51 protein-coding genes are annotated in these 51,690 nt (G+C 46.1%); 26 read left to right on the top strand and 25 right to left on the bottom strand.

What is annotated here, in order from left to right; all coding sequences use genetic code 11:
- Positions 1-217: 217 nt before the first annotated feature.
- Entirely contained in the window at positions 218-1,354 is a 1,137-nt protein-coding gene (gene argE / locus TW84_RS22110) for an acetylornithine deacetylase (RefSeq protein WP_045977768.1), read from the bottom strand.
- 153 nt (positions 1,355-1,507) lie between these two features.
- Here argE and argC point away from each other — a divergent pair, with 153 nt between their 5' ends.
- From argC to argH, 4 genes are all read left to right on the top strand, one after another.
- On the top strand, positions 1,508-2,512 hold the full coding sequence (argC, locus tag TW84_RS22105; RefSeq protein ID WP_045977774.1) for an N-acetyl-gamma-glutamyl-phosphate reductase: 1,005 nt from the start codon (positions 1,508-1,510) through the stop codon (positions 2,510-2,512).
- 23 nt (positions 2,513-2,535) lie between these two features.
- On the top strand, positions 2,536-3,330 hold the full coding sequence (argB, locus tag TW84_RS22100; RefSeq protein ID WP_045977767.1) for an acetylglutamate kinase: 795 nt from the start codon (positions 2,536-2,538) through the stop codon (positions 3,328-3,330).
- 95 nt (positions 3,331-3,425) lie between these two features.
- Positions 3,426-4,640: an argininosuccinate synthase gene (locus TW84_RS22095; RefSeq protein WP_045977766.1), complete on the top strand. Its 1,215-nt coding sequence runs from the start codon at positions 3,426-3,428 to the stop codon at positions 4,638-4,640.
- 248 nt (positions 4,641-4,888) lie between these two features.
- Positions 4,889-6,763 (top strand): argininosuccinate lyase, encoded by a 1,875-nt coding sequence (gene argH, locus TW84_RS22090; protein ID WP_045977765.1) that lies wholly within the window; start codon positions 4,889-4,891, stop codon positions 6,761-6,763.
- Positions 6,764-6,958: 195 nt separating this feature from the next.
- Here argH and TW84_RS24235 read toward each other — a convergent pair whose 3' ends face one another.
- Entirely contained in the window at positions 6,959-7,213 is a 255-nt protein-coding gene (locus tag TW84_RS24235) for a DUF3624 domain-containing protein (RefSeq protein ID WP_084720282.1), read from the bottom strand.
- A gap of 64 nt (positions 7,214-7,277) precedes the next feature.
- Here TW84_RS24235 and TW84_RS22080 point away from each other — a divergent pair, with 64 nt between their 5' ends.
- On the top strand, positions 7,278-7,625 hold the full coding sequence (locus TW84_RS22080; protein ID WP_006957166.1) for a RidA family protein: 348 nt from the start codon (positions 7,278-7,280) through the stop codon (positions 7,623-7,625).
- A 56-nt stretch (positions 7,626-7,681) separates the two neighbouring features.
- On the opposite strand, the gene TW84_RS22075 is transcribed toward TW84_RS22080, so the two are convergent.
- Entirely contained in the window at positions 7,682-9,139 is a 1,458-nt protein-coding gene (locus tag TW84_RS22075) for a dihydrolipoyl dehydrogenase (RefSeq protein ID WP_045977763.1), read from the bottom strand.
- 151 nt (positions 9,140-9,290) lie between these two features.
- Complete coding sequence (locus tag TW84_RS22070) at positions 9,291-10,019, bottom strand: redoxin family protein (RefSeq protein WP_045977762.1); 729 nt, start codon at positions 10,017-10,019, stop codon at positions 9,291-9,293.
- A gap of 165 nt (positions 10,020-10,184) precedes the next feature.
- Here TW84_RS22070 and oxyR point away from each other — a divergent pair, with 165 nt between their 5' ends.
- On the top strand, positions 10,185-11,075 hold the full coding sequence (gene oxyR, locus TW84_RS22065; protein WP_045977761.1) for a DNA-binding transcriptional regulator OxyR: 891 nt from the start codon (positions 10,185-10,187) through the stop codon (positions 11,073-11,075).
- Positions 11,076-11,134: 59 nt separating this feature from the next.
- Here oxyR and TW84_RS22060 read toward each other — a convergent pair whose 3' ends face one another.
- Positions 11,135-13,645 carry a penicillin-binding protein 1A gene (locus TW84_RS22060; protein ID WP_045977760.1) on the bottom strand — a complete coding sequence of 837 codons (2,511 nt, stop codon included), beginning with the start codon at positions 13,643-13,645 and terminating at the stop codon, positions 11,135-11,137.
- Positions 13,646-13,785: 140 nt separating this feature from the next.
- On the opposite strand from TW84_RS22060, the gene pilM reads away from it, so the two are divergent.
- The 12 genes from pilM to trpS all read left to right on the top strand — a co-directional run bounded on the left by pilM (position 13,786) and on the right by trpS (position 24,518).
- The gene (gene pilM / locus TW84_RS22055) at positions 13,786-14,712 is read left to right on the top strand and encodes a type IV pilus assembly protein PilM (protein WP_045977759.1); all 927 of its coding nucleotides are present in this window, start codon (positions 13,786-13,788) and stop codon (positions 14,710-14,712) included.
- Positions 14,702-15,259 carry a PilN domain-containing protein gene (locus tag TW84_RS22050; protein WP_045977758.1) on the top strand — a complete coding sequence of 186 codons (558 nt, stop codon included), beginning with the start codon at positions 14,702-14,704 and terminating at the stop codon, positions 15,257-15,259. Before pilM ends, TW84_RS22050 begins: the two co-directional genes overlap by 11 nt.
- A gap of 1 nt (position 15,260) precedes the next feature.
- Positions 15,261-15,842, top strand: coding sequence for a type IV pilus inner membrane component PilO (locus TW84_RS22045; protein ID WP_240478218.1), 582 nt, complete (start codon positions 15,261-15,263; stop codon positions 15,840-15,842).
- Entirely contained in the window at positions 15,832-16,320 is a 489-nt protein-coding gene (locus tag TW84_RS23810; protein WP_052707956.1) for a pilus assembly protein PilP, read from the top strand. Before TW84_RS22045 ends, TW84_RS23810 begins: the two co-directional genes overlap by 11 nt.
- A 9-nt stretch (positions 16,321-16,329) precedes the next feature.
- Positions 16,330-17,676 (top strand): type IV pilus secretin PilQ, encoded by a 1,347-nt coding sequence (locus tag TW84_RS22035; protein ID WP_052707955.1) that lies wholly within the window; start codon positions 16,330-16,332, stop codon positions 17,674-17,676.
- A gap of 161 nt (positions 17,677-17,837) precedes the next feature.
- Positions 17,838-18,356 (top strand): shikimate kinase AroK, encoded by a 519-nt coding sequence (gene aroK, locus TW84_RS22030; protein WP_045977771.1) that lies wholly within the window; start codon positions 17,838-17,840, stop codon positions 18,354-18,356.
- Between the two features lie 31 nt (positions 18,357-18,387).
- Positions 18,388-19,476, top strand: coding sequence for a 3-dehydroquinate synthase (aroB, locus tag TW84_RS22025; protein ID WP_045977756.1), 1,089 nt, complete (start codon positions 18,388-18,390; stop codon positions 19,474-19,476).
- A 41-nt stretch (positions 19,477-19,517) separates the two neighbouring features.
- Positions 19,518-21,011: an SPOR domain-containing protein gene (locus TW84_RS22020; protein ID WP_045977755.1), complete on the top strand. Its 1,494-nt coding sequence runs from the start codon at positions 19,518-19,520 to the stop codon at positions 21,009-21,011.
- A gap of 69 nt (positions 21,012-21,080) precedes the next feature.
- The gene (locus TW84_RS22015; protein WP_045977754.1) at positions 21,081-21,908 is read left to right on the top strand and encodes a Dam family site-specific DNA-(adenine-N6)-methyltransferase; all 828 of its coding nucleotides are present in this window, start codon (positions 21,081-21,083) and stop codon (positions 21,906-21,908) included.
- A gap of 102 nt (positions 21,909-22,010) precedes the next feature.
- Positions 22,011-22,682: a ribulose-phosphate 3-epimerase gene (rpe, locus tag TW84_RS22010; RefSeq protein ID WP_045977753.1), complete on the top strand. Its 672-nt coding sequence runs from the start codon at positions 22,011-22,013 to the stop codon at positions 22,680-22,682.
- A 4-nt stretch (positions 22,683-22,686) separates the two neighbouring features.
- Positions 22,687-23,367, top strand: coding sequence for a phosphoglycolate phosphatase (locus TW84_RS22005; protein ID WP_045977752.1), 681 nt, complete (start codon positions 22,687-22,689; stop codon positions 23,365-23,367).
- A gap of 113 nt (positions 23,368-23,480) precedes the next feature.
- A complete protein-coding gene (trpS, locus tag TW84_RS22000) occupies positions 23,481-24,518 on the top strand; it encodes a tryptophan--tRNA ligase (RefSeq protein WP_045977751.1) in 1,038 nt (345 codons plus the stop codon).
- Positions 24,519-24,836: 318 nt separating this feature from the next.
- Here the strand turns inward: trpS and trmL are convergent, their stop codons facing one another.
- From trmL to TW84_RS21980, 4 genes are all read right to left on the bottom strand, one after another.
- Positions 24,837-25,313, bottom strand: coding sequence for a tRNA (uridine(34)/cytosine(34)/5-carboxymethylaminomethyluridine(34)-2'-O)-methyltransferase TrmL (trmL, locus tag TW84_RS21995; RefSeq protein ID WP_045977750.1), 477 nt, complete (start codon positions 25,311-25,313; stop codon positions 24,837-24,839).
- An 85-nt stretch (positions 25,314-25,398) separates the two neighbouring features.
- Positions 25,399-26,016: a superoxide dismutase gene (locus tag TW84_RS21990; RefSeq protein WP_045977749.1), complete on the bottom strand. Its 618-nt coding sequence runs from the start codon at positions 26,014-26,016 to the stop codon at positions 25,399-25,401.
- Between the two features lie 73 nt (positions 26,017-26,089).
- A complete protein-coding gene (gene cpxA / locus TW84_RS21985) occupies positions 26,090-27,475 on the bottom strand; it encodes an envelope stress sensor histidine kinase CpxA (RefSeq protein WP_045977748.1) in 1,386 nt (461 codons plus the stop codon).
- Positions 27,475-28,161 (bottom strand): response regulator, encoded by a 687-nt coding sequence (locus TW84_RS21980; protein WP_045977747.1) that lies wholly within the window; start codon positions 28,159-28,161, stop codon positions 27,475-27,477. Before TW84_RS21980 ends, cpxA begins: the two co-directional genes overlap by 1 nt.
- A gap of 189 nt (positions 28,162-28,350) precedes the next feature.
- Here TW84_RS21980 and TW84_RS21975 point away from each other — a divergent pair, with 189 nt between their 5' ends.
- The 3 genes from TW84_RS21975 to pfkA all read left to right on the top strand — a co-directional run bounded on the left by TW84_RS21975 (position 28,351) and on the right by pfkA (position 31,107).
- Positions 28,351-28,848: a CpxP family protein gene (locus TW84_RS21975; RefSeq protein WP_045977746.1), complete on the top strand. Its 498-nt coding sequence runs from the start codon at positions 28,351-28,353 to the stop codon at positions 28,846-28,848.
- Between the two features lie 100 nt (positions 28,849-28,948).
- Entirely contained in the window at positions 28,949-29,857 is a 909-nt protein-coding gene (gene fieF, locus TW84_RS21970; protein ID WP_045977745.1) for a CDF family cation-efflux transporter FieF, read from the top strand.
- A gap of 287 nt (positions 29,858-30,144) precedes the next feature.
- Complete coding sequence (gene pfkA, locus TW84_RS21965) at positions 30,145-31,107, top strand: 6-phosphofructokinase (protein WP_045977744.1); 963 nt, start codon at positions 30,145-30,147, stop codon at positions 31,105-31,107.
- Between the two features lie 48 nt (positions 31,108-31,155).
- On the opposite strand, the gene TW84_RS21960 is transcribed toward pfkA, so the two are convergent.
- Both TW84_RS21960 and epmB read right to left on the bottom strand, forming a co-directional pair.
- On the bottom strand, positions 31,156-31,665 hold the full coding sequence (locus TW84_RS21960) for an MgtC/SapB family protein (RefSeq protein ID WP_045977743.1): 510 nt from the start codon (positions 31,663-31,665) through the stop codon (positions 31,156-31,158).
- 178 nt (positions 31,666-31,843) lie between these two features.
- On the bottom strand, positions 31,844-32,866 hold the full coding sequence (gene epmB, locus TW84_RS21955) for an EF-P beta-lysylation protein EpmB (protein WP_045977742.1): 1,023 nt from the start codon (positions 32,864-32,866) through the stop codon (positions 31,844-31,846).
- 33 nt (positions 32,867-32,899) lie between these two features.
- Between epmB and efp the strand changes: the two genes are divergently transcribed.
- The 3 genes from efp (at position 32,900) to rraA (ending at position 35,095) form a co-directional block, all read left to right on the top strand.
- Entirely contained in the window at positions 32,900-33,466 is a 567-nt protein-coding gene (gene efp, locus TW84_RS21950; RefSeq protein WP_021458016.1) for an elongation factor P, read from the top strand.
- Positions 33,467-33,579: 113 nt separating this feature from the next.
- Positions 33,580-34,497, top strand: coding sequence for a 1,4-dihydroxy-2-naphthoate polyprenyltransferase (locus tag TW84_RS21945; protein ID WP_045977741.1), 918 nt, complete (start codon positions 33,580-33,582; stop codon positions 34,495-34,497).
- 76 nt (positions 34,498-34,573) lie between these two features.
- Entirely contained in the window at positions 34,574-35,095 is a 522-nt protein-coding gene (gene rraA, locus TW84_RS21940; protein WP_045977740.1) for a ribonuclease E activity regulator RraA, read from the top strand.
- Positions 35,096-35,140: 45 nt separating this feature from the next.
- On the opposite strand, the gene TW84_RS21935 is transcribed toward rraA, so the two are convergent.
- Together TW84_RS21935 and tpiA are read right to left on the bottom strand one after the other, a co-directional pair.
- A complete protein-coding gene (locus TW84_RS21935; RefSeq protein ID WP_205622508.1) occupies positions 35,141-36,484 on the bottom strand; it encodes an MATE family efflux transporter in 1,344 nt (447 codons plus the stop codon).
- Positions 36,485-36,594: 110 nt separating this feature from the next.
- On the bottom strand, positions 36,595-37,365 hold the full coding sequence (gene tpiA / locus TW84_RS21930) for a triose-phosphate isomerase (RefSeq protein ID WP_045977739.1): 771 nt from the start codon (positions 37,363-37,365) through the stop codon (positions 36,595-36,597).
- Between the two features lie 285 nt (positions 37,366-37,650).
- Between tpiA and TW84_RS21925 the strand changes: the two genes are divergently transcribed.
- Positions 37,651-37,998: a 5-carboxymethyl-2-hydroxymuconate Delta-isomerase gene (locus TW84_RS21925; protein ID WP_045977738.1), complete on the top strand. Its 348-nt coding sequence runs from the start codon at positions 37,651-37,653 to the stop codon at positions 37,996-37,998.
- 26 nt (positions 37,999-38,024) lie between these two features.
- Positions 38,025-38,450 carry a DUF805 domain-containing protein gene (locus TW84_RS21920; protein WP_045977737.1) on the top strand — a complete coding sequence of 142 codons (426 nt, stop codon included), beginning with the start codon at positions 38,025-38,027 and terminating at the stop codon, positions 38,448-38,450.
- A 62-nt stretch (positions 38,451-38,512) separates the two neighbouring features.
- On the opposite strand, the gene TW84_RS21915 is transcribed toward TW84_RS21920, so the two are convergent.
- The 12 genes from TW84_RS21915 to arcA all read right to left on the bottom strand — a co-directional run bounded on the left by TW84_RS21915 (position 38,513) and on the right by arcA (position 51,074).
- Entirely contained in the window at positions 38,513-38,995 is a 483-nt protein-coding gene (locus tag TW84_RS21915; RefSeq protein ID WP_045977736.1) for a hypothetical protein, read from the bottom strand.
- 107 nt (positions 38,996-39,102) lie between these two features.
- A complete protein-coding gene (locus TW84_RS21910; protein ID WP_045977735.1) occupies positions 39,103-40,830 on the bottom strand; it encodes a sodium:solute symporter family protein in 1,728 nt (575 codons plus the stop codon).
- Positions 40,831-40,842: 12 nt separating this feature from the next.
- A complete protein-coding gene (locus TW84_RS21905; RefSeq protein WP_045977734.1) occupies positions 40,843-41,106 on the bottom strand; it encodes a DUF4212 domain-containing protein in 264 nt (87 codons plus the stop codon).
- Positions 41,107-41,326: 220 nt separating this feature from the next.
- Complete coding sequence (locus TW84_RS21900) at positions 41,327-41,953, bottom strand: MarC family protein (RefSeq protein ID WP_045977733.1); 627 nt, start codon at positions 41,951-41,953, stop codon at positions 41,327-41,329.
- 107 nt (positions 41,954-42,060) lie between these two features.
- Positions 42,061-42,696, bottom strand: a complete 636-nt coding sequence (locus TW84_RS21895; RefSeq protein WP_045977769.1) for a response regulator — start codon at positions 42,694-42,696, stop codon at positions 42,061-42,063.
- A gap of 177 nt (positions 42,697-42,873) precedes the next feature.
- Entirely contained in the window at positions 42,874-44,664 is a 1,791-nt protein-coding gene (locus tag TW84_RS21890) for a protein-disulfide reductase DsbD (protein ID WP_045977732.1), read from the bottom strand.
- A gap of 149 nt (positions 44,665-44,813) precedes the next feature.
- A complete protein-coding gene (locus TW84_RS21885) occupies positions 44,814-45,302 on the bottom strand; it encodes an arginine repressor (protein WP_045977731.1) in 489 nt (162 codons plus the stop codon).
- 284 nt (positions 45,303-45,586) lie between these two features.
- Positions 45,587-46,051 (bottom strand): aspartate carbamoyltransferase regulatory subunit, encoded by a 465-nt coding sequence (gene pyrI / locus TW84_RS21880; protein ID WP_045977730.1) that lies wholly within the window; start codon positions 46,049-46,051, stop codon positions 45,587-45,589.
- Positions 46,052-46,067: 16 nt separating this feature from the next.
- The gene (gene pyrB, locus TW84_RS21875; protein WP_045977729.1) at positions 46,068-46,997 is read right to left on the bottom strand and encodes an aspartate carbamoyltransferase; all 930 of its coding nucleotides are present in this window, start codon (positions 46,995-46,997) and stop codon (positions 46,068-46,070) included.
- A gap of 754 nt (positions 46,998-47,751) precedes the next feature.
- On the bottom strand, positions 47,752-48,762 hold the full coding sequence (locus tag TW84_RS21870) for an ornithine carbamoyltransferase (RefSeq protein ID WP_045977728.1): 1,011 nt from the start codon (positions 48,760-48,762) through the stop codon (positions 47,752-47,754).
- 120 nt (positions 48,763-48,882) lie between these two features.
- Positions 48,883-49,794, bottom strand: coding sequence for a carbamate kinase (gene arcC / locus TW84_RS21865; RefSeq protein WP_045977727.1), 912 nt, complete (start codon positions 49,792-49,794; stop codon positions 48,883-48,885).
- Positions 49,795-49,853: 59 nt separating this feature from the next.
- Positions 49,854-51,074, bottom strand: coding sequence for an arginine deiminase (gene arcA / locus TW84_RS21860; protein ID WP_045977726.1), 1,221 nt, complete (start codon positions 51,072-51,074; stop codon positions 49,854-49,856).
- Positions 51,075-51,690 lie beyond the last annotated feature (616 nt).

Genomic DNA, 51,690 nt, shown 5'->3' with positions numbered 1-51,690 from the left:
CCCTAACAGCAATGTTAGGGCTTTTTCGTATCTGCAGTATTACTGTTGGTCTGTGACCAACGTGTCCAGTTTTAGCGCAAACTCGGACTCTGTTATCACTTATTAGGGTCAACCACTTATTGAGAAACCCAGTCGAACTGAAATTTAAAGCCCGTTACTGACGCAACGGGCTTGTTTGTGTCTGGAGATGAGTGCTGAAGTATTTGTCTTAGGTTGGCTAGAAGCAATATTTATACATAGCCTTGGAAAGTATCTCGACAGTAGGGTCGATAAACTCAAACGCAAGAAATTCATCCGGTTGGTGAGCTTGGTCAATAGATCCCGGACCAAGTACTAGCGTCGGACATAGCTGTTGAAGAAAGGGCGCTTCAGTACAGTAATTGACAGTTTCTGAGTCAATACCGCATATCTCTTCCACTCCTCCTATAAAAGGGTGATCATGCTGACATTCGTAACCAGGAATCGGTTCGTGTAGAGGTGTTATATCAATCCGGCCAGGCCATTTTGCCTCGATTTCTTTTAAGGCGCCACGAAGCATGTTATCCAATCCATCAAGGCTTATTCCAGGCAGAGGGCGTACGTCATAATGAAGCTCACAACAACCACAGATGCGGTTAGCGCTGTCTCCACCATGAATGTGGCCAAGGTTAAGTGTTGGGCTTGGAATCGCGAACCCAGGATGGTGATACTCTTTGATTAGTTTGTCACGCAACTGCATCATGGCAAAAAGGATTTCATGCATGATTTCAATGGCGTTGACCCCTAAAGCCGGATCTGACGAATGGCCAGATTTGCCTGTGACTCGAATAGCATTGGCAACATGGCCTTTATGGCCTCGTATCGGAACCAAGCTCGTAGGTTCTCCGATAATGCAATAGTCCGGCTTGAATGGTGCATTATCAGTAAAATGACGTGCACCAAGCATGGTTGTCTCTTCATCACACGTCGCTAAGACATATAACGGCTTACTTTGTTTACTCCAGTCAACCTTCTTTACTGCTTCAAGAATGAAAGCAAAGAAACCTTTCATATCAGCCGTTCCTAGACCATAGAAGCGGTCATTCGCTTCTGTGAGGGCGTGAGGTTCGTAATTCCAGCGGCCTTCATCGAAAGGTACTGTATCGCTGTGACCAGCCAGCAGAAGCCCTCCTTCACCGCTTCCTATTTTACCTAGCAGATTAAACTTCCCGGGTTCGACCTCGATAATGTCGACTTCAAAACCTATGTCTTGCATCCAACTGGCAAGCTTTTCAATGACTTTTGCATTCCCTTCATCCCAACTCGGATCGGTTGAACTGATGGAAGAGGTAGAAATCAGGCCTTTGTAGACCTCAAGAAAACTGGGTATTTGCATATTAAGTTCGCTTTGCCTGTTGACACAAATCAATAATGAAGGTAAAAACATAATAAATCAGTTTTAATGAATAAAAAACCATTAAAAGCTAAGTTTATTAAATTTATAGTCACTGGTTGTGTGACGAATTTAAGGTCTTAATGGATGTCTGAGATGCTCAAAACTACAATTATTGGCGCCAGCGGTTATACCGGAGCTGAGTTAGCACTGATGGTGCATAAACACCCACAACTTACGCTATCAGGTTTATATGTATCCGCCAATAGTGTTGATGCCGGTAAATGTATCTCTGAGCTACATGGAAAACTGGCGGGTATTATCAGTCAGCCTGTAGAGCCTTTAAAAGATATCAATGCTGTAGCGGCGGAAAGCGATATCGTTTTTCTGGCCACTGCCCATGAGGTTAGCCACGATATTGCGCCTACGTTTTTGAAACAAGGTTGTCAGGTATTCGACTTGTCGGGCGCTTTCCGAGTTAAGAAACACGGCTTCTATAACGAATTTTATGGCTTTGAGCATCAACATGAAGATTGGCTAGATAGCGCAGCTTACGGTCTTGCTGAGTGGAACCACAACGCTATTAAACACAGCCAGCTCATTGCTGTGCCAGGCTGTTACCCAACAGCCTCACAGCTTGCGATTAAACCTTTGGTCGAGGCGGGTTTGCTGGATGCTGTTCAGTGGCCAGTAATCAATGCAACCAGTGGTGTCTCTGGAGCTGGTCGGAAAGCATCGATGACCAACAGTTTCTGTGAAGTGAGTTTGCAGCCTTATGGTGTGTTCGGTCACAGGCACCAACCTGAGATCGCGACTCATCTAGGGACTGAGGTAATTTTCACCCCTCACTTAGGTAACTTTAAACGTGGAATCCTTGCGACCATCACCATGAAGTTAGCTAGCGGAGTGAGTGAGCAGCAGGTCTCACAAGCATTTAATACGGCATATGAGAATAAACCTGCGGTGCGCCTGCACCAAGCGAAGTTACCCAGTATTCAACATGTTGAAAATACGCCTTTCTGCGATATTGGTTGGAAGGTACAAGGCGAGCATATCATTGTCGTTTCTGCGATTGATAACTTGCTTAAAGGTGCATCGAGTCAAGCGATGCAATGTTTAAATATCCACTACGGATTTCCAGAGTTAACTGCCCTTGTATAAGCAAGTCGGTAAAGGGAAAAGTAATGACAGATAACAAACCAACTCCATTAGTGATCAAATTGGGCGGTGCTGCCCTTTCGTGTACTGAGACGTTAAGTCAGGTTTTTAGTGCAATTGCTGACTATCAGAAGCAGGCTCAGCGACGAATCGTGATCGTCCATGGAGGAGGTTATCTTGTGGACGATCTTATGGCCCAGCTTCAGATTGAAACGCTGAAGAAAGAGGGGCTTCGTGTCACTCCCTATGAGCAAATTCCCTTGATAGCAGGTGCTTTAGCCGGTACGGCGAACAAGATGCTTCAGGGGCAGGCGATCAAAGACGGTTTGAATGCTGTTGGCTTGTCCCTTGCTGATGGTGGGCTGTGTCAGGTTGAAGAGTTGGATCCAGAACTTGGTGCTGTTGGTAAAGCGACGCCGGGTAACTCTACGGTATTACAGGCGATTTTAGCGGCTGACACATTGCCAATCATTAGCTCAATTGGCCTGACTGCAGAAGGCCAGATGATGAACGTCAACGCTGACCAAGCTGCAGTTGCCGTTGCTGGCGCCTTGGATGCTGAGCTTGTTTTGTTGTCAGACGTCAGTGGCGTTTTGGATGGCAAAGGGCATCTGATCAAAAGCTTAGATGAGCAAGAGGCGCAAAGTCTGATTAATGGGCAGGTAATCACTGACGGTATGATCGTCAAAGTCAATGCGGCACTGGAAGCGGCTAATGATTTAGGCCGACCAATAGAAGTAGCTACCTGGCGTTATCCTGAAAAGCTCGCGCAGTTGTTTGCCGGGCACAGCATCGGAACACAATTTTTGCCTAAGAATTAGTCGCTTGTGTAAAGACATGAGCACAACAAAAAGAACGAAAAGTCACCCGTTGCACTGACCGCCACGCGCAGAGCCGGGATTTTGGAGAAAAGAAAATGAGCAAGTTAAAAGTCAATAAAGTCGTAGTCGCATATTCTGGCGGTCTGGATACTTCAGTGATTATCCCTTGGTTGAAAGAAAACTATGATTGTGAAGTGGTCGCGTTTGTTGCCGATGTTGGTCAAGGCGCTGAAGAATTAGAAGGCATCGAAGCAAAAGCGAAAGCTTCAGGTGCATCTGAGTGTTATATCGCGGACCTGAAAGAAGAAATGGTCGCAGACTACATCTACCCGACGCTGAAAACAGGTGCTTACTACGAAGGTAAATATTTGTTGGGTACATCGATGGCTCGCCCAATCATTGCGAAAGCTCAGGTTGAAGTTGCGCGTAAAGTTGGCGCCGATGCCCTTTGTCATGGCTGTACAGGTAAAGGTAACGACCAAGTACGCTTTGAAGGCGCTTTTGCCGCTTTGGCTCCTGATCTTCATGTGATTGCTCCATGGCGTGAATGGGATCTGGTTAGCCGTGAAGAGTGTCTAGACTACCTTGCTGAGCGCAAAATTCCTTGTACGGCTTCACTAACGAAGATTTATTCACGTGATGCCAATGCATGGCACATCTCTACAGAGGGCGGTGTTCTGGAAAATACGTGGAATGCGCCTAATGAAGATTGCTGGGTGTGGACAGTCGATCCTGAGCAAGCTCCGAATGAAGCTGAATACGTGACGCTGAAAGTCGAAAAAGGCGAAGTGGTTGGTGTAGATGGTGAAAACATGACGCCTTATAACGCACTTGTTTACCTGAACGAAAAAGGTGCTAAGCATGGTGTTGGTCGTATCGATATTGTAGAAAACCGTCTGGTTGGGATGAAATCTCGTGGTTGTTATGAAACTCCGGGGGGCACGATTATGATGGAAGCGTTGCGTGCCGTTGAGCAGTTGGTACTGGATAAAACCGCATTTGAATTCCGTGAAGAGCTAGGCGTTAAGGCTTCTCATCTTGTATACGACGGCCGTTGGTTCACACCACTGTGTAAATCCATTCTCGCTGCGTCAGAAGAACTAGCTCAAGACGTAAACGGTGAAGTCGTGATTAAGTTGTATAAAGGTCAAGCTACGGTGACCCAGAAGCGTTCAGTGAACAGCCTTTATTGTGAAGAGTTTGCTACTTTTGGTGAAGATGAAGTTTATGATCAAAGTCATGCGGAAGGCTTCATTCGCCTTTACTCACTGTCTAGTCGCATTCGTGCGCTGAACAGTCAGAAAAAGTAACCCTCAACTAATTTAGCTGACGAGCCCATTTGCTTAGCAAATGGGCTCGTTGTTTTTTGGCAACTAAAACAACGGCACTTAAAATATTTATGAATAAATATGTAGCAATAATGAATTAATACTTTATTTTTGGTTTGAATTGCCGTAAGTTTGAACCATCAAAAAAATACTGGGTTTCACCCAGAAATAGCAATAGATCAAAAAACTGTTCGCACTGACAGTGAGCACCGGTAATCAGGAGATACGCAATGGCATTATGGGGCGGAAGATTTACCCAAGCAGCAGACACGAGATTCAAAGAATTTAACGATTCATTGCGCTTTGATTACCGATTGGCAGAACAAGATATTGTGGGCTCAATCGCTTGGTCGAAAGCGTTGTTATCGGTGGATGTGCTTAATGAAGAAGAGCAACAGAAGCTGGAACTGGCGTTGAATGAACTTAAGCTAGAAGTGATGGAGGATCCTCATCAGATCCTTCGTTCTGACGCGGAAGATATCCATTCATGGGTTGAGCAACAACTGATTGGCAAAGTGGGTGACTTAGGCAAAAAACTGCACACAGGCCGTTCTAGAAACGATCAGGTCGCGACTGACCTTAAACTCTGGTGTCGTCAGCAAGGTCAACAGCTACTGATGGCATTGGATCGTCTGCAATCTCAAATGGTATCGGTCGCGAAAGAGCATCAGGCAACGGTTCTGCCGGGCTACACACACTTACAGCGTGCCCAGCCGGTGACGTTTGCTCATTGGTGTTTGGCTTATGTGGAAATGTTTGAGCGGGACTACTCACGCCTTCATGATGCCATCGAACGTTTAGATACCTGCCCGCTTGGCTCCGGTGCTTTGGCGGGAACGGCTTACCCTATCGACCGGGAGCAGCTGGCACATAACCTTGGCTTTCGCCGTGCGACACGTAACTCACTGGATTCGGTGTCCGATCGTGATCATGTCATGGAGCTGATGTCGGTAGCCTCTATCTCTATGCTTCATTTGTCGCGTTTGGCAGAAGATATGATTTTCTACAACTCGGGCGAGTCTAACTTTATCGAACTTGCGGATACTGTGACCTCTGGATCGTCGTTGATGCCACAAAAGAAAAACCCAGATGCGCTGGAGCTGATCCGTGGTAAGACAGGACGGGTCTACGGCTCACTGGCTGGCATGATGATGACGGTGAAAGCATTGCCGCTTGCTTACAACAAAGATATGCAGGAAGACAAAGAAGGGCTGTTCGATGCGCTAGACACCTGGAACGACTGTATGGAAATGGCGGCGCTTTGTTTCGATGGCATCAAAGTAAACGGCGAGCGTACGTTGGAAGCTGCGAAGCAAGGCTATGCGAATGCCACTGAGTTGGCAGATTATCTGGTGGCTAAAGGCATCCCATTCCGTGAGGCACACCACATTGTGGGTGTGGCGGTAGTGGGGGCCATTGCGAAAGGTTGTGCGTTAGAGGAACTGTCGATTGCGGAATTGAAAGAGTTCTCCTCAGTCATAGAAGAAGATGTTTACAGCATACTGACGATAGAGTCGTGCCTTGAGAAGCGCAGTGCTCTGGGTGGGGTCTCTCCAAAGCAAGTCGCTCATGCAGTCGAGCAAGCGCAAGGGCGCCTTATCAAACGGGATACCTCTGCGGTAAATGTTCGTCCTGCGCGTTTAACGGATATTGAAGCGCTAGAAGGTATGGTGACCTACTGGGCAAATATGGGGGAGAATTTACCTCGTTCACGAAGTGAGTTGGTGAGAGATATTGGCTCTTTCGCGGTTGCAGAGCACCATGGCGAGGTAACCGGATGTGCATCACTCTATGTGTATGACTCTGGACTGGCCGAGATTCGTTCACTAGGTGTCGAAGCTGGTTGGCAAGGGCAAGGTCAGGGTAGCGCGATTGTACAATACTTGGTGGAAAAAGCGCGCCAGATGGCGATCAAGAAAGTGTTCGTTCTGACTCGTACTCCCGAGTTCTTTATGAAGCAAAGTTTTCTACCGACATCGAAGTCGCTATTACCGGAGAAAGTGCTTAAAGATTGCGATCAGTGCCCTCGTCAGCACGCTTGTGATGAAGTGGCGTTAGAAGTGAATCTGGTTGAGAAATCCATCGCACGAGCAAATGTTGCTTAACGTATTGATGGTTAAGGTTTTCGAAGAAAGATCAAAAAAGATCGAATGTTTGTGGGAACCTTATTCAAAAAGCAGGGTCTATTAAAGTACCACTGCTTTTTCTTAGAAGAATCTAAGAGAGCCCCAGAATCGACGTTGATTTTGGGGCTTTTTTCTTTTCTGGTAGCGACAATGTTTTCCCAAAACCCACTACCTCTAACCCTTTTTGTTTCGGCGTCGCCAAGGCAAAATGACAAAGCGCATCCAGAGGTGAAGGAATAGCAAGCCGTTGAATGCAAACCCTGCGATGATCAAAGCAACGGACTCTATGCTTTGAGGGGTATCCCTAAAGGCAAACCACCAGATGACCCAGCACAATACCGACAGCACCGTAAGCTGATCCATACATCGCTGACAACGGCCTATTTTTTTCCAGAACCAGTTGCTGTTTTTACAGTAGTCGCATGTCATGAGCGTCGTTTATTGGTTAACATGTGTCTTGATAATATCTCAAGCTAACGTGAAAGTGATAAAAATGATCGAACGTCAACAAACTAAACAACGTATGAGCCGTATCGTGAAGCATAACGGCACGATTTACCTATGTGGGCAAGTGTGTGCGGATGCGACGAAAGGCATTACTGAACAGACGCAAACTATGTTGGATAAAGTTGAAGAGCTGCTGCTTGAAGCTGGCAGTGACAAGGAGCATATGTTGTCTGCGACGATTTATTTGAAGGACATGAAAGACTTCCAGGAAATGAATGCGGTATGGGATGCATGGGTTCCTGAAGGTCACGCTCCAGCTCGCGCATGTGTTACTGCTGATATGGCCCGTGAAGCCTTGTTGGTAGAGATCTCTGTGATTGCAGCTGAGAAATAACGAGTCTATATGATAAAAAACGAGCCAATTGGCTCGTTTTTATTTTCTGTTCAGGACTAACAACCCGGTCCACAATCAAGACAGTGTTTAATCATCTCTGGGCCTAAGTGCAGTTTCGCATTCAGGTCGCGCAGAGCAGTGCGAACCCCTTCTTCAATTACCGGGTGATAGAAGGGCATATCGAGCATTTCTGAAACGGTCATCTTATTTTGATGTGCCCAAGCCAGTAAGTGTGCAAGATGTTCAGCATTGGGCCCTATCATTTCGGCTCCTAGGAAACGCCCGGTACCTTGTTCACCATAGACATGCAAGACGCCTTTGTTGCGTAGCATAACGCGTGAACGGCCCTGACCTTCAAAAGACACCTCTCCTGTCGCAAAGCAACCACAGTTGCCTAGACGAGTTTCAAGCTGCTTAAAGGATTCACCTACCATTGCAATCTGTGGGTCGGAGAATACCGCCGAGATTGACGAACGACGTAATCCTGCTCGGATATCTGGATATCGACCTGCATTGTCACCAGCAATTCGGCCTTGATCTGCTGCTTCGTGGAGCAACGGAATCTGGTTACTGGCATCGCCGGCAATAAAAATATTGTCTACCGATGTTTGCATTGTGTAATGGTCGGCTGTTGGTACCCCGCGTTCATCAAGGGCAACTTTGGTATTTTCGATTGCCAACTGATCGACGTTCGGACGGCGACCCGTTGCAGCAAGTACATAGTCAACAATGAAGGTTTCCAATTCGCCATCGTGATTGATGAATTGGATCTCGACTTTATCTTCACCTTCTATGCGTTGCATGCTTTCGACTTTCACGTCAGCATCAAGATAGAACTCTTCTTTGAACGCTTTGTCGGCATAGGCCATCACTTCAGGATCTGTTAGCGGCCCTACCTGACCACCGAGGCCGAACAGTTTGACTTTCACGCCAAGCCTATGCAGTGCCTGCCCCAGTTCAAGGCCGATCACTCCCGGTCCAAAGACGGCTATCGATTCAGGCAGGTCATCCCAATCAAACACATCATCATTAATGACCAAACGATCCCCTAGCTCATTCCAGACACCCGGATAAGCAGGGCGAGAGCCTGTCGCAATCACGATACGTTTAGCCGTGATTTGGGTGTGGTCATCCACCATCAATGTGTTGTTGTCGACAAATTTGGCGTAGCCTGCGATTTTGTTTTCAGCTGGGATCTCATCCACCCCTTCAAGTACAAAGCCAACGAAGCGATCACGTTCTCTCTTGACGCGATCCATGACTTCACGACCATTGATGACAATCTCACCTTGCGGATGGATACCAAAGCCCGGTGCCTTTTCTATCTGGTGCACGCTTTCTGCTGCCGCGATCAGCAGTTTGGAAGGCATACACCCCACTCGAGCACAGGTTGTTCCGTATGGTCCGCCTTCAATCATAACGACACTAGCGGTATGTGCTTTGGCTGCGCGATAGGCGCCTAGACCGGCTGTACCACCACCAATAATGGCGACATCGACATTGAGCTGTTTCATTTTGGATTCTCGCTTTGTCTGACCAGGCTTCCTAGCCAACCTGGGGAGATGAATTTGATTCCGCTACCAGAGTAAAACTCAGATAGCGGCTGGGTTCTGTAATTAATTCCCCGACCTTATGCAAAGCCGGAGAACCGAGGTAGCGATAGAATTAGCCTAGGTAAGATTCAAGCTCTTCGCTGCCACCAATGTGCTTACCACCAATGAAGACCTGAGGTACTGTTGTACGGCCTGAAATAGCACGTAAGCTTACTGTTGTTGCGTCTTTACCCAGAATCACTTCCTCATACTGAAGACCGTGGTCGATAAGATTTTGTTTCGCTTTAGCACAGAAAGGACAGCCTGGCTTGGTGAATACAGTGATCGATTCCTGCGTTTTGTAGTTAGGTGCGATGTAATTCAACATAGTATCAGCATCAGACACTTTGAACGGGTCGCCTGGCTCGTTTGGCTCAATGAACATTTTCTCTACTACGCCGTCTTTCACCAGCATGCTGTAGCGCCATGAGCGTTTGCCAAAACCAAGGTCGTTCTTGTCAACCAGTAGCCCCATACCATCAGTGAATTCACCGTTACCATCGGGTAGGAAAGTGATGTTGTCTGCTTCCTGGTCATTTTTCCAAGCGTTCATCACAAAGGTATCGTTGACAGAGACACAGATAATTTCGTCAACGCCGTGGTCTTGAAAGACTGGGAACAACTCATTGTAGCGAGGCAGGTGACTTGATGAACATGTTGGTGTGAACGCACCTGGCAAACTGAACAGGATTACTGTCTTACCTTTAAAAAGCTCATCGCTAGTTATATTGACCCAGGCATCACCTTGACGAGTTGGAAATGTTACTTGTGGGACGTTTTTACCTTCTTTTGATGCAAACATAATCGTACCTTTTGGTTAATGTGTTGTATTTCGTTATAGCACTTTGTATAAGCTGCCTTGTTTGTATGGACTTATTATTAAAAATTTTTTTTGATAGCTCTAATCGTTTAATGCTATGGTTTTAATAGTTTTTCTCTATCACTTTGAGACAGGTAAGTTACCAAGATGAATATCCGAGATTTTGAGTATCTGGTTGCTCTTGCTGAGCATAATCATTTCCGTAAGGCGGCTGAAGCTTGCTTTGTCAGCCAGCCAACTTTAAGTGGTCAGATTCGTAAACTGGAAGATGAATTGGGTACTGCTTTGCTTGAACGTAGCAGTCGCCGAGTACTGTTTACTGATGCAGGCATGCAGCTGGTGGGTCAGGCCAAACGTATTCTATCTGAGGTGAAAACCTTCCGTGATATGGCCAGTGGTCAAGGTGAAGCCATGACCGGGCCAATGCACATAGGCTTTATTCCAACAGTTGGCCCTTATCTATTGCCGAAAATCGTACCGACGTTGAAGGAACAATTCCCTGATCTAGAACTGTTCTTACATGAAGCACAGACTAACCAGTTGGTGCGTCAGTTGGAAGATGGCAAGCTCGATTGTCTGGTTTTAGCATCGGTGGCCGAAACGGCACCATTCAAAGAAATTGCAGTATATGAAGAGCCATTGAGCGTGGCAGTACCTTGCGATCACGAATGGTCTGGTCTTGAAGAGATCGACATGCTAGAGCTGAATGGTAAAACCGTTCTCGCACTGGGTGATGGGCACTGCCTACGCGATCAGGCGCTGGGTTTTTGTTTCGCTGCTGGAGCGAAAGATGATGAGCGCTTTAAAGCGACCAGCTTAGAGACGTTGCGTAACATGGTAGCAGCCGGCGCTGGGATCACTCTATTGCCTGAATTGTCTTTACCTAAAGAAAAACAGAAAGACGGCGTTTGTTATGTCAAAGCGACCAATCCAGTTCCCTCACGCAGTATCGTGTTAGCCTATCGTCCGGGTTCACCGCTTCGTTCACGCTTTGAGCAACTGGCGTCAACCATAAAGCATCAGCTAACAAATCAATAATAAGTAAAGATAAAAAAGGCGGATGTTATGACATCCGCCTTTGCTTTGTCTGTGTTGCGCTAGAACAGCTCTTCGCTTTCTGCTGAAGTGTAGATACTGTCAGTAATTTCATCCGTGACGAATTCTGTCGGTTCTGTGCCTTCAAGAAAATATTCAAACATCGAACTGGAGTCGAATTTGTTGGTCAGTAGGCCAGAATTTCGATCAATGCGAACACGGACAATATTCGACGGTATCTCTTTCTCCTTAGCTGGAACACCAGTCAAAGCTGTATGCATAAAATCTACCCATGCTGGTTGCGCGGTTTTTGCGCCTGCTTCAGCACCAGAGATTTGTTCCTTGCCTAGATTGCTGTTTGGTTTGGTCCGGCCAAGCTTGCGGGTATGGTCATCAAAACCGACCCAAGCTACGGCGACCATGCCTGGACCGTAGCCGTTGTACCACGCATCTTTTGAGTCATTGGTGGTGCCCGTTTTTCCGCCGACATCACGACGTTTCAACGCTTGCGCGCGCCAGCCTGTTCCATTCCAACCAGTACCTTCACGCCAGTTACCGCCACCCCAAATATTGCTATACATCATTTCACGTACCAAGAAAGCCGTTTGCTCTGAGAGTACTTGCGGTGCGTATTTTGGTTGTTGCTGGGGATCAACATCCTGCTCTTGGAATTCGTTTGCTACTGTCTGTTCTGGTTCACAATTTTGGCGGCAGATCGTTTTTGGGGTTGCCTTAAACTCAATGTTGCCAAATGGGCCTTCCACTTTATTGATGTAATAAGGCTCGACGTAATAACCACCATTAGCAAAAACAGAATAACCTTGGGCCATCTTCATCGGGGTCAGGCTGCCCGCGCCCAGTGCGATGGTCTCTGAACGTGGCACCTGATCAATATCAAAGCCAAATCGAGTCAGATACTGGCGTGTTTGATCTAGGCCAACTTCACGCAACACGCGCACTGCCATCACGTTTTTAGATTGCGCTAAGCCAATTCTTAAGCGAGTTGGGCCGATATAAGTCGGAGGCGAGTTCTTAGGACGCCATGCGGTACCTTGGCTTTTATCCCACTGGTTGATTGGTGCATCATTCACCAATGTCGCTAGGGTCAGACCCTTATCGATAGCTGCCGAGTAAATAAACGGTTTGATACTAGAACCAACCTGGCGCACGGATTGAGTAGCGCGGTTGAACTTGTTGTGGACGAAGTTGAAACCACCCACTAGAGACAAGACTGCGCCATTTTCTGGATCCATGGCAACAAACGCTGTATTGGCATTCGGCACCTGACTTAAGTGCCAAGTGGTTTGTGTTTCGCCATCTTCAAGAGGAGTCTCTATCTGACGGACCCATATTTGTTCACCTTCTTCCAGAACATCCGTGGCAGCTTTTGGTGCTGGGCCTTGGCGGTCATCGGTGAGGAATTTACGTGCCCACTTGATGCCATCCCACTCGAGTGTTTTGACGCCTTGGTTTTTCACCCATACCGTCGCCTCTAGAGAGGTGACCTTGGTAACGACAGCAGGAAACAACGACCCATAGGTTGGAACATTGTCCAGTGTGTCATCAATTTTCTGTTCATCAAATGCTGGTTGTCCGCTTTGCCAAAGGACTTTTTCAGCGCCACGGTAGCCATGACGTTCGTCATAAGATAGCAAGTTATTAATTGCAGCTTCGTTTGCTGCGGCTTGCAGTTTTGAATCTACGGTCGTGTAGATATTCATACCTGATGTATAAGCTTCTTCGCCATAACGTGACACCATCCAAGCACGAGCCAGCTCTGCAACATAGGGCGCACTGAGTTCGATTTCTGCCCCATGATAGCGTGAGATAATCTCTTCTGTACGAGCCTGATCGTATTCATCTTGCGTGATGTAGTTTTCATCCAGCATGCGTTTTAACACTACGTTGCGTCGGTGAGTTGCACGATCAATTGAGTAGATAGGGTTCATGGTAGAGGGCGCTTTTGGCATGCCCGCAAGGGTGGCGATCTCACTCAGTGTCAGATCTTTCAGATCCTTACCAAAGTACGTCTGAGCGGCAGCACCAAATCCATAAGAGCGATACCCTAAGAAGATCTTGTTGACGTACAGCGCCATGATCTCTTCTTTGCTTAGCAATTGTTCAATGTGAATGGCAATAAATATCTCTTTGATCTTACGCATAATTTTCTTCTCATTTGATAAGAAGAAATTACGTGCAAGCTGCTGGGTTATGGTGCTCGCGCCTTGTTTTGCTGAACCCGACAGTGCCACTACAACTGCTGCTCGGGTAATACCAATAGGGTCTATACCCGGGTGATCGTAGAAACGACTATCCTCTGTCGCGATCAAAGCTTCAATTAGATGTTGAGGAATCTCATCGTAATTGACAGGAATGCGACGTTTTTCTCCAAACTGGGAAATCAGTTTGCCGTCTTGACTGAATATCTGCATAGGTGTCTGCAGTTTGACATCTTTTAAAGTTGCGACATCGGGCAACTCTGGTTTTACGTAGAGGTAGAAACCAAAAATGGTTCCGACCCCAAGTGCCGTGCAAACCAATACGAAAATAAACAATCGCTTTATGAACTTCACCGGATAATCCCTGATTAATTAAGCTTACCGTTATGCAAATCTAAGTATTTTAAGCTAAAAAGTAGCTCAAATCTGTTTATGTTTTCACTAGATCAACGATCTAAGCCGAGGCGCTACGCAAATTTACGGAGCTGAGCTATATGGTCAAATCATTAATTACAGGCATAGATATTAGCCACCAGAGTATCAGAGCGGTGGTCTTAAAGCCTAGAAAAGACACTTTCACACTTGTTAGTTATCACCAAATGCCAGTGGAAGTGGATATTTTCACTGATAACCACAGGCTAAATTATCAGAAAATTGTAAAGAAACTCAAAGAACTAAGAAAGGCTTTGCCACTATTTAGTCGTAAAGTGTGCTTAAGTGTTCCCGACAACTCCGTAATAAGTAAGCAAATACAGATAGATAGCGATTTAAGTGATGAGGAATGCCAATATGTGATCGCTCAGATTTTTGCGCGGCAAACTCCGGTCGCAGTGGAGAAGCTTTACATTGATTTTGTTGCTCTTGCTGGTGAGCAGACGCAGGTAAAAGCGAATTATCACGTATATGCGGTCAGAAAAGAATGTGTAGATGCGCGAATAGCCCCTTTTCTCCAGTCTGGTTTTAAACCTATCTTGGTCAACCCATACTCACACAATCTTGCTCAGCTTATGCGGCATATTACTCGAAGCTCTGGTGAGTCCAATTGGATGCTGATGAACTTTAATTTAGATCATGTTGCTGTGTGTGTTGAAACTGAAAAGCAAGGGTTTGTATATAAAGAGCTTCCCCTCAACGGCTCCGAAATCGCGGTTGAAAAATTGTTTGAGCGACTTCTTGTGACGATTAATCTACTTGATCTAGAGCCTGAAGGTGTTTGGTTAAGTGGAGAAAAGGCTTTGTTAGGGCCATTTGCTGCTCTTTTGTCGTCTACACTTGGTCTGACCTGCGTGGCATTAGAGTTGTATGACTTGTTTGACTGCCAGCAGAGAAAAGCGGAGCGTGAATTTGGACCACAATATGCCATAGCGCTAGGTTTAGCGTTGAGTGGTTTAGGCTGTATGGAGAAAGGTCATGCAGCTTGATATCAACTTGATACCTTGGCGCGAACATCAACGCCAACGGAAAGTCCGCTATTTTGTTTTTTCTTGCGGTTTAATTGTGGCGATGACTGTGTTGATGGTTGTTGCTGTTGAATTATATCTGCAGTCACAAATTGGTGTTCAGCAATCGCGTATTGAGCAGCTTAATGCATGGGACGATAAGTTAGATCATAAAGTCAACCAAGTGAACGCTGTTGAGAAAGAAGTGCTGTTGCTACGAGCAGACATCGCTGAGCTGAAAACGCTGCATGACAAGCGTTACTTGCCATTGCAGTTGGTTGTCTTACTTTCAGAGTTGTTACCGGAAACTGTATATCTCGACCAAATTGAGATGGTAGGCAGGCAAGTTAGTCTGACCGGTGTTGCAGCTACCACCGAGCAAGTCGATCTGTTTCTTGCTAACTTGCAAAATTCACCTCTGGTGAGTGAGCTTAGGGTACAGTCTTTGGTGAATGGTGTAGAACGCTTTGCGACTGTTTATCAGTCGTTTTCTGTGACCTTCAAGCTGGTGGAAGGTCACCTTGGTTGATATGCGCGATATTGATTTAGACTCTCTAACTAGTTTACCTAGAGTAAAGCAATGTGGATTGTTTAGCGTTTCTATGCTGATTCTATTGGCGTTCGGCTATGTCACTGTGTGGAGACCGACGTTGTCAAACCTGAGCTTTTTGCTAGCAAAAGAGCAACAACTGCAAATCATGCTAGAGCAAAAACAGCAAAGAGTTTTATTGCTCGCATCGCACCAGACAGAACTTGATCAACTAGCAGAAGTGAGGGTGCAGATACAGGAGCAAATGGTACAGTCTGCCAGTATCACTGAGGTGTTGAGCCTTCTTAATCGAATGGCTCAACAGCATTCGCTGTTGATGGAGCGTATTGTTCAGAGCACTAGCCAATCCACAGGCTCCTTTTTGCAATCATCGCTACAGTTTGAGCTTTTAGGCCAATATCAGCAGATCGCTTCCTTCTTTCACGCAGTGGCGACATTGCCTGACTCTTTATATTTCGATGAGTTGCACTGGCGCCGAGCCGAGGTCGACAATACGACATTGATTTTGACAGGTGAGCTGTACCTCTTGCAGTCTCTGGATGAGGGCGACAGTGCGAACTAAACCATTGGTGTTTCTGCTCATCGCTTTGAGCGGTTGTAAAGCCAATCAGCATCCTCTGGTTTTATCAGAGGCAAGGCAATCATCTGTGGCATCCTCAAAAAAGCTTGGTCCACACCTTTTCTCTATTCAGCAAAACGCCAGCTTATCAATGAGTCGAGACCCTTTTTCGTTACCCGCTATTTCAAAGGCCTTGGTTAGTAACTCTTCACAGTGCGACGAAAGGACTGGCATTGTGGCTGACAACCAGTCAACAGCCCACCCTCAACTTCGTTTAGCAGGAATCATGACGATACGAGGAGAACATGCCGCACTGATTGAACTACCAAACGGTTCACTAATCACCAAGACGAGAGGTCAGTCTGTTGCCAATAACAGATTGATTACGGACATTAGTACAGATGCGTTGGAACTTCGTGAGTCTGTGCTGGATGGCGTTGGATGTGTTGTTTACAGAAACATCAAGCTGGTGATCAATTAGGTGACAACAATGAAGAGATATTGTCTAGTGACTTTCGGTTTCGTCTTGCTCTCTACGTGTGTAGATGCTCGCATTGCCTCGTCAGAGCGTCCTGAAGAACTGCCTCAGTCAGAGACGCTATCTGTTAACTTTCAGGATATTTCTGTTCGCAGGGTCCTGCAGCAAATTGCTGACTACAATGACTTCAATTTAGTGGTTTCTGATGCTGTGACGGGCAACATGACATTGAGGTTGAAGAATGTCCCCTGGTCTCAGTTGCTGGATATTATTCTGCATGTGGAAGGCCTTGAAAAGCATATAAAGGGTAATGTGCTTATTGTGGCACCAGCGGCTGAAATCGCTCAGCTTCAGCTTCAGCAGCAGGAGCAGGATGCAATGCTGTCGGAACTCTTACCTTTGAACTCAGAAATGGTCCCACTGCGTTTTGCCAAAGCAGCAGATATTGCGGCGATACTCGGTAAACAGGAAGAAACCAGCATGCTCTCTGAGCGGGGTTCTATGTCAATTGATTCCAGAACGAATAGCCTCCTGATTCGCGATGTTGTGAGCAATATTCAGGCGATAAAGTCGATCATTGAGGAGTTAGATGTACCGGTGAAACAAGTGCAAATTGAAGCTCGAATTGTCAGCTTCAATGAAGGAGACTTACAGGAGTTAGGAGTGCTTTGGGGAGGTGGGAACCGCTCTGTTGAAGAGGTAAGAGAAGGCAATCTTGCTGGCCTACAGTTGTATGGGGATAGCGGAGTGTCATTGGATGATTTGCTACGCACGAATATTAATAACACTTCGCTATCGACTACGGCTTTTCAAGTGGCAAAACTGGGCAGTGAAACGCTTTTAGATCTTGAATTGTCAGCACTGCAAAGAGAATCGAGAGCTGAGGTTATATCTAGTCCACGCTTGATCACGACCAATAAGCAGCCTGCTTATATTGAGCAGGGAACGGACATCCCTTATTTAGAGGCTTCTTCAAGTGGCGCAACCAGCGTCAGTTTTAAAAAAGCAGTCTTGAGCTTGAAAGTGACGCCACATATCACGGTCGATAATCGCCTAATCTTAGATCTGAATGTTACACAAGATAGGCCAGGAGAAGTGGTGAAAACAGGTACGGGAGAAGCCGTAGCGATAGATAGACAACGGATAGGAACTCAAGTATTGGTCAATAACGGTGAAACGATTGTTCTCGGGGGAATTTATCAGCACAGCATGACAGATACTGTCGATCAGGTTCCCGTTTTAGGTGATATTCCTGTATTGGGTGCACTTTTTCGACGAAATTATCAGAAAATGCGCAAAAGTGAGTTGCTGATTTTTGTCACGCCAAAAGTGGTGGTTCCTGAATCAATCAACAGATAGATAAAAATAAATTTGCATTAGTGTCACCTTATCTAGATAATTTCGGGTCTTATCACGAATTATCTGTGAGGAATAGGTGCTACAAGCATATCTGAAATCAGAAAAAACCTGATTTTCTTGTAGCGATGTCATTGAATTAACGTTGTAAATTAATGCTGAACATGGCTGAAAAACGCAATATTTTTCTTGTTGGCCCAATGGGAGCCGGCAAAAGTACAATTGGTAGACACCTGGCTCAACAACTTCATATGGAGTTTGTTGATTCGGATACAGTGATCGAAGAACGCACTGGCGCGGATATCGCGTGGGTATTTGACGTAGAAGGCGAAGAAGGTTTTCGTGTCCGTGAAGAAAAGGTGATCAACGACCTAACAGAAGAGCAAGGTATTGTTCTGGCGACAGGTGGTGGCTCTATCAAGAGTAGAGAAAACCGTAATCGTCTCTCTGCACGCGGTATCGTTGTTTATCTTGAAACCACAATCGAAAAGCAACTAGCACGCACCAATCGTGACAAGAAACGCCCTCTACTTCAGACGGACGATCCTCGTAACGTGCTGGAATCACTGGCAGGTGAACGCAACCCTCTTTACGAAGAAATTGCGGATTACACAGTGCGTACTGACGATCAAAGTGCAAAAGTGGTAGCCAACCAGATCGTAAAAATGCTAGAAGAACGTTAATACGTTAAATTTTAGCAACTGGAGAATACCCATGGAAAGGATTACGGTCAGTTTAGGTGAACGTAGCTATCCAATCTCAATTGGTGCCGGATTATTTAATGATCCGGCCCACCTTTCACTTTTATCAGCAAAACAAAAAGTTGTTGTGATTACTAATGTCACTGTAGCGCCATTGTATGCAGATAAAATCTTATCTCTCCTTGAGCAAGTAGGCTGTGAAGCTTCCCTGCTTGAGCTTCCTGATGGCGAACAGTATAAGTCGCTTGATACTTTCAACACCGTGATGAGTTATCTTCTCGAAGGTAATTTTGCACGCGATGTTGTTGTCATTGCTCTCGGTGGTGGTGTTATTGGCGATTTGGTAGGCTTTTCTGCTGCGTGCTATCAGCGTGGTGTTGATTTTGTCCAAGTCCCAACGACGCTATTGTCTCAAGTGGATTCTTCGGTGGGTGGCAAAACGGCCGTCAACCACATGTTGGGCAAGAATATGATTGGTGCTTTCTATCAGCCTAAATCAGTGATCATTGATACTGATTGCCTAGCGACATTGCCCCAAAGAGAGTTTGCGGCTGGTATGGCTGAAGTCATCAAGTACGGTATTATCTACGATTCGGACTTTTTTGTTTGGCTAGAAGATAACCTTAACAGGCTATACGAGCTTGATGAGCAGGCGCTGACCTATGCTATTGCGCGCTGCTGTCAAATTAAGGCAGAAGTAGTAGCTCAGGATGAAAAAGAGTCAGGTATTCGTGCATTACTGAACCTAGGTCATACATTTGGTCATGCGATTGAGGCTGAGTTAGGCTATGGTAAATGGCTGCATGGCGAAGCGGTTTCTTCCGGTACTGTAATGGCGGCCAAAACGGCTCAACTTCAGGGGCTTATCACCGATCAGCAAGTAGAAAGAATTCTCTCTATACTGAAGAGAGCACAATTGCCTGTGCATACACCAGATACGATGACTTTTGACGACTTCATGAAGCACATGATGCGCGACAAAAAAGTGCTCTCTGGTGAACTGCGTTTAGTCTTACCAACCAGTATTGGTAGTGCAGAAGTAGTAAAGGGTGTGCCTGAGTCGGTCATCAAGCAAGCGATCGATTTTTGTCGCGATATCTAAGTTCTTTTCTTTAGACAGTGGGCTGTCATTAGGATGGTTAAATGAGTTTGACGCATGAATCCCGTGTGTTGGAGTTAGATTCTCAAGTTGAATTGCTTGAGCGTATGCAATTGCTGACTAACTTCGGTTCAAACTTAGTCACTGTTGGTGGAGCATCAGGAGCGGGTAAATCTTGGCTTGCTCAGCGCTACCTAGAAGCCTGGGCACCAGATAAAAACCAATCTCTCCTGATGTGTCATCCAAATCAGGACGCTCAACAACGCCGTACCATGATCCTTACTCAGCTCTTTTCTGAGCCGATGTTCAATCCATCCGATCCATTAACGGAGAGTTTCGCTCGACAAATGCAAGGTGAGGGCTGTGATGTTGTCATTGTTATCGATGATGCGCACCTGTTGCAGGAGTCTTTCGTATCTGAATTATGGATGTTGGTTTTGGAGGCACAGGAAAACCCAGCATGGACAATCAATGTAGTGTTGTTTGCACAGTCGAATAGCCTCGACGTGTTACTGACTCGACTCAGTTATGGGCAGGAACATAAGCCAATTGATCTAGAGATAGACACATTAAGCCAAGATGAAGCCGATCGATTCTTTGAGCATCTAGTGATTCGTTTTGTCGAAGATGAAAAAGAAAAACGCGTACGTAACGCATATCGAACTGTTGCCCGTCGACCGGGCGAGATTATGGCCTTAGGGGATCACAAAGTGGAAAAGAGGATTATTATCCGCTCAATCATTGGTTCACCAATCAACGTTGCTTTGCTAGTGGTGACACTGCTTGTATTTATTGGCGGTGGTTACTGGTGGATGATGAGTCAACCTTCACCGGATGAGCAAGCGCAGAAAATGGTCGACGCAATTGAGCAGACCGTAATTCCCACTTTACCTGAAGATTCCACAGCGGAAAGTACGTTGGCTGATGTTCAAACGGAAGGCGATGTTGTGCTTTCTCCAGCAGAAGATGATTCTGAATCTCTACCACCAGCTGTGACAGAACAAACATCGAGCGTGGGCAACTCGGAAAGCGATCATCAACGTGTTGTTATCACTTCTGAAGTGGTGGATGCCTTACTGGATGGCAAACCAGAGAAAGCGGATACTACAGCCATCAAGCAAGTGGTCGAATCGCCTAGTGCTGAGCGAGAAAAAACAGCGACTCAGAGCTTAGTTTCAATAGATTCGGTTGATCAAACCGAAAGTCCTGCTCAGCCAGAAAAAACCATCGTGCAGTTTTCTTTCACTCGAGACGAGCTAAAACGTTTTTCTCCGCGTAGCTATACTCTGCAGCTTGCAGCGGTTCGGTCATTGGAAGACGTGCAAGTTTTCCTGGATAAACACCGCTTGGCTGACAATGTGTATATCTATCCCACTGTGCGCAATGATGTCGAGTGGTTCATCATCACTTACCAAAACTATCCAACCATCCAGGTTGCTAGGGATGCAGTAGAAGCGTTGCCTGATGACCTGCAACAGTTGGATCCTTGGGCCAAATCACTTAGTCAGGTTCATCGAGAAATCGATCGAGTGAAATAACGCTGAGCTTAGCGGGAAAATATGTTACATTCCGCAGCCTTAATTTGTGGTTGATAGATAGAGCACTAGATGAAGAAGCAGCGTGCCTTCCTTAAATGGGCAGGTGGAAAATACGGACTTGTCGAAGATATCCAGCGATACTTGCCCGAAGGCCGTAAGCTGGTTGAACCGTTCGTTGGTGCTGGCTCCGTATTTCTCAATACTGACTACGAGCAGTATCTTCTCGCTGATATTAATCCTGATCTGATTAATCTCTATAACTTACTCAAAGAAAAGCCAGACGAATATATTTCTGAGGCCAAACGATGGTTCGTACCAGAGAACAATCGCAAAGAGGCTTACTTGTCTATTCGAGCCGAGTTTAATGGCACCGATGATGTGATGTATCGTTCGTTGGCATTTCTTTACATGAATCGTTTTGGGTTTAATGGTCTTTGTCGTTATAACAAAAAGGGTGGTTTCAACGTGCCTTTCGGTTCATACAAAAAGCCATATTTTCCTCAGGCTGAGCTAGAGTGCTTCGCTCAGAAAGCCAAGAAAGCGACGTTTGTATGCGAGAGTTATACTGATACTTTCAAGCGTGCTCGTAAAGGGAGTGTCGTTTATTGTGACCCGCCATATGCGCCGCTCTCGAATACCGCCAACTTTACCTCATACGCAGGTAATGGCTTTACTTTGGATGATCAAGCTGCCTTAGCCGATGTTGCCGAAAAGGCGGCTAAAGAGCGCAATATCCCTGTGTTGATATCCAACCATGATACGACGTTGACACGCCGTCTATACCATGGAGCTGAGCTCAATGTGGTCAAGGTTAAGCGTACAATCAGTCGCAATGGTGCTGGTCGTAACAAAGTAGACGAACTGTTGGCATTGTTTAAGCATCAAGACCATTGTTAACGACATTTCTCTTTTCTCAACTATCTTCTGGCGTTTAGCTTAGGTAGAATTGCGCTCAACGTATATTCAGTCGTTTTGCCCAATTTATTCTAGAGGTCAGGTATGAAAGATTTCCTTATCGCGCCATCGATTTTGTCTGCAGATATGGCTCGTCTAGGCGAAGACGTGGAAAAAGTACTCGCAGCCGGAGCCGATGTGGTTCATTTTGACGTAATGGATAACCACTACGTACCTAACCTGACTTTCGGTGCGCCTATTTGCCAGGCGTTGCGCGATTACGGTATTACTGCACCAATTGATGTTCACCTGATGGTGAAACCAGTCGATCGTATCATTCCAGACTTCGCCAAAGCGGGCGCATCGATGATCACTTTCCATATTGAAGCGTCTGAGCACGTAGACCGTACACTGCAATTGATCAAAGAGCATGGGTGTAAAGCCGGTGTAGTGTTAAACCCCGCGACACCGCTATCTCATCTGGAATTCATCATGGATAAGATTGATATGATCCTACTGATGTCAGTGAACCCTGGTTTTGGTGGACAGTCTTTCATTCCTAAAACGTTAGATAAGTTGCGTGCCGTGCGTAAAATGATTGATGAGTCGGGGCGCGATATTCGTCTGGAAATTGATGGCGGTGTTAAGGTCGAAAACATCAAAGAGATAGCTGAAGCCGGTGCCGATATGTTTGTGGCTGGTTCCGCGATCTTCAACCAAGCTGACTACAAAGAAGTCATCGACCAAATGCGTGCTGAATTAGCAAAGGCAGAGTAATTTAATGAGCAATATTAAACTTATCGCGTTTGACTTGGATGGGACGTTATTGGATAGCGTGCCTGATCTAGCAGTGGCTGCCGACCAAGCTGTACAAGCACTCGGTTACCCGGCAGTAACAGAAGAGCAGGTGCGGGATTACGTCGGTAACGGCGCTGATGTACTTATTGGGCGTTCGCTGAGTCGCAGCCTAACAGTATCGCCCGACTTGGATCCAGAACTGCATGCCAAAGCTCGTGTTCTATTTGATGACTATTACGAGCAAAGCGGACACAAGCTCAGCCACCTTTATCCTGCGGTTAAAGAAACCTTGGCAGAGCTGCACAAATTGGGCTTTATCATGGCGCTGGTTACCAACAAACCTTCTAAGTTTGTGCCTGATGTTTTAGTTAAACACGGCATTGATAAGTATTTTGTTGACGTGATTGGTGGTGATACTTTCCTAGAAAAAAAACCCAACCCAATAGCATTGAATTGGCTGCTTGATAAGCATGGTTGTCAGCCACAAGAGATGCTGATGGTAGGTGATTCTAGCAACGACATCAAAGCGGCAAAAAATGCGGGCTGCCAATCGTTTGGTCTGACTTACGGTTACAATCATGGTGAACCAATTTCTCAGTCACAACCAGATTTTGTTGCAGACACCATCGCAGATCTAGTCGATGTGGTCGCGGTTTCCGCATAGTCATAACAAAAGATCTTCCAAAATACTTGTTAATGAGTACACTGAGTAAACCGTGTGGCCAGAACCCACACGGTTTTTTCATTTTTAGATAAGAAGTCAGAGGAACTATTCCCATGAGCAAACCCATTGTATTGAGTGGTGTTCAACCATCAGGTGAACTAAGTATCGGTAACTACTTGGGTGCTCTACGTCAATGGCAACAGATGCAAGACGATTACGATTGCCAATATTGTGTTGTAGACCTTCACGCGATCACGGTTCGGCAAGATCCGAAAGCGCTGCATGAAGCGACTCTAGACGCATTAGCAATCTGTTTGGCAGTTGGCGTTGATCCACAAAAGAGCACGCTATTTGTTCAGTCACACGTACCAGAGCATGCTCAACTTGGTTGGCTTCTTAACTGTTACACCCAAATGGGCGAGCTGAGCCGTATGACTCAGTTTAAAGATAAATCTGCTCGTTATTCGAAAGACAGCTCAAGCCAGTTTGGTGACGTGAACGTTGGCTTGTTCGACTACCCAGTGCTAATGGCAGCAGACATCCTGCTATACGGCGCACACCAAGTACCAGTGGGTAGTGACCAGAAACAGCACCTTGAGCTAGCTCGTGATATCGCTAATCGATTCAACAATATTTACTCGCCAGAACAGCCAATCTTCCAAGTACCAGAACCGTACATTCCGACTGTGAATGCACGTGTTATGAGTCTTCAGGACGCGACGAAGAAGATGTCAAAATCAGACGATAACCGTAAGAATGTCATTACCCTGCTTGAAGAGCCGAAATCGATCATCAAGAAGATAAACAAAGCTCAGACAGATGCAGAAACGCCACCACGCATTGCCCATGATTGGGACAACAAAGCGGGCATCTCTAATCTAATGGGTCTTTACTCGGCTGCAACAGGTAAGAGCTTTGAAGAGATCGAAGCGCAATACAAAGGCGTAGAGATGTACGGTCCATTTAAGAAAGAAGTTGGCGAAGCTGTTGTGGCTATGCTGGAGCCTATCCAAGCTGAATACCATCGTATCCGTGAGGATCGCACTTATATGGACAGTGTGATGAAGCAAGGGGCCGAGAAAGCGTCTGCTCGCGCCGCAGAAACACTGAAAAAAGCGTATCAAGCTGTCGGTTTTGTTACTCGCCCGTAGGGGTAGGGCAGAGAACGGACTTCGTCTTATGGAACGCTGCGCTACTAGAAAACTAGATAGCTAGAGTTGTAAAAGCCGATGCAAGAGCATCGGCTTTTTTGATCGATTTGAAATGCTTTGCTTTGGATGACGGAACGGACTGCGCCCTATGGAACACCTTGCTTAGGGAAAGCGATATTGAGCGTTAGAAAAACAAACCAGTGACTCATTCGGGTTGTTGAAAAACGCTAAGTTAGTTATCCAGTTATCCGTAGGACGAAGTCCGTTCCCATATCCCGTTTCCCGCATCCCATATCCCTAACGAAGCGTTTGCTTTGGCTACTGTGCACCTTCAAATCCCATCTGGCGCCAAGCTTCAAAAGCAATAATAGCGACTGCGTTAGATAAGTTCAGGCTGCGAGCGTCCGGCATCATAGGAATGCGGATCCGCTGCGCCATCGGCATGCTTTCAATCAATTCAGCGGGCAGCCCCCGAGTTTCAGGGCCAAACAGCAGTACGTCACCTTTCTGGAAATTGGCATCAACGTGGTGCCCCGTGGTTTTTGTTGTGCAAGCGAAGATACGATAGTTATCGCGCTCTCTTTCTAGATACTCGACAAACGCCTGATAATTCTTATGACGAGTGACACGTGCAAGGTCGTGATAGTCCAAGCCAGCGCGGCGTACTTTTTTCTCTTCTAGATCAAATCCTAGTGGCTCGATGAGATGCAAATTGGCACCGCAATTGGCACATAGGCGAATGATGTTACCTGTATTTGGGGCAATTTCAGGCTCATAGAGGGCGATATCGAACATAGCGTTAACTTCTTATCATTTGCTTGGAAGCTAAGCAGTATAAGGCGGCTTTCAAATGCCGCCAAGTATGAAGTAGTGCGTTTTTTTAAGCGTTTTGAGCTAACGCAATGGCATAGTTTTCACTGACAACATCCCAGTTCACTACATTCCACCAAGCGTCAATGTATTCAGGTCGACGATTTTGATAGCTAATATAGTAAGCGTGTTCCCATACATCCAGCGCCAAAATAGGCTCACCTTGAACGCTCGCAACATCCATTAAAGGGTTGTCCTGATTGCTGGTGGATGCAATGTGTAGCTTGCCGTCTTTCACAACTAGCCAGGCAAAACCAGAACCAAATGTATTGATTGCTGCCTCAGAGAACAGAGATTTAAACTGTTCGAAGTTTCCGAAGGTGGCGTTGATTTGTTTAGCTAACTCACCAGTCGGCTCGCCACCGGCATCAGGGGACATACAATTCCAGTAAAGGATATGGTTGTAGTAACCACCGCCATTGTTACGGACGGCGGGAGAATATTTGGAGATGTTGGCAAAGATATCTTTCAGTGAGGCATTTTCCAGTTCAGTCCCTTTGACCGCTGTTACAAACTTATCAAAGTAAGTGCGGTGATGCTTACTGTAATGGACTTCCATGGTTTTGGCATCAATATAAGGTTCTAGTGAGTCGTAAGCGTAAGGCAACTCTGGGAAAGTATGAGACATAGTAAATCCTCCGTAATTGAAGGATTTACTTTAAATGATAATAAGATCCATTATCAACTGTATTTTTATAAGGTTATTGCTCTGGTGTCAGCGGCAGGATCACCTCTACACGAAGCCCACCAAGCTGGCTGCGTAAAGCACGAATAGTTCCGCTGTGCTGGCGGATTGCGTTTTCGGTAATGGCTAACCCTAATCCCGTGCCTCCACTGTGACGATCTCGTGCGGTTGAAACGCGGTAAAAAGGTCGGAAAATCGCTTCGAGTTCATGTTCAGGCACACCTTCTCCATTGTCATCGACGGCAATAGTGAGTTGATCTGTCTGGACGTTGAGCGACACTTGAATAACATCTTTGCCATAGTAAATAGCATTGCGAACAATATTGTCTACAGCACTCATGAGCAATTTGGGGTTCCCTGAAATTGTGCGCTCAGGAATATCATCATAGCGGAATGATTTATTCATCTGTTCTGCTTCAAATTGGGCATCAGAAAGAATGGCCTCCCATAAGCTGATAATAGGTTGCTGCTCGCGTTCGACATGGCTATCGACCTGCATGCGTGACAGCTCTAACAATTCCCCAATCATCTGTTCCAGTCTTTGTGCTTCAGTGTCAATCCGAGTGAGCTCAGGGCTTTCTCCTTGTTTTCGAGCAGCAAGAGCGGTGGCCATTCGTAAGCGTGTTAATGGCGAGCGAAGCTCGTGTGAAATATCAGACAGTAAGCGTTGCTGACCTGAAATCATCTGGTTTACTGCCTCAACCATCTGGTTAAAACTTTTACCCGCTTGGCGAAATTCGGAGGTGCCTTTCTCCAGCTGTGGATCAACACTGAATTCTCCATTTGCTACGCGTTTAGCGGCGAGTTCTAGCTTTCTTGCTGGCTGGCTCAGCGCCCATGCAAGCCACAATAACAAAGGTGTACTGACCAGCATCACGGCAAGCAGTAACTGGAAAGGTTTATCAAACAGTCGAATCAGGAAAGGAGAGGGTTGATTCCATTTGACGCCTATGTACATCAACAGATCCTTCTGAGCCAGTGTGATTGGTAATGGCCCTGCAACCATGTAGTGTCCATAGAGTTTCTGTTTTGGATACTCAGGATCTTCGATACTGGTAATAAAATTTTGCACCGCTTTGAGCTTGAAGTCTTTACGATCGCGAGTGGTCAGAATATTGCCTTCTAGATCCGTTAAGACAAAGTGTGGGCGAGGATCTCTTGGAGGACGCTTACGCCCTTCTAAATAGAATATAATCCGGCGTAGATCTGTTTCGCCAGCAAAGCGCTGCTCGATCTTTGTCTTGGTTGCTAACAGCTTTTTGTAATGTTCTGCGGGTATATCTCTTGATTTTCTTGGGTCTAGATGAGGTAGAGACAACACAGCGATCAGAACGAGAAACATGGTAAACCAAAAAATGGCGAAGATACGTCCGTAAAGGCTAGTGATCTTAGGTAGACGCATTAATCTTCCTCAACTAACAAATAACCTCGTCCGCGCAAGGTTTTGATTCGTGATTTACCATCTTGACGGTCCGGTAGTTTTTTCCTCAGATTTGAAACATGCATATCTATGGCGCGGTCAAAAGCGGCTAGGCGTTTACCCAGAACATCTAAACTCAGAGTTTCTTTGGTCAAGGTTTCTCCTGGATGCTGAACGAAGTGACTAAGCAGCGCAAACTCCGTAGTGGTTAGCTCTAAGTATTGTTCCTGACAATACGCTTCCTGCTTACCGGGATAAATTTTGATGTCCTGATAATGAACACAGTCGCTATTTTTAGCCACGCTTTTTGTTTGCGTACGACGCAATATTGCGCGGATGCGGGCCAGCAGTTCACGATCGCTGAAAGGTTTTGGCAAGTAATCGTCAGCTCCGAGCTCTAATCCAATCACTCTATCTATTTCTTCACCTTTTGCTGTCAACATCAATACTGGAGTCTGCCAGTTTTCTCGTAGGCGTTTGAGGGTTTCCATACCGTTGAGTTTAGGCATCATGACATCCAGCAGAACTAAATCTATATCGTCACAAATCGCCGCAAGTCCTGCTTCTCCGTCATTGGCTTCAGATACATTGTAACCTTCGAACGTCAGTACTTCTTTAAGTAAACCAGTCAGTTCGGTGTCGTCGTCAATCAATAGGATATTTGTCATGGAATATATCTCTCAATCTTATCGGTTAATCTAATATTACTGATTATTCCTTGAGAGCTTTAGTCTAAATTTTGCTCTTTACGATTATTTACGCTCTCTAGACGTCACTTTACGTTGCAGTTCGTATTCTACACTCAAGCGCTGTATAGACAGCTTGATTCCATTCCTCTGGATATGAAAGGTACGATTATGAAAACTGCAAAGAAACTGTTATTGGCGGCGATGATTCTTCCTCTGACTCTGGGTACAGCGAGTGCTTTCGCTGCTAAAGATCATAAAAAAGGTTCTCACGGTGAGTTTGGTTTTGATCGCGGCATCATGCGTCAGCTTGATTTAACAGATGCACAGAAAGAGCAAATAAAAGCGTTGCGTGAAACGTCTAAAACACAGATGAAAGCCGAGTTTAAACAAAACTTCGAAGCTCACCATGCTGAAATGCAAGCCAACAAAGAAAAGTTACAAGCTTTGGTACTCGCAGATACATTTGATCAGGTAGCCGCGAATGAACTGGCTAAGCAAATGGTAGAACAACAGACTGAACGTAAAGTTAAAATGCTGGAAAAACAACATCAGATGCTGAGTATCCTTACTCCAGAACAGAAAACCAAATACGTAGAACTGCAAAAAGAACGGGCGGAAAAGCGGTTCAACAAGATGCAAGAACGCCTAAGTGACAGTGAAGCATAGAGCGATAACAGCAGCGGCCGATGGGCCGCTTTTTTGTATCATTTTTATTCAACAATTGGCGCGTTATACTTAAGGTAATGTTTTTCAAACGCTTTACTTTATGAAACACGAATATGCACGTTTGGTGACACTGGCTGCTTGGACAGCTACGATTGTTGCCACTTTACTGCTGGTGGTAAAACTGGCCGCTTGGTGGGTTACGGGGTCGGTGAGTTTACTCGCTTCATTAATCGACTCTATGCTTGATATTGCAGCGTCTTTGGTCAACCTTTTTGTTGTCAGGTATTCACTCCAACCAGCCGATAGGGAGCATACCTACGGCCACGGTAAAGCTGAGTCTTTGGCTGCATTGGCTCAGGCGATGTTTATTTCTGGCTCTGCCGTCTTTTTGATCCTCAATGGTATTGAGCGTTTCTTCAGGCCTCATGAGTTGCAATCTCCCGAGTACGGGGTGTACGTGAGTATGTTCGCCATTGCTGTCACTTTTGCTTTGGTACAGTTCCAGAAACACGTTGTTAGACAAACCGGCAGTCAGGCGATTGCTGCAGACTCCTTGCATTATCAGTCAGATTTATACATGAACGCAGCGATCATGTTGGCATTAGGGCTGAGTTGGTTTGGGGTTACTCAAGCGGATGCTGTGTTTGCTGTGGGTATTGGTCTATACATTTTGTATAGTGCTGTTCAAATGGTTAGAGAAGCGATTCAGACATTGCTGGACCGAAAGTTACCGGATGAAGAGTTGGAACAAATCAGAGCGTGTTGTTTATCTGTCGAAGAAGTTCTCGGTGTGCACCAGCTAAGAACCCGTATGTCGGGGCCGACACGCTTTATTCAGTTGCACTTAGAACTCGAAGATCAGATTCCTCTGATTGAAGCGCATCGCATCTCTGATCTGGTTGAGAGTCGGCTGATGGATCTGTTCCCACATGCTGATGTACTTATCCATCAGGATCCCTATTCTGTTGTGCTCGGGCCGGAGAAAAATCAAAAGGCTCAAGATTGGTAGTGTGGCTTTCGAGATATTACCTCAAGCGACAATGAGCCGTTTATTGTCTATCTTTTCATCGAGCGCACAATTCGTTGGTATTCTGATATGTATCAAACCAGTGGCAGCGCAAAGCTGTAATACTCTTACATAAGTAGAAAAGTTACATAATTCTGTGCAAATAAAAGTAGTATTCCTTGGGCGTCAAGGTAACATATTGCACAGCTATAAGAATCTTGTCGGGAATTTATTTGTAAATTGCTGACGTAAAAGTTGAAATAAGATTCCCAAAAAAATCGAGGGTGAGCATGATTAAGAAGATCGGTGTTTTGACAAGTGGCGGTGACGCACCAGGCATGAACGCAGCAGTTCGAGGTGTGGTACGTACAGCTCTATCGGAAGGTTTAGAAGTGTACGGCGTTTATGACGGGTACCTAGGCCTTTATGAAGACCGTATCGAGAAGCTTGATCGTTCAAGTGTATCTGATGTGATCAACAAAGGCGGTACTTTCCTAGGCTCAGCTCGTTTCCCTGAGTTTAAAGAGGTGGCTGTTCGTGAGAAAGCGATTGAAAACCTGAAGAAGCATGGTATCGAAGCGCTGGTTGTCGTCGGTGGTGATGGTTCTTACATGGGAGCAAAGAAGCTGACTGAAATGGGTTACCCATGCGTTGGCTTACCGGGCACTATCGATAATGATATTGCTGGTACGGATTACACAATCGGTTACCTGACCGCTTTGAATACCGTTATCGATGCCATTGACCGCCTACGTGACACTTCTTCTTCTCACCAGCGAATTTCTATTGTTGAGATTATGGGCCGCCATTGTGGTGACCTGACTCTGATGTCGGCGATTGCTGGTGGTTGTGAGTACATCATCACCCCTGAAACTGGTCTAGATAAAGAGAAACTTATCAACAACATTCAGGACGGTATCAAAAAAGGTAAGAAGCACGCCATTATTGCACTGACTGAACTGATGATGGATGCTAACGAACTGGCGAAAGAGATTGAAACGGCAACGGGTCGCGAAACTCGTGCAACGGTTCTTGGTCACATCCAGCGTGGTGGTCGCCCAACGGCATTTGACCGTGTTCTTGCATCTCGTATGGGCAACTACGCCGTTCATCTTCTTATGGATGGCCATGGCGGTCGTTGTGTCGGTATCCAGAAAGAGCAGCTGGTTCACCACGATATTATCGATGCCATTGAGAATATGCAGCGCCCTGTACGTGAAGACTTGTACAAAGTTGCGGAAGAGTTGTTTTAAACGGCAATGAATTGATAAAAACCACCCAAATGGGTGGTTTTTTTATGCTTAGTTCGAAGCATTTTTCTTTCTGACATTTGAACGCTTGCGCTGCTGAATTTTCTGATGCACACCCCGACGTAAGGCTTTAATTCGATTCTCGGCTTTATCGACTCCTAACAGAACAACCAGTGCTAGTCCCGTAAGAACAACAGATTGCTGCGAATAGCCGAGACCAATCATTAGTCCTAATGCTGCCAGTAACCAAATCACGGCAGCCGACGTTACGCCATGAATTTTGCCATCTAATGTCATCATCACACCAGCGCCTAAGAAGCCAACACCGGTAATGATCTGACCTAGCACCCGTGCTTGATCTAAAGTATTAGGTGAAAGAGAGACTGCCATCGACATAAAAAGGTAAGTACCAGCGATGATTAGAATGGAAGTCCTGATCCCGACAGGTTTACCTCGTGTCTGGCGTTCGGCACCAATTAGCAGGCCATTGAACGCGCAGCACAGTAAGGCATTCCAATCAAATGGACCTAGGTCGAGCAAGGGATCTAGTAACATGTGCATAGTGTTCTCCTAAACCGTGGAGTATGCCGAGTGGCTTCGGTTTAGGCGAACAAAAGATATTTATCTTTAGGATAAATAACTGTGAGCAGATTGAAGGCAAGCCTATTACGACCAAAGTACGCTCGCCACAACTATGCCAACCTAATCAATGAGGGCAAACCCAGTTTGCTTTTCACCATCATTCTAAATGCAGATCTAATGGTGTTTTGCTGGATCTACCGCCGATTTCTCTGGTTAATTTAGGGACCAGATAGCCGGACACTCGTTCAATGACCCCTGCCATGATCTGTTTAGCTTGTTGGTCTGAAACAAAAAAGTGCGCTGCACCTTGCACCTTATCCAATACGTGCATGTAGTAGGGCAGCACACCCGCATCGAATAGTGCTTCGCTGAGCGCAACTTGAGCCTCAACGCTGTCATTGACGCCTTTAAGCATTACGCCCTGGTTTAGCAAAGTCACACCCGAGTGCTTTAGCGTACTTAAAGCATTTATCAGCTGCTGATTGATCTCATTGACGTGATTGATGTGCATGACCATAATCACCTGCAAACGGGTCGTCATAAGCAATTCAGCCAGCGAGGTGGTTATTCGGTCTGGGATCACAACGGGCAAGCGAGAATGAATTCTCAGCCGCTTAATATGTTGGATATCCGCTATTTGATCGATCAACCAACGCAGCTCCTCATCTTTTGCCATCAGAGGATCCCCTCCTGAAAGAATGATTTCATTCAGCTCTGGATGTTGGCGTATATAATCTAAGCTCTTAGCCCATACCGATTTACTGCCTTTGTTTTCGCTGTAAGGGAAGTGACGACGAAAGCAATAGCGGCAATTGATCGCGCAACCACCTTTTACGATCATCAAGGCTCGGTTGCGGTATTTGTGTAGTAAACCTGGTATTTGGTTGTCCTGTTCTTCCAAAGGATCATTAGAGTAGCCAGAATGTACGTCAAACTCTTCTGAGAGTGGTAAAACCTGACGCAGCAAAGGATCCAATGGATTGCCTTTCTCCATTCGATCCACAAAACTTTGTGGAACTCGTTGGGCGAACAGTTTGCGCGCTTCAAATCCGCCTTGCCAGGGAGAAGGATCAATTTCCAGTTGTAGTAGAAGTTTTTCAGGATCAGAGATCCCATTCGCTAGCTGTTTGAGCCAGTTTTGCTCAACAGATTCGACTTTTCGGGTTATGATGTGCGGCATTAAATTTAACTCGAAGAATGGTAAGAGGAAAAAATGGCTACTGTTAGCACGAATGAATTCAAAGGCGGTCTTAAAATTATGCTTGATAATGAGCCTTGTGTCATTCTCGAAAACGAGTATGTAAAACCAGGCAAAGGTCAGGCATTTAACCGCGTTAAAATCCGTAAACTGCTTTCAGGCAAAGTTCTAGAGAAGACATTCAAGTCAGGCGACACGGTAGAAGTTGCAGACGTCATGGATATCGACCTGGACTACCTGTACAACGACGGTGAATTCTACCACTTCATGAACAACGAAACATTCGAACAAATTGCAGCGGATGTCAAAGCCGTTGGCGAAAATGCGAAGTGGTTGGTTGAGAACGATTCTTGTATGCTGACTCTTTGGAACGGCAACCCTATTGTTGTGACACCACCAAACTTCGTTGAGCTGGAAGTAACGGATACTGATCCTGGCCTTAAGGGTGACACGCAAGGTACGGGCGGTAAGCCAGCAACACTAACGACAGGTGCCGTAGTACGAGTACCTCTGTTCATCTCTATTGGTGAAGTGATCAAAGTAGACACTCGTTCTGGTGAATACGTAGGTCGCGTTAAGTAAGCGTAAACTTACTCATGATTTAGAAAAGGTCACGTCGGTGGCCTTTTTTGTTTCTACGTGAACTTTGATGTGCCACAATTCTTGTACTCTACAATGAGACTACACTAGTCAGTATGAAACAGTCTTTACGTATCTGGCTCGACGCCGCTCGACCAAAAACGCTGCCATTGGCACTAGTATCGATATTAACCGGTAGTGTGCTGGCCTATTCTACTCATCATTTTTCTTGGGTGATTGGCCTGTTAGCCTTTGTCACGGCCACCTTATTGCAGATCCTATCCAACTTAGCGAACGATTATGGTGATGCGATAAAAGGCACTGACAACGACAAACGCCTTGGCCCTACGCGCGCTGTACAATCCGGTGCAGTGACTCAGGCAAATATGAGGCTGGCGATTGTGATTAATGTTGGCTTGACCATCATTGCTGGGCTAGCTTTGGTTTTTTACGCGCTCGATAGTCTGCAAAGCATTCTGACTTTTATTGGCTTAGGTATACTGGCTATCGTTGCTGCTATCGCTTATACGGTCGGGAATAAGCCTTATGGTTATGTGGGGCTCGGTGATATATCAGTATTTATATTCTTTGGTTTGCTTGGTGTAGCTGGTACCTTCTTTTTGCACACCGGTCTTATTGCACCTTTGTTGGTTTTGCCCTCAGTAGGCTGTGGTTTACTCGCAGTCGCGGTATTGAACATCAACAATATGCGGGATATTGAAAACGACGAAGAGTGCGGAAAGCGCACGGTTGCCGTTCGTCTTGGGCAGAAAAATGCTAAGCATTATCACGCGCTATTATTAGCTGGCGCTGTCTTTGCGTTTATTGTGTACCTGCTGCTTCAGCCAGCGTCTGTCTGGCTGAGCGTTCCGTTTTTGTTGAGCGTATTCGTGATTTACAGACACGGCAAAGCCGTATGGCAAGCACAGCAGCCTGCGCAGATCGCCCCAATGATGCCAGTTATTGTGAAGTGCTCTCTGGTCACTAACTTGTTGTTTGCTGGGGTGGTTATAGCTCAAACTCTGGCCAGTTAATTGAGCCTTGTCATTGCAATGACTTGATCTCTCTATATACTCGATGGAGATGACGAACCGTATGGGAAGGAACACTATGGAATACAATACGTCGGCTTTATGTGATATTTACTCAGAACAAGTGGATGTAGTAGAACCTATGTTTAGCAATTTTGGTGGCAGTGCCTCATTTGCTGGACAAATCACGACGGTGAAGTGTTTTGAAGACAACGGTCTGATTCGGGAAGTGCTCGAACAAGATGGCCTAGGTCGTGTTCTGCTAATTGATGGAGGTGGTTCATTACGCCGTGCTTTGATTGATGCAGAACTGGCGTCACTGGCTGAAGAAAACGAATGGGAAGGTTTGATCGTTTATGGCTGTGTGCGTGAGGTTGATGATCTCGAAGACATGAATGTCGGCATTCAAGCTTTGGCCTCAATTCCTGTTGGAGCGGCATCGCAGAATGTAGGCGAGGTAGATATACCCGTCAATTTTGGGGGAGTTACTTTCATTCCCGAAGATTACCTTTACGCCGATAATACTGGTGTTATCTTGTCTCAAGAGCCATTGGATGTTGAGCTCGACACCGACGAAGAAGATGAGCTTATCGCCGACTAAATGGTAAAGAATCAAAAAACACCGACCTTCAAGGTCGGTGTTTTGCTATGCGGCTTCTGCTAAGAATTGGCGTCGGACTCTCAACGCGTAAAGATAACCCAGAATGCCGCCCAATATATTGCCGAGCGCAATACCTATAAATAGCCCTTCAATATCGTACAAGTAGCTACCCATCCATGCGCAAGGCAAGGTAAAGGCGAATAGGCGCATAAAGCTCCATTGGAATGCTTTGAGCGGCTCATGCAGTGCATTCAGGCCAGACACCAACATCATGACGATGCCCTGAAAACCGTAACTGAACGGTACGACAAGCAAATAGTGCCAAAGCAGATCTTTCACTGCTTGTTCTTGAGAGAAAAGCGCAGCAAGTGGAATACTCAGCGGAACCATCATGACAAAAATCCCAAACTGGAAAAGCAGCGAGAAGCGCATGCTGAGAAATAGCCCAGCGAAGCTACGTTGAGGGTTATTAGCCCCGACATTTTGAGCAATGAATGGTGTTAAGGTAGAGGTGAGCGACATCAAAACAATGATAAGGATAGATTCCACACGCTGGGCTGCACCATAAGCGGCCACTGCCGCGGTGCCGTGACTGGAGAGTAGCATCATCAGAATCGCACCGGACAACGGGTTCATCGCGTTGGAGAGCGCTGCCGGAGTGCCAATTTTTAGGATTTGTCGCCAGTCAGCCCATAGCGTTTTGAAGCGGGGTAAGGCGAGAAGTTTTTCTCTTTTCACCAACACATACAGTGAGCCGATTAAGGCGCCAAACCAGCTTAGGGCACTGGCGATGGCGGCCCCCTGAATGCCAAGCTCTGGAAATGGCCCATAACCAAAAATCAGTAACGGATCGAGCACACCATTGATCAAGCCCGCCAGCATCATGATTTTGGCAGGTGTTTTGGTATCTCCTGTGGCACGAATTGCGCTATTGCCTGCCATGGGGACGACAAGTAATGGAATCGTCAAGTACCAGATGTGCATATACTGGTTTATCAGGGGCAGCAGTTCTTGTTCTGCACCGAGTGCTAGGAACAATGGGTCAATGGTGAAGTAACCTAAGCCAGATGCAAAAGCGACTAAAGTCACCGCTAGCGCGAGTCCATGACTTGAGAAGCGTGCTGCATCTTCGGATTGTCCTTGCCCGAGCAGACGGCCGATATTGGCTGATAGCCCGACCCCGATTCCCATCGTGATGCAGTTGACCGCAAAGGTCACCGGGAAAGTGTAGCTGATGGCAGCAAGGGCTTCTGTCCCGAGCAGAGAGATAAAAAAGGTATCCACCAAGTTGAACATCAAAATAGCCACCATGCCGAAAGTCATCGGAATGGTCATTTGACGGAGCACGAGAGGGATGGGACCAGTCAAAAGGCCGTGCTTATCCTGCATTCGAAACCACTACTCTTTGGACGGAAAAGCGTAGGATACTTGATTGATGTGTGAGACACAAAAAAGGCCAGCTTGCGCTGACCTCAATAAGAGTTTTCCTAAAGGAAAAATTACGCTTTCGCTGCTGCCGCTGCTTTAGCAATGGCCGCGAAGCTCTTCGCATCAAGAGATGCTCCGCCCACTAGAGCACCATCGATGTCTGGTTGTGAGAAGTACGCTTCAGCGTTTTCTGGCTTAACAGAACCACCGTATTGGATGATGACTTGCTCAGCGACTGCTGCGCTTTTCTCTGCGATTAGTGCACGGATAGAAGCGTGGATGCGCTGTGCATCTTCAGCAGTTGCTGCTTTACCAGTACCGATAGCCCAGATTGGTTCGTATGCGATGATCGCATCGTTGAGTGCTTCAATACCGTATGCATCGATCACGGCGTTAATTTGACGAGCACAGACTGCTTCTGTTTCACCCGCTTCGTTTTGAGCTTCTGATTCACCGATACAGAAAACAGGCTTCAGGCCGTTCTCTTTGAGGAAAGCAAATTTCTTCGCGATGAACTCATCAGATTCGTTGTGGTATTCACGACGCTCAGAGTGGCCGATGATGATGTGAGATGCACCAAAGTCTTTCAGCATTTCTGGAGACATATCGCCAGTGAATGCACCGCTGTTGTTTAGGTCTGTGTTCTGTGCACCTAGGATGATCTTGTTACCGCCTTCTGCGATAACGCGCTCAGCAAGGTCAATGTAAAGCGCTGGTGGAGCTACGGCTACGTCAACACCTTCAACACCTTCAAGTTCCGCGTTAAGGCCAGTTAGCAACTCTTTTACCATTGCTTTGCTGCCGTTAAGTTTCCAGTTACCCATCACTACAGGACGACGCATAGGAATATCTCCCTTTGTATTTAATGTAGAAAGTTCATTAATGTAAAAAATCTTCGTAGGAATATAACAGATTAAACTCATCAAATCATGACTAGTATCATGTCTTGATCGGTTCTGACGCAATGAATAAAGTTGTGACAGCGCATAATTGGTATAAGCTCTGTTGTACTGAGTGATCTGTAAAGCATTATGCTGGTTTTGTACTCGGAAACCGCAGTGGAAATTGGTAATAGTGGCGGAGTATTTTAGTGATTTTTTGAAACTCTCTTACATTTGAGGACTACAATGCCAAATTTAGTAATGGAATACTCTAACTCCGTCGATGAACGCGTGAATGTACAAGGTCTATTGGAAGACCTGCATCAAGTGACGCTTCAATGCGGGCTTTTTGACGTACCTTCCGTGAAATCCCGAGCGCTACGCTGCCATAATTGGCTGATTGGAGAAGATGGCGATAACGTTGACTTTATTCATATTAGTTTTGAACTGCTTGATGGCAGAACAGCGGAGCAAAAGCGCGACCTTTCACGCCAGTTAATGGATGTGTTGCAGGAGCAAGCAAGTCACGTGCATAGTCTAACGGTCAATATCCGAGATATGGATAAAGAGTGTTTTCAAAAAGTGGTCAATTAACATTTTTGATTTTTAGGTAAGTAGTTATGTCGATGAAAGAGCTGTTGTTTTCATTTCAAGGCCGAGTAGGACGTAAAACCTACTGGATATGGAATGTGGTTTATTACGCATTGATCATTGGTTTTGCAACGGGTATGAATGTGCTGTTTCCAAGTATGGCGCACCTGTTACTGCCACTATTTTTGATTGTGGTTTTGGTGCCGGATTTGGCCATTACAGCCAAGCGCTGGCATGATAGAGGCAAGTCCAGTTGGTGGCTACTACTCAATGTCCCATTGGTGGTAGGTCGTATGATGCTACCAACTGGTGATCCAACACAGATGCCGCAGTCTACAATGCTTCAAGCCCTAAGTTCTCTGGCTGCATTGGCGTGTGGCATTTGGATTCTTATTGAGTGTGGCTTTCTCAAGGGTCATCAAGGCAATAACCAGTATGGTCCAGAGCCGAAATAGAGCATCAAAAAGAGCTGGGCTGATGCAATGGCATCAACCTTGCTCCTTGTCTCCGCGTCTCTCTATTCCGTAAACAGGGTTTCGTATTTTACAAATACGGTTTGTGTTTCCCCATAATATAAGGTGCCATCAGATTGAATGGCCACTCTCAACCAGTTGTCCGCTGAGGTGGGTTTAGGTAGTCTGATGTACCAGTTCTGCCCTGCTTGGTCGGCTGGCTGCATGTCGATGGGTTGTGCGTTCTGATGTTCGCTACTAACCAAAGAGAGCTTAACCCCTTGAAGAGCATGCGCAGCATGCAATGACAGTTCAAGGCTGTCTTCGGTGAGCCTTTCAGAGCGGAACTTGACTTTAAAGTCCCCGTTTTCCATATCGCATAAACCACTGGTGTAGCGACAGTTTGATTTGCTGGCCAGCTTGTAACTCTGGCCCTCTTTCGCAGCATGAGGTTTTTCGCTGACGGCCATGTCAGTGCCAAAGTAGGCAATAATGGACAGAATCGGGGCAATCAAAAGAGCGACAATAAAGTGCTTATTTTTGAACATCTTGGCTTCCTTGCGACAACATTTCGAAACTACGGTAACTGAATTAAGCGCAATAAAAAAGCCCCGGACGGGTCGTCCCGTGAGGGGCTTTCAATATTAAGTGTTGATTAGTGGTCTACCGCATCTCCAGCGCCTGCTGGGAAGCGAACATGTTCGACCAAATCCTTCACTTCTTGTGGTGTTTCTGCCGTGACTTTCGATACCGCGAATGCAACTAGGAAGTTGAATAGCGCACCAATGGCACCAAAGGCATTAGGCTCGATACCAAGGAACCAGTTGCTGCCCCAGCTTTCTAGGTATGTCCAGTCAGCGATGAACAGGATACCTTTGTGCTGGAATACGTAAAACAGTGTGATCGTGATACCTGCAATCATGCCAGCAATCGCGCCTTCTTTGTTGATGTTCTTGCTGAAAATACCCATCATCAAGGCTGGGAAGATGGACGAAGCAGCCAGACCGAAGGCCAGTGCCACCGTACCGGCGGCAAAGCCAGGCGGATTGAGTCCTAGATAACCCGCCACAGCAATCGCGACCGCCATGGATATTCGGCTAGCCATCAGTTCTTTCTTCTCAGAGATGTTCGGATTAATCACCCCTTTGATTAAGTCATGAGATATCGCCGATGATATTGCGAGCAGCAGACCAGCAGCAGTAGAAAGTGCTGCGGCTAAGCCACCAGCAGCCACCAGTGCAATGACCCAGTTAGGTAGCTTGGCAATTTCTGGGTTAGCCAGCACCATGATGTCACGGTCAACTTTTAGCTCATTGGTTTCAGCATTTGATGTGTATTGGATGTTGCCATCACCATTTTTGTCATCAAAGCCAAGTAGACCAGTTTTTTCCCAGTTTTTGAACCAGTCAGGGCGTTCATCGTAAGCCAGATTCTGCCCCGGAGCTGGGTTAACCGTATCCATTAGGTTTAGACGTGCCATGGCTGATACCGCAGGTGCAGTCGTGTATAGAATGGCGATAAAGACGAGAGCCCAACCCGCTGAAGTTCGCGCATCACGCACTTTCGGTACTGTAAAGAATCGGATGATGACGTGTGGCAGACCGGCAGTACCTATCATCAGAGACATGGTATAAACGAACATGTTCAGGGTATCGCCCCGGACTTGGGTGGTATATTCACTGAAGCCGAGTTCGGTCACTACTTGGTCAAGCCGATCGAGTAGATAGACATCTGTTCCGGCCATGGTACTACCGAGACCAATTTGTGGAATTGGGTTTCCGGTAAGCTGCAGAGAGATAAAGATAGCTGGGATGGTGTACGCAAGAATTAGTACGCAGTATTGAGCAATCTGAGTGTAGGTAATACCTTTCATGCCGCCCATCACCGCGTACATAAATACGATACACATACCTATCAGGAGGCCAGTCGAGTAGTCTACTTCAAGGAATCGGCCGAAGGCTACCCCAACCCCTTTCATCTGGCCGATGACGTACGTTACTGATGCAATGATCAGACACACGACCGCAACAATACGTGCAGTATTTGAGTAGAAACGTTCACCAACGAACTCAGGTACCGTGAACTTACCAAACTTACGCAGGTAAGGAGCTAAGAGAAGCGCGAGTAGTACATAACCACCTGTCCACCCCATCAGGAATACGGAACCTCCGTAGCCCATGAAGGCAATAAGGCCTGCCATTGAAATGAAGGAAGCAGCAGACATCCAGTCCGCGGCCGTTGCCATGCCGTTGGCGATTGGGTTAACCCCACCACCTGCTACATAGAACTCTTTAGTTGATCCCGCGCGTGCCCAAATTGCGATACCGATATAAAGGATAAAAGTGGCACCTACAACGAGATAAGTGATTGTTTTCAAATCCATCTAAGCTGCTCCTTATTCGTCCACATCAAATTCGCGATCGATCTGGCGCATCTTCCACGCGTAGTAGAAAATAATGCCTAGAAAGGTATAGATGGAGCCTTGTTGTGCAAACCAGAAGCCCAGTTTATAGCCACCTATCTGAAATTGATTAAGCTCGTCGACAAATAGAATGCCGCAGCCAAAAGAAACGACAAACCAGACAACCATTAAGCTGATCATCAGTTTTACATTTTTATCCCAGTAGGCTTTGGCTCGTTCCTGACTTTCAAACGCCATTGCCGCCTCCTTACGATTGATTGTGTTGTTAAGAAAATGTTTCACCATCAACTCTAGCAAGGTAATAGCGAGAACTCTTTTCAACTTTAGTCGTGTAGAGGAAAACAAAAAGCGCCTCAAAATAAGGCGCTTAGGATTTAAATGATAGACTTTTGTGATGTTAATTCGTTGTTAAATTAGCCAAAGGTCTAATGAATTATTGATGACTTTGTAAAATAATTTACCCTAGGTAGAAATCTTTGATACCCAAGAGCAGGTTATTTAGTGCCACTGCTGCAAGGATGAGCCCCATTACACGACTAATTATTGCAGCCCCGACATTGCCGATCCATTTCTGGATATGCGTCGCACCTAATAGCAAGAGCAAAGTGATTAAAAGAACACCTACCATTACTGCAGCGGTGATACCTTGGTCGGCCATAGAATAACGGTGATTATCGGTCAGCATCACGATCGCCATCATTGCACCCGGAGACGCAATCGAGGGGATGGCAAGCGGGTAGACGGCTAAATCGGCCAGATCTGAGTGGCTGACTTCTTCTGATAGCTTAGTTTCCTGTTCAGGTTTAGATTCACCAAAAATCATTGTTAGGGCGAACAGCAAGAGCACCAAGCCACCGGCAGCCTGAAATGCAGGTAGAGGAATCTGCATCGCATCCAGAAGCAACTGACCTGCGATAAGGAAGAACAGAAGCACGCCTGCTGAGATACCTACCGCTTTTAACGCCACTAGACGGCGTTGTTTGGCAGTGAGGTGTTGAGTTTGGGACAGATAAACTGGAACGGATCCAATTGGATCGATAACGGCCCAGAGAACGACAAATTGAGTGATCAATACGCTAAGCAATGATATGACTCCCAGAGTTAGTGAAACAGAGGGATGAACAAGTCGAACGAATGAACGACTTTGCCTATCTTAGCAGATAAATGATCGAGATAGTGTGAAAAAGAATATTAAGATTCAGATTCTAGCTGCTGAAGTAAAATTACAGCCTGAGTGCGGCTTTTAACACCTAACTTTCTAAAGATAGCTGTCATGTGGGCTTTGATGGTGGCCTCAGAAACATTTAACTCATAAGCAATCTGCTTGTTTAGCAGACCATCGGATAACATTCCGAGTACTTTGTATTGTTGAGGCGTTAAAGTGGCAATTTTATCTGCTAAGTCATTGCAGGCCGCACTGTTGGTGATGGAACCTTCTGGAAAGAAAGGTTCGCCGCTCAAGACCTGATTTAAGGCACTGACCAATTCTCGCATGTCACTTGATTTAGGGATAAAACCAAACGCTCCATGGCTTTTTACTTGCGTCACGACAGACGCTTCTTCACTGGCAGACACGACCACAATCGGCAGGTCTGGATATTCTGCTCTTAGCTGAATCAACCCTGACATGCCGTTGGCGCCGGGCATTTTTAGATCAAGGAGCAGCAGGTCGGGGTCGTCTTCCTTGGCCAAAACTGCCAAAAGTGCATCGAGGGAATCCGCTTCTAATAAATTGGCACCACTAATCGCCATATGCACGGACTGAAACAGCGCATTGCGAAACAAAGGGTGATCGTCGGCGATGATAATGGTGTAGGTCGAATCCATGACGTTTACTGCTATAAAAGTTTGCTTAAAAGAATTATTGTCACCTTTGAGAGTATGGACAATATTCATAGCCTAAAAGTCTGAACTGTATCGGGTTTTATCGCCAAATTGCTTTTAACTGCTCAAGAGGCAAAAACGCCAGTCATCATACTGGCGTTGAGTGAAATGAGATAGCCCCTACAAGCGATGGGCGCTAAGGTGTTGTAAAAACGGTTCTGCCTGCATAAATCCGGTGATTCTGGCGTTGGAGACATGTTGGCCGCTGGCATCCCAAAATTCGATTGTCGGTAGACCGAGTACATTCATCTGTTTTAGCAGTTGAATATCTTGCGGTAGATTCTTGGTGACATCGGCTTGTAACAGTACAAAATTGCGCAATTTTGCTTCCACATCAGGCTGGTGGAAGGTGTATTTTTCGAACTCCTTACATGCCACACACCAGTCAGCATAGAAATCGAGCATCACAGGTTTGCCCGCTCGCTGCGCTTGTTCTAACTGTGTGTTGAGTTCTGCCACTGTGGTGATGCGTGTGAACTCAATACTAGGCTGTACTTGCTGTGTATGATGACCAAACCAGTAATTCAACGCTGGCTGCGCAGAGGCAAATAAGCCGAGCACAGCAATGATACCGATGGCACTTTGTTTCCAGCCGCCAAATGGTAGTGAATTTTTGACGTGATATAGCCAGCCAAAAGCAGCTAGCCCCAGCGCTGACCATAATCCAGTCGCCCATGTTTCTGGTAAGATGCGCTCAAGTAAGAAGATTGGCGCGGCAAGTAAAATAAAACCAAACAGGGTTTTTACTCTGTCCATCCAGTTCCCCGCTTTTGGCAGTAGTTTGTTACCAAACACCGCGACCAACATCAGCGGAATGCCCATGCCCAGCGCTAGAGCATACAAGGCTACTCCACCAGTGAGTAAGTCACCACTTTGTGCGACGTATAGTAGCGCGCCTGAAAGTGGCGCTGTGGTACAAGGCGAACAGACTAATCCTGAAATTGCCCCCATCGCGAATACGCCCAGTGAGTTACCACCTTGTTGTTTGTTGCTCAAGTTATTTAGCCACGTCTGTACAGCACTTGGCAGTTGAATGGTGTAGGCTCCAAACATCGACAGCGCTAAGGCGACAAACATGACGCTTAAACCAATCAGGACGTAAGGATGTTGCATGGCAGCTTGAAACTGCATACCCGCGGAGGCGACAACCAACCCTAATAAGGTATAGGTGAGTGCCATCCCTTGAACGTAAATAAACGCCAAGCCTAATGCTCGGCCATGGCTCAGTTTGCCGCTGCCAAGTACAATACTGGTCAAAATTGGATACATCGGCAGTACGCATGGTGTAAATGCAAGGCCGACACCCAGCGCCAAAAACAGTAATGGTGTCCACCAGCTATCACTTAAGCTCGATGCTAGGCTCGATTCCTGAGAAACCGGCTGTGACGGCTTGGGTTGAGCATCTGTCGGTGCAGAATTTGTGCTGACTGTTGGTGCCGATTTGTCACTAGCGCTGGATTGAAAATGGGTTAAGTCAACCACGCGAGTCTCTGGTGGGTAACAAAAGCCTGCTTTGGCGCAGCCTTGATACTGGACAATCAGACGCGCGCCATCCTGATAATCGGCCAAAGGCACTTCGACAAACAGGGGCGTCGTATAGATGTTGACCTCACCGAAAAACTCGTCTTGGTAGGGCTGACCATCTTCCATTTTCAGCTTGCCAACGTTGACTTGTTCACCACTGACCGATAAACGGTGCTGGTAGAGGTAGTAATCCTGTTTGACTTGCCAGTCGAGGAAAACCCTATCGCCTTGTTGATAGGCGTTAAATGGAAAAGCTTGATCGACAGGGACAAAAGTATTGGTCTGATTTCCGAAGCTTGGTGCAGAGTTAGACTGCTCAAAAAGCGCCAAGGCAGGAGCAGATGCTACAGTCAGGCATAATAGGATCAGTGAAAAGACGGCACGCATAGAAAAGTCACTTGAGTTAAATTTTCATCATTTTAACTTAATCAGACAGGGGAAAGGGGGAATAAGTTTCACACTCCGACAAATATCGCTAATTCAAAAGCTTAAGTCAGGCCGATGCCTGACTTAAGTATCGATAACATCGGAAAGATTTAGGCCACGCCGAGTCGGGTACGTACCACTCTTTCGCAGGCATCAATATGAGCGATGTCTTTTGGTATCACTAAGACGGTGTCGTTACCCCCTACGGTACCAAGAATTTCAGTGTGTGGGTCGATGTCGACCAATCTTGCGACGAGCTGAGCACTGCCAGGGTGAGTTTTAACCACCACCATCGCCTGATTATGGGTAATGAATTCAATTTGTGAAGAAATTGACGATTCAACACGTACAGGTGCGGTTTCAACGGTGATGCAATACACCTTTTTACCACAGGCATTCTGAACCTTAACCACCCCAAGCTGAGACAGTAGACGCGAGACAGTCGATTGGCTGATACCATCAAAGCCGATATCAACCAGTGCTTCGCGTAACTCATTTTGAGTGGTAAAGCTCTGTTGTTGAAGCAGGCGTTTACAGGCTGCAGTCAGGGTTTTGTCTTCAGCGTAATTCACTGAAACTAGATTGAGAGTTTCACTCATGCGAACTCCTTAAAACATGACGTAGAGATAACTCTTCCTTGCGACCTTCAGCACTTCTTTCCTTAGTAGTGCCTCAGACATTGAGCTGTCACTTCTTTGGTGACTTAAGATGTTTATTCAGAGTATCTTACCACCAAATAAAGTGTGGCTTTTTGAAAGGGATCACCAATTAATAACTATTAATTTGCGATTCTATTGGTTGATAATTCTGTTGCATGTGGATATTTATTCTGAGATAGGAATAAATATCCACAATGCTTTTACAGAGCGGCTATCAGGGCTGATTAGCGGGCTTCTGCCATGATTTCGCGTGAGAATACCTTTTCACAGTAATGACATTTGAGCTGAACGTGATGCTGTTTCTGCTGCACTTTAAAGTGGCTTTCGACAGGTTCCCCGTGCGAAATACAATTGCTGTTTGGACACTCAAAGACACTATGAATATGTTCTGGAAGCGCTAAAGTGAGTTTATTGACCACCTGATATTCTTCAATCTGGTTCACAGTGGCTTTCGGCGCATATAAAGCTAATCGGTTGGCCTGCTCTTTGGTCAAATAAACATTTTCAATCTTGATAAGGTCTTTCTCACCGAGAGCTGAAGAAGGTAAGTTGAGACCTATGGTAATGCGTTGATTGGTCTTGTGCATTTTAAATAGTTTGAGCACTTTAATGCCGACGTTAGCAGGAATATGGTCAATCACGCTACCGTTACGAATGGCTTCTACTTGTAGTTGAGTTTCTTTCACCATGATCATTCTCCTGCAATTAAAGGGTTTCACTTAGAACAAGGGCAAGTAAGGCTTCTCGCGCATAGACACCGTTTTCAGCCTGCTCAAAGTAGTAAGCGTGTGGTGTTTTATCGACGTCTGTTGTGATTTCATCGACGCGTGGCAATGGGTGAAGAACCTTAAGATTTGCACGAGCCTCTTTTAGCGTATCGGCGGTGAGAATGAACGCTGACTTGATATGAGCGTATTCAGACTCATCAAAGCGCTCTTTTTGCACGCGCGTCATATACAGGATATCAAGCTCCGGTACGACGTCTTCAATGTTGTTGTGCATACTGAATTGGATGTCTGCTTCTTCGAGTTCTTCACAGATGTAATCGGGCATCGCCAATGCTTCAGGAGCGATAAAGAAGAAGCGAACATTGTTGAACTTGGCCAGTGCTTGAGTCAGAGAGTGGACAGTACGACCGTATTTAAGGTCACCGACAAACGCGACATTGAGGTTGTCGAGCGTGCCCTGGGTTTCGTAGATAGAAAATAAGTCCAGCAGAGTCTGAGTTGGATGCTGATTCGCGCCGTCACCGCCGTTAACTACGGGGATGCCGTTAGAAAACTCGGACGCTAGGCGTGCTGCGCCCTCTTGTGGGTGGCGCATCACAAAGGCGTCGACATAAGAAGCAATCACTTGTACAGAATCGGCCAGTGTCTCCCCCTTTTTCGCCAGTGACGTGTTGCCACCATTGTCGAAGCCAATGATTGTGCCGCCAAGACGCTGCACAGCCGTTTCAAATGACAGCCTAGTGCGCGTGGAAGGTTCAAAGAAGCAACTTGCCACCACTTTGTTTTTAAGCAGTGTCGGGTCTGGCTCGGCTTTGAGCCTAGCTGCGGTGTCGACGATAAGCTCTAGCTCGCTACGGCTGAGCTCAGGAATGGAGATAATGTGCTTGTTAAATAACGAATGCGCCATCGCAATGTTTCCTCGTCTCAATGGGTGAGTTTGTCCAACCGATGTGGGTTGTTAATCCATGGGTTGATGTAAATTTCAGACAAAAAAAAGCCCCCTAAATAGGAGGCTTGAAAAGGATCGATAGAACAAAATGAAACCACACATGTCCCTGAGTCAGGGCATAAGTTAAGCCAACATTGAGTGGTTGCTGACAGGTTCATTTTGATCCTCCGAAGACAAATTGCGGAGGATTATACGGACAAAAAAAGCCAACGCAAGCGTTTGCTTAAAGTATTCATAAATTGGATTTTTATGCGTATTTCGCCTATTTTGGCGACATGTTTGCAGCGGTTGTGTCCTCTTGGATTGAAGGGGGTTATGAGCTCGTGAGTATGAAAAAAAATGCGGGCTTTATTCGGCATGTTTTTGATACATGATGAACGCCACCCGCATTTCCCTGCAAACAATACTCAGTCTAATTTGAGTATGATTACTTTTATTCGATGATATTAGGGTCTGTTGACCTTTTACGGTTAAATTTTGTTCGAGATAAAAGCGTTTTAGTCGCGGCGAGAGGTTTGTCGCCTAGTGACCTAAGCAAAACACCTCTCAACAAAGAGTAAAACGCTTTTAGCCGAACCCTCTGGGCAGCGTTTGTGGTTCCTTTCTACTGCGTTATCGGCTTATCAGGTAGGGCAACTACATTTCAAATCCTCTGCCTTGTATAAAGAACCCACAAACTGCTGCAAAAATCAGCTCAAAAGGTCAACAGACCCTAGTCACCTAGTGTTGCGACCATCACCGCTTTGATGGTGTGCATACGGTTTTCAGCTTCGTCGAACACAATAGAGTATTCAGATTCAACCACTTCATCAGTCACCTCACAGCCGTTTTTCAGCATTGGGTACTCTTCAGCAAGCTGTTTACCTACCGTGGTATCTTCGCCGTGGAAGGCAGGTAGGCAGTGCATGAATTTCACATGAGGATTACCTGTTGCTTTGATCATGTCCATGTTGACTTGGTAAGGCAGCATGAGGTTGATACGTTCTGCCCAGGCTTCTTTTGCTTCGCCCATTGATACCCACACATCCGTGTACAGGTAATCACAACCTTGAACGCCTTCTTGAACCTCTTCAGTCAGGGTAATTTTTGCACCGGTTGTTGCAGCGATCTCACGGCACTGTGCCACAAGGGCTTCTTCTGGCCAGAACTGCTTAGGCGCGACGAGACGAATATCCATGCCCATCTTAGCGGCGCCAACCATCAGAGAGTTGCCCATGTTGTTGCGTGCATCGCCTAGGTAAGCAAACTTCATTTCGTGTAGCTGTTTGCCACGGCCATGTTCCATCATAGTTAGGAAGTCAGCGAGAATTTGCGTCGGGTGGAACTCATCGGTCAAACCATTCCATACCGGTACACCCGCGTAAGCGCCCAGCTCTTCGACAATTTCCTGACCAAATCCACGGTACTCGATACCATCGTACATTCGGCCTAAAACGCGAGCGGTATCTTTCATCGATTCTTTGTGACCAATCTGAGAGCCTGTTGGGCCTAAGTAAGAGACTTGAGCGCCTTGGTCAAAAGCCGCAACTTCAAAGGCACAGCGGGTACGAGTCGATGTTTTCTCGAAGATCAGAGCGATGTTTTTGCCTTTCAGGCGAGGTTGCTCATAGCCGTTGTATTTCGCTTTTTTTAACTCGACGGATAGGTCCAACATGTGTTGAATTTCACGTGGAGTAAAGTCTAATAGTTTTAGGAAGTTACGGTTACGTAGATTGAAAGCCATGATGTTTTCCTTCTTATCGATGTGCACTTTCTCGTTGCAGGGAAAGAGGTAAGAAAGTGCAGTAATGAACTTGAGTGAATGTTTTATCGCAGCCCCAGCGTAAGATAGAGCTGATTGGTATTAGCCCTGAGTAATATTGGTGCCTGCCGTACCTTGAAGAATGCGCAAACCATCTTCCAGTGCGCCGATTCCGACCACTTTGCCGCCTTGTTTGACGAACTCGCATGATGCTTCTATTTTTGGTCCCATTGAGCCAGCATCAAATTGGTACTGCGCTAATTCGGATGGGTGAGTGCTGCGCAGCGCCTGTTGAGTAGGTTTGCCCCAATCGAGGTAAACCGCGTCTGCATCAGTAAGGATGAGTAAAGCATCAGCGTTTAGCTGCTTGGCAAGGAATGCTGCGGACATGTCCTTATCAATCACTGCTTCAACACCAACCAGTTTGCCATTTTCTTTTTTGACTGGGATGCCGCCGCCGCCAGTACAAATCACTAAGTGGCCTTCATCGATGAGCTTAGTGATGGCTTCATTTTCGACGATGCCTGTTGGCTGTGGGCTAGGTACAACGCGACGGAAGTGCTGACCGTCAGGTTTGATGGTCCAATGGTACTTCTCTGCTAGTTCGCGTGCTTCTGCTTCTTGGTAGATCGGGCCGATAGGTTTAGTTGGATTGTCAAATGCAGGGTCATTTGGGTCCACTGTCATCTGCGTTAACATGCAAGTCGCGTTGACGTTCGGCATTTGGTTTTTGAACTCTTGCATCAGCATGTAACCAATCATGCCTTGCGTTTCACTGCCCAGAACATCCAGTGGATATGGTGCTACCTTCTTGTATTCCAAGCCTTGTAGAGCCAGCAAACCGACCTGTGGGCCATTGCCATGCACCAGCACGACATTGTATTGCTCGGCAATTTCCGCAATAGCTTTGACGGCAATTTCGATGTTCTGACGTTGCACTTCGGCCTCTAGCGGTTCACCGCGGCGAAGTAGGGCGTTTCCACCAAGTGCGACAACTACAGTTTGTTTTGTCATTGCTTTAATCTCTCTGCTGAGGGCGAGAGCTAAGTCGCTCTCGCCAACTTAACCGTTACTTAAATACCATCACGTTCGATTGGGCAGCTCATGCAGCGTGCACCGCCGCGGCCACGACCTAGCTCATCGCCAGGTATTGGCAGTACTGTGATGCCCGCTTTGTCGTATTTCTCGTTGGTGTAGGTATTGCCTTCGTATCCGATCACGACACCAGGCTTGACGGTAAGAACGTTGTTCGCATCGTTCCACTGTTCACGTTCCGCGTTGAAGTTGTCACCGCCCGTGGTGATAAGGTTGAGCTGGTCGACGCCAAGCGCTTTTTCGATAGCCGTCACGAAGTAACCTTCTTCTTTGACATTCACAGCGCCAGACGCATCGCCAGTCAGGCTCCAGCACTTGACATCTTTGCGCATCACCTCTGGGTAAACAGAGAAGGTATCTTCACGCATATGAGTCATCACAGTGTCTAAGTGCATGCAGGAACGATGTTTCGGTAATTCCATGGCAATCACTTGCTTCGCTTGACCATGTTTGAATAGGCCAGACGCTAAATGTTCAACACCTTGAGCGGTTGTGCGCTCAGACATACCAATCAGCACAGCGTCTTTACCAATGACTAAGACATCGCCACCTTCAATGGTCGAGTTGTCGTAGATTTTCTCTTCATCGCCGAAGTACTTGATAAAGTCCTGACCAGCAAAACTTGGATGCCAGCGGTAGATAGCGCGAACATGGTTGGTTTCACGTTGACGAGCGGGTTTCGCCATTGGGTTGATAGAGACACCGCCATAGACCCAACACGAAGTGTCACGGGTGAACAAGTGGTTGGGTAATGGTTCAATGATGAAATCGGTTGGTGCGTGAAGCCCCTGCATCATTGAAGAGGATGTGATTGGCATTTCAGCGTAAGAAAGACCACCGGTAAGAATCTTAGCTAGCTCAACATTGGGTAGGTCGCCTAAGTAGCAACGAACGTCATTGGCAAAAGTTTTACCTAAACGGTAATCCGATACCTGACGGCTTAACAGCCAGTCTTTGGCTTCTGAGACAGCCAGTGTATCTGCCAACAAGTCGGTAAGTAGTAAGACTTCCACACCTTGTTCGCGCAAAGTTTGAGTGAACACATCGTGCTCTTTGCCTGCACGCTCGACGGCAAGTACGTCATCAAATAGCAGATCGTGGCAGTTGGAAGGCGTCAGGTGAGTCAGTGCTCGTCTTGGGCGATGCACCAGCACGCGACGTAATTGACCGATTTCAGAACCTACGTATAACTTACTCATGATCGTATCTCTCTTATATTTATAATTAGTTTTAAAAATTAAAAACTAATATTTAATTTGTAAGGAATAGAAGAGCGAATTTATTTATTCACTTATTTTGTTTCTGAAATTCATATTACGCTTGTCTGGAGAGGAATCTTAGAGATCAATCACAGTTCGTTTTTTATGCCTAAAGCCAGTGTTTTCAAGGGGTTTAACAATATCTATTCACTTGTTAATTGGATGTGAATACCCTAATTAGCCATTAAATTGGGAAGTTTATGCATTGGTTTATTCAGTAAATAAGGCTTGGGGAAGTTTGCAGGGAAAATATGCACTCTGCTCTCGATGATAAAACAGTGAATAGAGTGGAAATATGCACTTTGGATTCTTAGATAATTGATTTTGAGTTGCGAATTAATTGTTTGATAACAAAATATTTGGTGATAAATGTTGCTTTGATCACATTGGATATTTAAAAAATGCCAAACACTAAAATAAGTTAGATTAATAAAGTTAATTAACTACGATAGTTTTTCTTATTATTAAACATCGAGAAATATAGATTTATTGAATGGTGTTGTTTGAATTGGTCATTCCATAGAGCGACGAAGGAGAGAGTAGGGAATCTCTAAAG

Source organism: Vibrio neptunius (genome assembly GCF_000967495.1).
Lineage (GTDB): Bacteria > Pseudomonadota > Gammaproteobacteria > Enterobacterales > Vibrionaceae > Vibrio > Vibrio neptunius.
Note: the sequence above shows the minus strand (reverse complement) of the source record. Positions and strands in the feature narration are given on the sequence as shown.

Excerpts from the sequence above, each read along its gene's own strand:
- TW84_RS21905 (WP_045977734.1), bottom strand. The coding sequence starts at position 41,106 with ATGGCGTTTGAAAGTCAGGAACGAGCCAAAGCCTACTGGGATAAAAAT.
- trmL (WP_045977750.1), bottom strand. The coding sequence starts at position 25,313 with ATGTTCGATATCGCCCTCTATGAGCCTGAAATTGCCCCAAATACAGGT.
- TW84_RS21885 (WP_045977731.1), bottom strand. The coding sequence starts at position 45,302 with ATGAGTGAAACTCTCAATCTAGTTTCAGTGAATTACGCTGAAGACAAA.
- pyrB (WP_045977729.1), bottom strand. The coding sequence starts at position 46,997 with ATGGCGCATTCGTTATTTAACAAGCACATTATCTCCATTCCTGAGCTC.
- TW84_RS22075 (WP_045977763.1), bottom strand. The coding sequence starts at position 9,139 with ATGAAACAGCTCAATGTCGATGTCGCCATTATTGGTGGTGGTACAGCC.
- TW84_RS21935 (WP_205622508.1), bottom strand. The coding sequence starts at position 36,484 with ATGCAGGATAAGCACGGCCTTTTGACTGGTCCCATCCCTCTCGTGCTC.
- TW84_RS21910 (WP_045977735.1), bottom strand. The coding sequence starts at position 40,830 with ATGGATTTGAAAACAATCACTTATCTCGTTGTAGGTGCCACTTTTATC.
- pyrI (WP_045977730.1), bottom strand. The coding sequence starts at position 46,051 with ATGGTGAAAGAAACTCAACTACAAGTAGAAGCCATTCGTAACGGTAGC.
- TW84_RS21975 (WP_045977746.1), top strand. The coding sequence starts at position 28,351 with ATGAAAACTGCAAAGAAACTGTTATTGGCGGCGATGATTCTTCCTCTG.
- tpiA (WP_045977739.1), bottom strand. The coding sequence starts at position 37,365 with ATGCGTCGTCCTGTAGTGATGGGTAACTGGAAACTTAACGGCAGCAAA.
- TW84_RS21895 (WP_045977769.1), bottom strand. The coding sequence starts at position 42,696 with ATGGATTCGACCTACACCATTATCATCGCCGACGATCACCCTTTGTTT.
- rraA (WP_045977740.1), top strand. The coding sequence starts at position 34,574 with ATGGAATACAATACGTCGGCTTTATGTGATATTTACTCAGAACAAGTG.
- trpS (WP_045977751.1), top strand. The coding sequence starts at position 23,481 with ATGAGCAAACCCATTGTATTGAGTGGTGTTCAACCATCAGGTGAACTA.
- pilM (WP_045977759.1), top strand. The coding sequence starts at position 13,786 with ATGGTCAAATCATTAATTACAGGCATAGATATTAGCCACCAGAGTATC.
- TW84_RS24235 (WP_084720282.1), bottom strand. The coding sequence starts at position 7,213 with ATGACATGCGACTACTGTAAAAACAGCAACTGGTTCTGGAAAAAAATA.
- aroB (WP_045977756.1), top strand. The coding sequence starts at position 18,388 with ATGGAAAGGATTACGGTCAGTTTAGGTGAACGTAGCTATCCAATCTCA.
- TW84_RS21980 (WP_045977747.1), bottom strand. The coding sequence starts at position 28,161 with ATGACAAATATCCTATTGATTGACGACGACACCGAACTGACTGGTTTA.
- TW84_RS21945 (WP_045977741.1), top strand. The coding sequence starts at position 33,580 with ATGAAACAGTCTTTACGTATCTGGCTCGACGCCGCTCGACCAAAAACG.
- TW84_RS22050 (WP_045977758.1), top strand. The coding sequence starts at position 14,702 with ATGCAGCTTGATATCAACTTGATACCTTGGCGCGAACATCAACGCCAA.
- TW84_RS22070 (WP_045977762.1), bottom strand. The coding sequence starts at position 10,019 with ATGTTTGCATCAAAAGAAGGTAAAAACGTCCCACAAGTAACATTTCCA.
- TW84_RS22095 (WP_045977766.1), top strand. The coding sequence starts at position 3,426 with ATGAGCAAGTTAAAAGTCAATAAAGTCGTAGTCGCATATTCTGGCGGT.
- argE (WP_045977768.1), bottom strand. The coding sequence starts at position 1,354 with ATGCAAATACCCAGTTTTCTTGAGGTCTACAAAGGCCTGATTTCTACC.
- argB (WP_045977767.1), top strand. The coding sequence starts at position 2,536 with ATGACAGATAACAAACCAACTCCATTAGTGATCAAATTGGGCGGTGCT.
- TW84_RS21990 (WP_045977749.1), bottom strand. The coding sequence starts at position 26,016 with ATGTCTCATACTTTCCCAGAGTTGCCTTACGCTTACGACTCACTAGAA.
- argH (WP_045977765.1), top strand. The coding sequence starts at position 4,889 with ATGGCATTATGGGGCGGAAGATTTACCCAAGCAGCAGACACGAGATTC.
- TW84_RS22035 (WP_052707955.1), top strand. The coding sequence starts at position 16,330 with ATGAAGAGATATTGTCTAGTGACTTTCGGTTTCGTCTTGCTCTCTACG.
- TW84_RS21920 (WP_045977737.1), top strand. The coding sequence starts at position 38,025 with ATGTCGATGAAAGAGCTGTTGTTTTCATTTCAAGGCCGAGTAGGACGT.
- TW84_RS22005 (WP_045977752.1), top strand. The coding sequence starts at position 22,687 with ATGAGCAATATTAAACTTATCGCGTTTGACTTGGATGGGACGTTATTG.
- epmB (WP_045977742.1), bottom strand. The coding sequence starts at position 32,866 with ATGCCGCACATCATAACCCGAAAAGTCGAATCTGTTGAGCAAAACTGG.
- TW84_RS22080 (WP_006957166.1), top strand. The coding sequence starts at position 7,278 with ATGATCGAACGTCAACAAACTAAACAACGTATGAGCCGTATCGTGAAG.
- TW84_RS22045 (WP_240478218.1), top strand. The coding sequence starts at position 15,261 with ATGCGCGATATTGATTTAGACTCTCTAACTAGTTTACCTAGAGTAAAG.
- cpxA (WP_045977748.1), bottom strand. The coding sequence starts at position 27,475 with ATGCGTCTACCTAAGATCACTAGCCTTTACGGACGTATCTTCGCCATT.
- TW84_RS21870 (WP_045977728.1), bottom strand. The coding sequence starts at position 48,762 with ATGGCTTTCAATCTACGTAACCGTAACTTCCTAAAACTATTAGACTTT.
- fieF (WP_045977745.1), top strand. The coding sequence starts at position 28,949 with ATGAAACACGAATATGCACGTTTGGTGACACTGGCTGCTTGGACAGCT.
- TW84_RS22020 (WP_045977755.1), top strand. The coding sequence starts at position 19,518 with ATGAGTTTGACGCATGAATCCCGTGTGTTGGAGTTAGATTCTCAAGTT.
- TW84_RS21925 (WP_045977738.1), top strand. The coding sequence starts at position 37,651 with ATGCCAAATTTAGTAATGGAATACTCTAACTCCGTCGATGAACGCGTG.
- argC (WP_045977774.1), top strand. The coding sequence starts at position 1,508 with ATGCTCAAAACTACAATTATTGGCGCCAGCGGTTATACCGGAGCTGAG.
- arcC (WP_045977727.1), bottom strand. The coding sequence starts at position 49,794 with ATGACAAAACAAACTGTAGTTGTCGCACTTGGTGGAAACGCCCTACTT.
- efp (WP_021458016.1), top strand. The coding sequence starts at position 32,900 with ATGGCTACTGTTAGCACGAATGAATTCAAAGGCGGTCTTAAAATTATG.
- TW84_RS21960 (WP_045977743.1), bottom strand. The coding sequence starts at position 31,665 with ATGCACATGTTACTAGATCCCTTGCTCGACCTAGGTCCATTTGATTGG.
- aroK (WP_045977771.1), top strand. The coding sequence starts at position 17,838 with ATGGCTGAAAAACGCAATATTTTTCTTGTTGGCCCAATGGGAGCCGGC.
- TW84_RS21890 (WP_045977732.1), bottom strand. The coding sequence starts at position 44,664 with ATGCGTGCCGTCTTTTCACTGATCCTATTATGCCTGACTGTAGCATCT.
- oxyR (WP_045977761.1), top strand. The coding sequence starts at position 10,185 with ATGAATATCCGAGATTTTGAGTATCTGGTTGCTCTTGCTGAGCATAAT.
- pfkA (WP_045977744.1), top strand. The coding sequence starts at position 30,145 with ATGATTAAGAAGATCGGTGTTTTGACAAGTGGCGGTGACGCACCAGGC.
- arcA (WP_045977726.1), bottom strand. The coding sequence starts at position 51,074 with ATGAGTAAGTTATACGTAGGTTCTGAAATCGGTCAATTACGTCGCGTG.
- TW84_RS22015 (WP_045977754.1), top strand. The coding sequence starts at position 21,081 with ATGAAGAAGCAGCGTGCCTTCCTTAAATGGGCAGGTGGAAAATACGGA.
- TW84_RS21915 (WP_045977736.1), bottom strand. The coding sequence starts at position 38,995 with ATGTTCAAAAATAAGCACTTTATTGTCGCTCTTTTGATTGCCCCGATT.
- rpe (WP_045977753.1), top strand. The coding sequence starts at position 22,011 with ATGAAAGATTTCCTTATCGCGCCATCGATTTTGTCTGCAGATATGGCT.